Annotated in this window: 44 protein-coding genes, 1 tRNA gene and 1 other RNA gene (2 of these 46 only partly in view); 29 read left to right on the forward strand and 17 right to left on the reverse strand. The window is 52.3% G+C overall.

Going from position 1 to position 57,671, the window contains the following annotated elements:
• Both IMCC3135_RS21745 and IMCC3135_RS21750 read left to right on the forward strand, forming a co-directional pair.
• Positions 1-166, forward strand: the 3' end of a protein-coding gene (locus IMCC3135_RS21745) for a PAS-domain containing protein (protein ID WP_088919505.1). Its footprint begins 1,844 nt before the window's first position; 166 of the gene's 2,010 nt are visible here — the last part of the coding sequence; the start codon falls outside the window, past its left edge; the stop codon is at positions 164-166.
• On the forward strand, positions 163-888 hold the full coding sequence (locus tag IMCC3135_RS21750; protein ID WP_088919506.1) for a response regulator transcription factor: 726 nt from the start codon (positions 163-165) through the stop codon (positions 886-888). Before IMCC3135_RS21745 ends, IMCC3135_RS21750 begins: the two co-directional genes overlap by 4 nt.
• Positions 889-1,406: 518 nt before the next feature.
• Here IMCC3135_RS21750 and recR read toward each other — a convergent pair.
• The 4 genes from recR to ffs all read right to left on the reverse strand — a co-directional run bounded on the left by recR (position 1,407) and on the right by ffs (position 4,448).
• On the reverse strand, positions 1,407-2,006 hold the full coding sequence (gene recR, locus IMCC3135_RS21755) for a recombination mediator RecR (protein ID WP_088919507.1): 600 nt from the start codon (positions 2,004-2,006) through the stop codon (positions 1,407-1,409).
• Positions 2,007-2,029: 23 nt separating this feature from the next.
• The gene (locus tag IMCC3135_RS21760; RefSeq protein WP_205737665.1) at positions 2,030-2,353 is read right to left on the reverse strand and encodes a YbaB/EbfC family nucleoid-associated protein; all 324 of its coding nucleotides are present in this window, start codon (positions 2,351-2,353) and stop codon (positions 2,030-2,032) included.
• Between the two features lie 124 nt (positions 2,354-2,477).
• Positions 2,478-4,286: a DNA polymerase III subunit gamma/tau gene (gene dnaX, locus IMCC3135_RS21765; protein ID WP_088919509.1), complete on the reverse strand. Its 1,809-nt coding sequence runs from the start codon at positions 4,284-4,286 to the stop codon at positions 2,478-2,480.
• Between the two features lie 65 nt (positions 4,287-4,351).
• Positions 4,352-4,448, reverse strand: an RNA gene (gene ffs, locus IMCC3135_RS21770) — signal recognition particle sRNA small type.
• A 223-nt stretch (positions 4,449-4,671) separates the two neighbouring features.
• Here ffs and phoB point away from each other — a divergent pair.
• The 7 genes from phoB to phoU all read left to right on the forward strand — a co-directional run bounded on the left by phoB (position 4,672) and on the right by phoU (position 12,436).
• Positions 4,672-5,358: a phosphate regulon transcriptional regulator PhoB gene (phoB, locus tag IMCC3135_RS21775; RefSeq protein WP_088919510.1), complete on the forward strand. Its 687-nt coding sequence runs from the start codon at positions 4,672-4,674 to the stop codon at positions 5,356-5,358.
• A 107-nt stretch (positions 5,359-5,465) separates the two neighbouring features.
• Positions 5,466-6,782 carry a phosphate regulon sensor histidine kinase PhoR gene (gene phoR, locus IMCC3135_RS21780; RefSeq protein WP_088919511.1) on the forward strand — a complete coding sequence of 439 codons (1,317 nt, stop codon included), beginning with the start codon at positions 5,466-5,468 and terminating at the stop codon, positions 6,780-6,782.
• Between the two features lie 144 nt (positions 6,783-6,926).
• A complete protein-coding gene (locus tag IMCC3135_RS21785) occupies positions 6,927-7,961 on the forward strand; it encodes a substrate-binding domain-containing protein (protein ID WP_088919512.1) in 1,035 nt (344 codons plus the stop codon).
• 135 nt (positions 7,962-8,096) lie between these two features.
• The gene (gene pstC, locus IMCC3135_RS21790) at positions 8,097-9,485 is read left to right on the forward strand and encodes a phosphate ABC transporter permease subunit PstC (RefSeq protein ID WP_088922007.1); all 1,389 of its coding nucleotides are present in this window, start codon (positions 8,097-8,099) and stop codon (positions 9,483-9,485) included.
• A complete protein-coding gene (gene pstA / locus IMCC3135_RS21795) occupies positions 9,482-10,762 on the forward strand; it encodes a phosphate ABC transporter permease PstA (protein WP_088919513.1) in 1,281 nt (426 codons plus the stop codon). The genes pstC and pstA overlap by 4 nt, the downstream gene beginning before the upstream one ends.
• Positions 10,763-10,825: 63 nt before the next feature.
• Positions 10,826-11,653 carry a phosphate ABC transporter ATP-binding protein PstB gene (gene pstB, locus IMCC3135_RS21800; RefSeq protein WP_088922008.1) on the forward strand — a complete coding sequence of 276 codons (828 nt, stop codon included), beginning with the start codon at positions 10,826-10,828 and terminating at the stop codon, positions 11,651-11,653.
• 63 nt (positions 11,654-11,716) lie between these two features.
• Complete coding sequence (gene phoU / locus IMCC3135_RS21805) at positions 11,717-12,436, forward strand: phosphate signaling complex protein PhoU (protein WP_088919514.1); 720 nt, start codon at positions 11,717-11,719, stop codon at positions 12,434-12,436.
• Between the two features lie 46 nt (positions 12,437-12,482).
• Here phoU and IMCC3135_RS21810 read toward each other — a convergent pair whose 3' ends face one another.
• Positions 12,483-14,300 carry a S1 family serine peptidase gene (locus IMCC3135_RS21810; RefSeq protein WP_088919515.1) on the reverse strand — a complete coding sequence of 606 codons (1,818 nt, stop codon included), beginning with the start codon at positions 14,298-14,300 and terminating at the stop codon, positions 12,483-12,485.
• A gap of 137 nt (positions 14,301-14,437) precedes the next feature.
• Complete coding sequence (locus IMCC3135_RS21815; RefSeq protein ID WP_088919516.1) at positions 14,438-15,067, reverse strand: glutathione S-transferase family protein; 630 nt, start codon at positions 15,065-15,067, stop codon at positions 14,438-14,440.
• Between the two features lie 281 nt (positions 15,068-15,348).
• Here IMCC3135_RS21815 and asnB (IMCC3135_RS21820) point away from each other — a divergent pair, with 281 nt between their 5' ends.
• The 8 genes from asnB (IMCC3135_RS21820) to IMCC3135_RS21855 all read left to right on the forward strand — a co-directional run bounded on the left by asnB (IMCC3135_RS21820) (position 15,349) and on the right by IMCC3135_RS21855 (position 24,237).
• Positions 15,349-17,271 carry an asparagine synthase (glutamine-hydrolyzing) gene (gene asnB, locus IMCC3135_RS21820; protein WP_088919517.1) on the forward strand — a complete coding sequence of 641 codons (1,923 nt, stop codon included), beginning with the start codon at positions 15,349-15,351 and terminating at the stop codon, positions 17,269-17,271.
• 331 nt (positions 17,272-17,602) lie between these two features.
• Complete coding sequence (locus IMCC3135_RS21825) at positions 17,603-18,949, forward strand: hypothetical protein (protein ID WP_088919518.1); 1,347 nt, start codon at positions 17,603-17,605, stop codon at positions 18,947-18,949.
• A 188-nt stretch (positions 18,950-19,137) separates the two neighbouring features.
• Positions 19,138-20,007 (forward strand): decaprenyl-phosphate phosphoribosyltransferase, encoded by an 870-nt coding sequence (locus IMCC3135_RS21830; RefSeq protein ID WP_088919519.1) that lies wholly within the window; start codon positions 19,138-19,140, stop codon positions 20,005-20,007.
• The gene (locus tag IMCC3135_RS21835; RefSeq protein ID WP_088919520.1) at positions 20,007-20,414 is read left to right on the forward strand and encodes a GtrA family protein; all 408 of its coding nucleotides are present in this window, start codon (positions 20,007-20,009) and stop codon (positions 20,412-20,414) included. Before IMCC3135_RS21830 ends, IMCC3135_RS21835 begins: the two co-directional genes overlap by 1 nt.
• Positions 20,411-21,709 carry an FAD-binding oxidoreductase gene (locus tag IMCC3135_RS21840; protein ID WP_088919521.1) on the forward strand — a complete coding sequence of 433 codons (1,299 nt, stop codon included), beginning with the start codon at positions 20,411-20,413 and terminating at the stop codon, positions 21,707-21,709. Before IMCC3135_RS21835 ends, IMCC3135_RS21840 begins: the two co-directional genes overlap by 4 nt.
• A gap of 1 nt (position 21,710) precedes the next feature.
• Positions 21,711-22,442, forward strand: coding sequence for an SDR family oxidoreductase (locus tag IMCC3135_RS21845; protein WP_088919522.1), 732 nt, complete (start codon positions 21,711-21,713; stop codon positions 22,440-22,442).
• A 108-nt stretch (positions 22,443-22,550) separates the two neighbouring features.
• The gene (locus IMCC3135_RS21850; RefSeq protein WP_157736171.1) at positions 22,551-23,621 is read left to right on the forward strand and encodes a hypothetical protein; all 1,071 of its coding nucleotides are present in this window, start codon (positions 22,551-22,553) and stop codon (positions 23,619-23,621) included.
• A gap of 4 nt (positions 23,622-23,625) precedes the next feature.
• Positions 23,626-24,237, forward strand: a complete 612-nt coding sequence (locus tag IMCC3135_RS21855) for an HAD family hydrolase (protein WP_205737666.1) — start codon at positions 23,626-23,628, stop codon at positions 24,235-24,237.
• Positions 24,238-24,430: 193 nt separating this feature from the next.
• On the opposite strand, the gene IMCC3135_RS21860 is transcribed toward IMCC3135_RS21855, so the two are convergent.
• Together IMCC3135_RS21860 and asnB (IMCC3135_RS21865) are read right to left on the reverse strand one after the other, a co-directional pair.
• Entirely contained in the window at positions 24,431-25,624 is a 1,194-nt protein-coding gene (locus IMCC3135_RS21860) for a glycosyltransferase family 4 protein (protein WP_088919525.1), read from the reverse strand.
• A gap of 58 nt (positions 25,625-25,682) precedes the next feature.
• Entirely contained in the window at positions 25,683-27,626 is a 1,944-nt protein-coding gene (asnB, locus tag IMCC3135_RS21865; protein WP_088919526.1) for an asparagine synthase (glutamine-hydrolyzing), read from the reverse strand.
• A gap of 130 nt (positions 27,627-27,756) precedes the next feature.
• Between asnB (IMCC3135_RS21865) and asnB (IMCC3135_RS21870) the strand changes: the two genes are divergently transcribed.
• Entirely contained in the window at positions 27,757-29,661 is a 1,905-nt protein-coding gene (gene asnB / locus IMCC3135_RS21870) for an asparagine synthase (glutamine-hydrolyzing) (RefSeq protein WP_088919527.1), read from the forward strand.
• On the opposite strand, the gene IMCC3135_RS21875 is transcribed toward asnB (IMCC3135_RS21870), so the two are convergent.
• Positions 29,642-30,781, reverse strand: a complete 1,140-nt coding sequence (locus tag IMCC3135_RS21875; protein ID WP_205737667.1) for a glycosyltransferase — start codon at positions 30,779-30,781, stop codon at positions 29,642-29,644. The two genes, asnB (IMCC3135_RS21870) and IMCC3135_RS21875, sit on opposite strands and share 20 nt — an antisense overlap.
• 245 nt (positions 30,782-31,026) lie before the next feature.
• Between IMCC3135_RS21875 and IMCC3135_RS21880 the strand changes: the two genes are divergently transcribed.
• From IMCC3135_RS21880 to IMCC3135_RS21890, 3 genes are read left to right on the forward strand one after another with little or no spacing between them, the layout of a single operon-like run.
• Complete coding sequence (locus IMCC3135_RS21880; protein WP_088919529.1) at positions 31,027-32,379, forward strand: oligosaccharide flippase family protein; 1,353 nt, start codon at positions 31,027-31,029, stop codon at positions 32,377-32,379.
• Complete coding sequence (locus IMCC3135_RS21885; protein WP_088919530.1) at positions 32,376-33,506, forward strand: glycosyltransferase family 4 protein; 1,131 nt, start codon at positions 32,376-32,378, stop codon at positions 33,504-33,506. The genes IMCC3135_RS21880 and IMCC3135_RS21885 overlap by 4 nt, the downstream gene beginning before the upstream one ends.
• On the forward strand, positions 33,491-35,083 hold the full coding sequence (locus IMCC3135_RS21890) for a hypothetical protein (RefSeq protein ID WP_088919531.1): 1,593 nt from the start codon (positions 33,491-33,493) through the stop codon (positions 35,081-35,083). The genes IMCC3135_RS21885 and IMCC3135_RS21890 overlap by 16 nt, the downstream gene beginning before the upstream one ends.
• On the opposite strand, the gene IMCC3135_RS21895 is transcribed toward IMCC3135_RS21890, so the two are convergent.
• The 6 genes from IMCC3135_RS21895 to rluB form a co-directional block, all read right to left on the reverse strand.
• A complete protein-coding gene (locus tag IMCC3135_RS21895; protein WP_157736172.1) occupies positions 35,073-36,350 on the reverse strand; it encodes an O-antigen ligase family protein in 1,278 nt (425 codons plus the stop codon). The genes IMCC3135_RS21890 and IMCC3135_RS21895 overlap by 11 nt on opposite strands.
• Positions 36,351-36,465: 115 nt before the next feature.
• Complete coding sequence (locus IMCC3135_RS21900) at positions 36,466-37,863, reverse strand: DUF1501 domain-containing protein (protein WP_088919533.1); 1,398 nt, start codon at positions 37,861-37,863, stop codon at positions 36,466-36,468.
• A gap of 12 nt (positions 37,864-37,875) precedes the next feature.
• Positions 37,876-42,939 carry a DUF1800 family protein gene (locus IMCC3135_RS21905; RefSeq protein ID WP_169727507.1) on the reverse strand — a complete coding sequence of 1,688 codons (5,064 nt, stop codon included), beginning with the start codon at positions 42,937-42,939 and terminating at the stop codon, positions 37,876-37,878.
• Between the two features lie 267 nt (positions 42,940-43,206).
• A tRNA-Ser gene (locus IMCC3135_RS21910) sits at positions 43,207-43,298 on the reverse strand.
• A 171-nt stretch (positions 43,299-43,469) separates the two neighbouring features.
• Positions 43,470-43,805, reverse strand: a complete 336-nt coding sequence (locus IMCC3135_RS21915; protein ID WP_088919535.1) for a DUF1820 family protein — start codon at positions 43,803-43,805, stop codon at positions 43,470-43,472.
• Positions 43,802-44,620 (reverse strand): 23S rRNA pseudouridine(2605) synthase RluB, encoded by an 819-nt coding sequence (gene rluB, locus IMCC3135_RS21920; protein ID WP_088919536.1) that lies wholly within the window; start codon positions 44,618-44,620, stop codon positions 43,802-43,804. The genes IMCC3135_RS21915 and rluB overlap by 4 nt, the downstream gene beginning before the upstream one ends.
• A gap of 50 nt (positions 44,621-44,670) precedes the next feature.
• Here rluB and moaB point away from each other — a divergent pair, with 50 nt between their 5' ends.
• Positions 44,671-45,198 (forward strand): molybdenum cofactor biosynthesis protein B, encoded by a 528-nt coding sequence (gene moaB / locus IMCC3135_RS21925; RefSeq protein ID WP_088919537.1) that lies wholly within the window; start codon positions 44,671-44,673, stop codon positions 45,196-45,198.
• A gap of 17 nt (positions 45,199-45,215) precedes the next feature.
• Here moaB and djlA read toward each other — a convergent pair whose 3' ends face one another.
• Positions 45,216-46,109, reverse strand: coding sequence for a co-chaperone DjlA (djlA, locus tag IMCC3135_RS21930; RefSeq protein WP_088919538.1), 894 nt, complete (start codon positions 46,107-46,109; stop codon positions 45,216-45,218).
• Positions 46,110-46,207: 98 nt separating this feature from the next.
• A complete protein-coding gene (truD, locus tag IMCC3135_RS21935; RefSeq protein ID WP_088919539.1) occupies positions 46,208-47,356 on the reverse strand; it encodes a tRNA pseudouridine(13) synthase TruD in 1,149 nt (382 codons plus the stop codon).
• Positions 47,357-47,437: 81 nt separating this feature from the next.
• On the opposite strand from truD, the gene glpE reads away from it, so the two are divergent.
• The 7 genes from glpE to IMCC3135_RS21970 all read left to right on the forward strand — a co-directional run.
• Entirely contained in the window at positions 47,438-47,761 is a 324-nt protein-coding gene (gene glpE / locus IMCC3135_RS21940) for a thiosulfate sulfurtransferase GlpE (RefSeq protein ID WP_088919540.1), read from the forward strand.
• Positions 47,762-47,842: 81 nt separating this feature from the next.
• Positions 47,843-48,961: a non-hydrolyzing UDP-N-acetylglucosamine 2-epimerase gene (gene wecB / locus IMCC3135_RS21945; RefSeq protein WP_236994633.1), complete on the forward strand. Its 1,119-nt coding sequence runs from the start codon at positions 47,843-47,845 to the stop codon at positions 48,959-48,961.
• 10 nt (positions 48,962-48,971) lie between these two features.
• Positions 48,972-50,222 carry a UDP-N-acetyl-D-mannosamine dehydrogenase gene (wecC, locus tag IMCC3135_RS21950; protein ID WP_088919541.1) on the forward strand — a complete coding sequence of 417 codons (1,251 nt, stop codon included), beginning with the start codon at positions 48,972-48,974 and terminating at the stop codon, positions 50,220-50,222.
• Positions 50,223-50,401: 179 nt separating this feature from the next.
• The gene (locus IMCC3135_RS21955) at positions 50,402-52,153 is read left to right on the forward strand and encodes an autotransporter assembly complex protein TamA (protein ID WP_157736173.1); all 1,752 of its coding nucleotides are present in this window, start codon (positions 50,402-50,404) and stop codon (positions 52,151-52,153) included.
• Positions 52,154-52,155: 2 nt separating this feature from the next.
• Positions 52,156-55,695 (forward strand): autotransporter assembly complex protein TamB, encoded by a 3,540-nt coding sequence (tamB, locus tag IMCC3135_RS21960; protein WP_157736174.1) that lies wholly within the window; start codon positions 52,156-52,158, stop codon positions 55,693-55,695.
• 141 nt (positions 55,696-55,836) lie between these two features.
• Positions 55,837-57,015, forward strand: coding sequence for a ribonuclease D (gene rnd, locus IMCC3135_RS21965; protein ID WP_088919544.1), 1,179 nt, complete (start codon positions 55,837-55,839; stop codon positions 57,013-57,015).
• 69 nt (positions 57,016-57,084) lie between these two features.
• Positions 57,085-57,671, forward strand: the 5' portion of a protein-coding gene (locus tag IMCC3135_RS21970; protein ID WP_088919545.1) for a 3-deoxy-7-phosphoheptulonate synthase. It continues 499 nt past the right edge of the window; only the first 587 of its 1,086 coding nucleotides appear in the window; the start codon lies at positions 57,085-57,087; its stop codon lies beyond the right edge, outside the window.

Genomic DNA, 57,671 nt, shown 5'->3' on the forward strand with positions numbered 1-57,671 from the left:
TACACGGCCTGCCCTGAAGGTGCTTCTGGTCAGCGGCCTCGCCGTTGACAACTCTCTTTTTCAATTCGCCAATGCCGAGTTTCCTGTTCTCAGAAAACCTTTCGACAAAAAAACCTTTTCTCGACAGCTCGTCCAGTTGCTGTCCACCAGCGCGAATCCGCAATGAATCCCACTACCTCAATTGCTGTCATCGAGGATGATGATGATATCGCCGACATCATCGTCAGCGTACTTGCAGAAGCTGGCTATCAGGTGCGTCGATTTGCAACAGCCGCCAGCTTCCATGAAACGCTGAAGACAGACAGACCCACACTGTGCCTGATTGATCTGGGACTACCTGATGAAAATGGACTCGACCTTGTCAGGCTACTATCCAATACTCACAATATCCCGAACATCATCATATCCGGCAAGCGAGCCTTGACCGACAAGTTGATCGGCCTGGAGCTGGGGGCTGATGACTATATAGCCAAACCTTTTGAATCTGCCGAACTGGTGGCCAGGGTTCGTACCGTGCTGCGTAGAGCCGGTAACGAAGGACGCCAGGTCACAGCACCACATCAGTCTCTCGCCCGGTTCCAGCAATGGACCATTGATTTCAATTCCTTCCGACTCATCGATGAGCAGAACAATGAAATCAGTCTGAATCGCTCAGAGGTGGAAATTTTACGCGTATTTCTGAACAGACCGCATCAATTGTTATCTCGCTCACAGATTCTCGAGCATCTGCAGCTGGACGTGGACAGCAACTTCGATCGCTCCATTGATGTCCGTATTTCACGGCTGCGCAACAAATTGGGAGAGGACCGTCAGAATCCCAAAATCATCAAGACGGTTTACGGCGAAGGCTATCTATTTGCAGCCGTGGTGACTTGGGTGCAGAGCTGAACATTAAGACTATCCACCTTGCGTAGCACTTCTATAACAGCTCTGTAGTTCAGCTACAAGGATAAATCGGAGTAACTAACCTGATAGTTCAATTATATTTCGAAATTCACTCAAAATTAGTCATCCTGATGCTTGACGGACGGGAAAATTGTTGAGCTTATGCACAAGCGCGCCATTATGGGGCAAATCACCTGAGAATTGAAGGCACGAAGCTCTAACGCATTCGTGACTTTTTATATCTACTTGTTTTCATTGAGTTTTCTGTAATTGTTCAAATTATGTGCAATTTGACAATACCGTTACACGACAACGGTTTCAGCCTGTTTCAACGGGTTCATCCACATACTTATCCACAGATTTTGTGGATAACCCATAGAGAGGGGAACTGAACCCTCAGAAGCCAAAAAATCGGAAATAAAACTCCAATTTCGACAGGTTTTATCACTTTATCGGCCCAAATCTGATAGACAAGTGAATCAAGGTCCTTACATAGCCCGGGCCATGGAGGTACCGTCTGCTCAGCTCAGTCTGGTGCGATGCGAGAAGGCAACAGCCAAGGTACCGCCATCTGCGAACTCCAGCTCACTGCCCACCGGTACACCGCGCGCAATCTGCATGACGGTTACCCCATGCCGAGCGGCAATATCCCCGATGTAGCGTGCCGTCGCCTGCCCTTCTACAGTGGGATTGGTTGCCAGAGTAATCTCATCAACACCACCGGTCTCCAACCGAGACTCCAGCAGGTCCAGCCCCAGATCCTTGGGGCCGATACCATCCAGGGGCGATAAGTGTCCGAGCAGCAGGAAAAACTTTCCTCTGAAATCGGTCGCACGATCAATAGCGAGCACATCGGCAGGGCTTTCCACGATGCACAGCTGTGAGCTGACTCTGGCCGGATCAGAACACCATCGACACAATGTGTTTTCAGTGAATATCCGGCACTGCTCACAGTGATGAACACGATCCATCGCGTCAACCAATGTGGATCCCAGTCGCCGGGCGGCATCACGATCACGTTGCAGCAAGTGCAGCGCCATTCGCTGAGCTGATTTCGGTCCTACTCCCGGCAGACATCGCAATGCTTCTACCAGGTCCTCCAGCAAGCCACTACTCGACACGTGCTATTGCTCCGCCTGTTTACTTAGAATGGCAGCTTCATGCCCGGCGGCAATTCCATACCGTTTGTCAGACCACTCAGCTTGTCTTTAGAGGCGACTGCAAGGCGCTGTGAAGCATCGTTAACGGCAGCTGCCACCAGATCTTCCAGCATATCCTTGTCATCACCAATCAAAGAGTCGTCAATTGAGACCTTTCGCAGCTCATGCTGACCATTCATGGTGACCTTGACCAGACCGCCACCGCTCTGACCTTCGATCTCCATATTGGCGATCTCTTCCTGCGCACGCTGCATGTCTTCTTGCATCTTCTGCGCTTGTTTCATCAGGTTGCCTATACCGCCTTTCATATTCACTGCCCTCTATATATATCTATGAATCAATAGTTGCCAAGTATGCTGCAAAGACCTTGCACACACAGTCAAGGCCTGTCATTTACTCCAGACCCTACAAACCTGCCCAAGGAGGGACTGGCTAGTCCTCGCCCAGAGGTGCGATGCTGGCCTCATCGACTGCAGCGTCGACACGATCAATGAGCTGACGAACAACCGGATCCTGGCCAATCGAGTCCCGTGCGGCGCTCATCTGGTCCGCCCGCACCTGCTCATCAATACGAGACGGGGTGCTCAACTGATCATCAACCAGCGATATCTGTAATTTCGCAGGCCTGCCGAGCCATTCGCTCAGTGCGGTCTGCACTCGTTCGGAAAACCGGGGAGTATGCAAATGCTCGGACGTCGACTCAAGCCGCAGATTGAAAGCATCGCCCGCTACGGACACAAGCTCGCAGTTACTGGCCAATTGTTTGGGCATACCGGAAATATCCAGCTCCGCAACAATACTGCGCCAATCCCCTATTTTGATATTACTCCGATCCACGCTGGCTGAAGACGCTGGAGCGCGTGCTGTTGGTGTAGGTGCAGCCGGAGCTTGCGCTGCTGGCATCGGCGCTGCGGGAGGTCGTGCGGTTTGCGCTGGCGGAGTTTGTGCCGCAGGGGCTCGTACTGCAGGCTCCACAGCTGCGGGAGTCGGTTTTGTTGGCACCGTCTCTCCCCGCGCTGCTGCCAGAGCGGCATCGCGCAGTGCTGCGCCTGCGGACACCGAGCCTCGGGCCGCTGTCGATGCAGGTGCTACAGGCGCGGCTACAGGTGCGAGTGCGGGTACAGAACCAGGTGCGCTGGGCTGGCCAGGCTCACCCTGTGGCCGGAAGGTGTTCATCCGCAGCAGGGCCATATCAAATGCTTCACGCGGATCCGGAGCAAAGGGCATGTCACGACGCGCATGGGTACCAATCTGGTAGTACAACTGAATTTCGTCATCAGCCAGCTCAGTGGCAAGCTGCGTCAGGCGTTCAAAACCGGCGGTATCTTCAGAGACGCTACCGGGCACCATCTGGAGCAACGCTATGCGATGCAGCAGACTCAGAATCTCTCCCATCAATTCGGAGAAGTCCGGAGCATATTCAGCCAACTGTTCGACACGCTCGAACAATTGCGCAACATCACCCCGCCCCAGTGATTCGACCAGACCCAGTAATCGATCCACCGACGCACGACCCAACATGGTCTCGACGTCCGATTCGCGAACAGCACCCTCGCCAAAAGCTGCTGCCTGCTCTACCAGACTCAGCGAATCACGTACGCTGCCTTCCGAGGCACGGGCAATAAGATCAAGCGCCGGGCGCTCATGCTCAATGGATTCTTCATCCAGAATTTTTGACAGATAATCTGCCAGATTACCCGGCGCCATGCGTTTCAGATTGAACTGCAGGCAGCGCGAGAGCACGGTGACAGGGACTTTCTGAGGGTCTGTGGTGGCCAGCAGGAACTTCACATGCTCCGGCGGCTCTTCCAGAGTTTTCAACAAGGCGTTGAAACTGTGGTTGGAAAACATGTGCACCTCATCGATCAGGTACACCTTGTAGCGTCCACTGGCAGGTGCGTAGGGCACGTTCTCCAGTAGTTCGCGAGTTTCCTCGACCTTGGTCCGGGAGGCGGCATCAACCTCGATCAGATCAAAAAAACGCCCCGCCTCGATATCCCGACAAGCGCTGCATTCCCCACAGGGGTTTGAACTGACGCCATTGGTCTCGCAGTTGAGACACTTGGCGAAGATACGTGCAATGGTTGTCTTGCCAACGCCGCGCATGCCCGTGAACATATAAGCATGGTGCAAGCGGTTGGTATCCAGCGCATTCACAAGCGCACGCAACACAGGCTCTTGGCCTAGCATGTCGCGAAAGTGTTGCGGCCGCCATTTGCGCGCAAGAACTTTGTAGCTCATCGATGTAGCTGTTTGAGGAAGTGGTTCTTGGGGGTGGGCTTATGAAGTCAGCATAAGGCGGTATCCCGTACCAGCCGCATCCCGGCGCCCGAATCCACTGCTGCCGCTGCTCCCTTCCGGGCCTGACGGGGTTAACAGTTTATCGTCGCGAGAGTGCCGATACGGAACACCATTACCCGACCATTCTGGGGCTTTAGAGCTCTTGGTGCAACCCTCGGGTGATTGTTTATTGTTATCTGTGCAACCTCAGTGTTCAAGAAGCCAATATGACGATCCGATATCAGCCAGATTCACCGTCTTGTCATAAAGAGTCCACACACTCGTGCAAAACCAGATAGCGCGTTACCATTTCATGAATTCGACACTTCCGACGAAAAACCCTGACATGCCTGCTCACATTCTGATTGTTGAAGACGAGGCCGCCATTCGTGACATGCTTCGATTTGCATTGGAGCGGCATGGCCATGAGGTTCACAGCTCAGGCAGCGTATCCGAGGCGCGCCAGCTCATGGCAGCTCAGAACATGGACCTGGCCATTGTCGACTGGATGTTGCCAGGTGGCAGCGGCCTTGAATTTGTCAGGAGCCTGCGCAAGGATCAGCTCCACAGCAATCTGCCTGTCATCATGTTAACCGCACGCACCGAAGAGCATGACATCACGGCAGGACTGGATGCCGGCGCAGATGACTATGTGACAAAGCCCTTCTCGCCGCGAGAGTTACATTCACGCATCAAGGCGCTGCTGCGCCGCAGCCATGACTTCACGGGCGACACCGCCCTGGTGCACGGCCCGTTGAGTCTGGACGTTGCGGCGCATCGATTGACCGCCAACGGCGAGGAAGTCGCCCTGGGTCATACCGAATTCAAGCTGTTGTCTTTTCTGATGAAAAACCCGGACCGGGTCTACAGTCGCACGCAGTTACTGGATCATGTCTGGGGCCCTGGCACCTTTATAGAAGAACGTACTGTTGATGTCCATATCCTGCGTTTGCGCAAGAGCCTGAAGCCCCATGCGGCAGACTCCATGCTGGACACGGTGCGCGGCGCAGGCTATCGATTCACACATCTGTGATCGTCCAGAATGATAAATCCACCTACGTCACCGGCTGCCCTTCGTTCCCATCAATACCCATGAAGCCGGTATTATTGCAATTTATCGTTTTCATCAGGCCGCTGTAAATGCTTTCAAACTGCCTGAAGGGCGAGATATCCCGATTCCTGACTGGCCTGCTGGGGGTAGCACTGGCAGGCTTCGTACTGGGTTTTCCGGCCATTTGCGCTCTGATCTACCTGACCGGCTATGTGTTCTGGCTACTGCGTAGAATGGATAACATGGTGCGCTGGCTGGACTCTGGCGCCAAACCTGCCAACGCGCCCCAGACAACCGGGCTGACCGACGAGATGATACAGCTCATCCATCGCGAGAAAAAATACAGTCGCAAGCAGCGCAACCGCTATCGCGGCATGCTGGCCCAGTTCAATTCACTGGCAGCCGACCTTCCCGATGCCACCGTGGTGCTGGATCGGGACTTCGAAATTCGCTGGTCCAACTCAGCAGCACAGCGCCTGCTCAATATCGATCCGGAAAAGGATCGGGGTCAGCGCATCGACAACCTGGTCAGACTGCCCAAATTTCGCGAATTTTTGCACAACAACTCGGATGAAGAGGAGCTGGAGATTCCCAGTTCCAGTATCGGGGACCGGATCATGGCTATTCGCAAGGTTCCGACTGGCAAGCATATGACAGTTCTGATTGCCGCCGATATCACCCAGCGTGTCCAGGTTCGGGAAATGCGCAAGGCTTTCGTCGGCGATGTGTCTCATGAGTTGCGAACCCCCTTGACGGTCATTCGCGGTTATCTGGAAATGTTACGGGAGAATGAATCTCTCGATGAGCAGATGAAACAGGGGCTGGATCAGGTCACCGCCCAGTCCGACCGGATGCGCGGCATTGTCGAGGATCTGCTGCAGCTGTCAAAAATGGAAGGTAATCCACTGGCGGAGAATGAAGGAGACACGTTGAACATGGGCGCCATGATCCAGACGATGGTGCACACACTGGGGGAGTCGACAGAATCCCACGAATTCATCCTCGAGCTGGACTCCACTCTAGCCCTGGTTGGCTCTGAACGTGAAATCTACAGCGCCTGTCACAACCTGCTGACCAATGCCGTCCGGTATACCGATCCGGGATCGACCATTCGTGTCAGTTGGCAGCAATCAGCCGATGGCGAGGCTGTCTACTCAGTTGCCGATAACGGACACGGCATCGAAGCACGCCATTTATCACGTCTCAGTGAACGCTTCTATCGAGTTGATGCAGGACGCTCTAGAGACGATGGTGGCACCGGCCTGGGCCTGGCCATTGTCAAGCACGCCGCGCAACGTCATGGCGGACTGCTATCCATCAACAGCACCCCGGGAAGTGGCTCTGTCTTTACCATCACTTTCCCGCCTGCTCGTGTGCTGCCCCTGCAACTGGCTGCCAATCAATAGCCTGCCATCGCTCGACTTTGTGAAGTTTGTGTTAACGATTTCACAAATACGACCTACTACATCTGCTGTGTAACAGTGGTGTCACATTGGGCTCCGATACTGCGCCCAACGACAAACAATCACTTCGAGCAAAGAGAAACTTCCATGAAAAAGACAGCATTACTGGTCGGTTCAGCAGTTTTGGCAACAGCCTTCGCAGGCAACGCCGTCGCTCGTGACGGCATCAGCGTTGTCGGTTCATCGACGGTCTATCCATTTGCCACTGTCGTTGCAGAGCGATTCGGCAAGACAACAGACTTCAATACGCCAAAAATCGAATCCACCGGTTCCGGTGGCGGTCTGAAACTTTTCTGTTCAGGCATCGGCGTTGAAACACCGGACATCACCAACTCTTCACGCCGCATGAAGACCAGCGAATATGAGATGTGCCAGAAGAACGGTGTCACCGATGTCGTTGAAGTCCTGATCGGTTATGACGGTATCGCCGTTGCCAATTCCATTAATGCTCAGCAGCTGGACATGGGTGCCAAGGAACTCTATCTGGCACTGGCCAAGATGGTCCCCAATCCTGATGGCTCCGAGTCACTGGTTGAAAACCCCTACAAGCAATGGGCTGACATCAACCCGGCTCTGCCTGCCATCGACATCGAAGTTCTCGGCCCTCCCCCGACTTCCGGCACACGTGACGCATTCGCCGAACTGGCAATGGAAGGCGGTTGCGGACAATTCGAATTCATCGAGAACATGGAAAAAGATGAGTTCCAGGCAACTTGTCACACCATGCGTGAAGACGGCGCTTATATCGAAGCCGGTGAGAACGACAACCTGATCGTACAAAAACTGGAAGCCAACCCCGATGCACTGGGCATTTTCGGCTTCAGCTTCCTTGAGCAGAACTCTGACAAGGTGCAGAGCTCAATCATCGATGGCCATATTGCAGACTTCGATTCTATCGCCAGTGGCGATTACGGCATCTCCCGTCCGTTATACTTCTATGTCAAGGCACAGCACATCGGTACTGTCCCGGGTATTGAAGAGTACCTGGCAGAATTCACCAGCGAACAGGCTTGGGGCGAAGACGGCTACCTGGCAGACAAGGGCATGATTCCATTGGGTGACGAGCAACGCGCCGAAGTCGGTGCGTCTGTCAAGTCACTGCAGAAACTGGTTCTGAACTGATAGGACGAAACAAGGCTATCGACTAGCCTGGGGTCTTTGTGACCCGACAGAAGTCAAAAAAGTCTCGCCATGGCTGGCGAGACTTTTTCGTTTTCACGACAGTTTGATTCCACAGATACGAGCAGCACTCTCCACATGCCAGCAACGACTCTTTTCCTGATCACCATAGGTCTGGCTATCGCCTCCTATATATACGGGAGAAGTCACGCCTTCTCGGTAGCGCGTAAAAATGGTGGCGTACGTGCCCTGCACTCGCTGCCCACCCACTACGGCATGATGGTCGCCATGTGGTGTGCACTGCCTGCTCTGGCCATCATTATCGGCTGGAAGCTTTTCGAACCCACCATTGTCAGCAGTCTGTTGCAGGATTCGATTCCGCAAACGGTAATCGATGCCGGTTCCAAGGCGATAGAGCTGTACAAGAACGATATCGGCAACCTGGTCGATAATCATGCGATAGCGGACATTAGCGACCCCATCAAACAGGTTGCCGCTCAGCGACTGGAAAACCTGCACAACACCAGTTCACTCGCATTGATGGTGCTGGCACTGACTGCCGCCATTGCCGGCGCTTCCCTGGCGGCACGAAAGATCAAGCCTGACACCCGTGCCCGGCAGATCGTGGAAAAAATCGTTCACGCCTTTCTGGTCAGCTGCGCCTCACTGGCGATTCTGACAACCCTCGGAATAGTGCTCTCCGTACTGTTCGAGTCCATACGCTTTTTCCAGGAGGTCGGAGTACTGGAGTTCATTACCGGTACCAAGTGGAGTCCACAAACGGCCATTCGTGTTGACCAGGTAGGCTCTTCGGGCTCTTTTGGTGCTGTGCCTCTGTTTCTGGGCACCCTGCTGATCTCCTTCATTGCCATGATGGTGGCTGTGCCTCTGGGCCTCATGTCAGCGATCTATCTGGCAGAGTACGCCTCGCGAACGGTTCGTAATATCGCCAAACCGCTACTGGAAATCCTGGCGGGCATACCGACCGTCGTCTACGGCTTCTTTGCCGCTCTGACGGTTGCACCGGCCCTGCGATCCTTTGGCGCCACCCTTGGTTTGAGTGTCTCTTCAGAGAGTGCGCTGGCTGCAGGCGCTGTCATGGGCATCATGATCATCCCCTTTGTTTCATCATTATCTGATGATGTGATTACCGCCGTGCCTCAATCCATGCGCGACGGCTCCTACGGACTGGGAGCCACCAAATCAGAGACCATCCGAAAAGTTGTCATACCGGCAGCCTTACCGGGTATCGTCGGCGGAATTCTGCTGGCGGTCTCAAGAGCCATCGGTGAAACCATGATCGTGGTGATGGCTGCAGGACTGGCCGCCAACCTCACCGCAAACCCACTCGAAGCGGTCACCACCGTCACCGTACAGATAGTCACCTTGCTGACAGGTGATCAGGAATTCGACAGTGCCAAGACCCTGGCAGCCTTTGCCCTGGGACTCATGCTGTTTGTCGTCACACTTTGTCTGAATATCATCGCTCTGCATGTGGTGCGAAAATACCGGGAGCAATACGAATGAGCGATACAACCAACAAGGTTCGCGCCTCTTTGAAGAAGCGCTACGCCGCAGAGAAACGATTCCGCCTGTATGGCATTGTGGCTATTGCAGCCAGTATCGGTTTTCTGTTCATTCTCCTGTTCAGCATTGTCAGCAAGGGGGCTCCTGCCTTCAAGCAGACCTTTGTCAAACTGGACGTCGAACTGAGCAGAGAGGCACTGGGAATATCCGATGCCCCAACACCGCAAGAGCTGCGATCCGCCAATTTTGCCGGTGTTGTCAAACAATCGCTACGGGAGCGTTTCCCCGAGGTGAGTAGCCGCGGCGACAAGAAGTCCTTGTACCAGTTGATCAGTACCGGTGCCGAATATCAGCTTTATGATCGAGTCGCAGCCGAGCCTGAGCTACTGGGCAATACGCTGAGCTTGTGGGTACCTGCAGACGATGAGCTCGGCGCCCTGATCAAATCCGATGCAGACCTTGCAAACCCGGACAGTATCGTCACTCGCATGAGTGACAAACAGATTGGCTGGGCCAAGACCCTGCGTGACAGTGGCGATCTGCAGGTGCGTTTCAATACCACCTTCTTCACTAACGGCGACTCTCGCGAGCCGGAGCTGGCGGGTATCAGAGCGGCCCTGATGGGTTCGGCATTTACCCTGTTGATCACATTCTGCCTCTCCTTCCCGATTGCTGTGGCTGCAGCCATCTACCTGGAAGAATTTGCCCCGCAGAATCGCTGGACGGATATCGTTGAAGTCAATATCAACAATCTGGCCGCGGTGCCCTCCATCGTATTCGGATTGCTGGGTCTGGCAGTTTTCATCAACTTCTTCCACTTGCCCCGATCAGCCCCGGTGGTCGGCGGTATCGTGCTGTCTCTGATGACACTGCCCACCATCATCATATCCAGCCGTGCAGCCTTGAAGGCGGTGCCTCCGTCCATACGCGAAGCCGGCAGAGGTCTTGGCGCCTCACAGTTGCAGGTTGTCACCCATCATGTGCTGCCGCTGGCCATGCCCGGCATTCTTACAGGCACCATCATCGGACTGGCTCAGGCGCTGGGTGAAACTGCGCCCCTGCTGATGATCGGCATGGTCGCCTTCATTGTCGACATTCCGCAGTCAGTAACGGATGCAGCCACCGTCTTGCCAGTCCAGGTATTTTTATGGGCAGACAGTCCTGAACGAGCTTTTGTCGAGAAGACCTCTGCTGCCATCATGGTATTGCTGGTCTTTCTCATCCTGATGAATGCGCTGGCTGTAATGCTGCGCAAAAAATTCGAACGTCGCTGGTAGGAGATTGAACTCGTGAATACTGCCATTGCAACCGATATACTTGATAATAACGACACACAGAGCATGCCCGTGAAACACTCCGCTCAGGAAGCTTTCGATAACCTAACCGAGACTGTCGGCTCACCGACCGTTGCCGACCCAAAAATGCGGGCCAGCAACGTCAACGTGTTCTACGGCGAAAAACAGGCCATCTTCGATGTCAGCCTGGATATCGGCATCAACGAGGTGGTCGCCATGATTGGCCCCTCAGGTTGTGGAAAGTCAACCTTCCTGCGTTGCCTCAATCGCATGAACGACACCATTCCTTCTTGCCGCGTTACCGGCGACATGACCCTGGACGGCGAGAATCTCTACGGCGCCGACCTGGATCCTGTCTTGCTGCGTGCCCGGGTGGGCATGGTGTTTCAGAAGCCCAATCCGTTTGCCAAATCCATCTATGACAACGTCGCCTATGGCCCCCGCATCCATGGTCTTGCCAGCAATCGGGCCGAGCTTGACGATATCGTTGTCGACAGCCTGAAAAAGGCCAGCCTGTTCGATGAAGTCAAGGATCGTCTGGACGCTCCGGGCACCAGTTTGTCAGGCGGTCAGCAGCAACGTTTGTGTATCGCCCGCTCTATCGCGGTGAATCCGGAAGTCATTCTGATGGACGAACCCTGCTCGGCTCTTGATCCCATCGCAACGGCTCGAATCGAGGAACTGATTGATGAGCTGCGCCAGAAATACGCTATTGCCATCGTGACTCACTCCATGCAGCAGGCTGCACGCGTCTCGCAGCGTACCGCCTACTTCCATCTGGGCAAGCTGGTGGAGGTGAATCCGACCAGTGATGTGTTCACGAATCCACAGCACGAGTTGACCGAGAACTATATAACCGGCCGATTCGGCTAACGCTCTCAGAGCACTCTATAATCCGCACCGTTAGGGCAATGGCCAAAGGCCTTGGATATCTTTATGGACAAGCTCCACCTTGATCAGCACATTTCTCATCAGTTCAACAAGGAACTGGAGGATATTCGTAACAAGGTTCTGACCATGGGTGGCCTGGTCGAACAACAGGTCACCAATGGCCTGACCGCCTTGCTGGAAGCCGATAACGATCTGGCAGCCAAGGTTGCCGAGCGTGACTACGAAATCAACATGCTGGAAGTCGAGATTGACGAGGACTGCACGCAAGTCCTCGCCAAGCGCCAGCCCGCAGCCAGCGATCTTCGCCTGGTCGTGACCGTCATCAAGGTCATCACCGATCTGGAACGAATTGGCGATGAGGCAGAGAAACTGGGACGTTTTTCGCGTGACTTGACTCAAATGTCAGAGGAATCACCCAGCTACCGCAAGGAATTACGTCATCTGGGCGAGCTGGTGAAATCGATGTTGCAGGACTCTCTGGACGCCTTTGCCCGCATGGATGTGGATGCAGCCCTCGCCATTGCTCAGCGCGATGAAGACGTTAACCGGGAATACGGCAATCTGGAACGCCTACTGGGCACACATCTGGTGGAAGACCCGCGCCAGGTATCCAAGCTGTTCAAGATTACCTGGTGCGCCCGAGCCCTGGAACGAATCGGCGATCATTCCGTGAATATCTGCGAATACGTGGTGTACCTGGTCAAGGGCCGAGACATCAGGCATACCAGCTTTGACAAGATACGCTCCGAGTTCCTCAATAAGTAGCGTGCTGGGCAGCGCGAATGGACGTGATGCAGGGGCGGCTTGAAAACTAGAGCGAGTCGAAAGGGACTTCGACTTCATACAGTGCCGGGAAGCTTGATTCAAGCCGTGCATCGATAAATTGCAGGCTTTCTCCCGCATATAGCCGAACCAGATCATTCTGCTTCTGCCATGTCATTGGTGTACTGAGCCCCTCGCCTTGCTTGCCTGTTACTTCCAGAGCCGAAGCCGGTTGTCCATAATTGGCCTTCAGCGCCGCCTTCAGCTCTGCAGAATCTGCATCACGACTCTCTGCCGAAGCGCCTGCCAAAGCCACATCAAGGCGCACAAGCTGCTGGTCAAGCAAAAACAGATCGACAGTGCGAACCTGCCAGCCATGCAGCAGAACAGCATCCACGGCACTGATTGAACAATGCTCTGTCCGGAACAATCGTCCGGTTCCACGTATTGCGGTCTTCCTGGTCATGCACACCGGCTTCTGCCACTGTGGCCCCGACAACTCATTCATGAGTTTGTCGTGCGCATCGCCCAGCTGCAAGCCATCCACGCCTGTGCGCAGGCTTGCATCATTCAGTACTAATTGCTGAGCATCCGACATGCTGTTGGTCTCCTTCAATGGGGCCGCAGGTAGACGGCTGTTACCGGCCTGTCCGCCAACCGAGGGCACGCTACAAGCGCTTACCAACAAGACAACAGGGACTACCAGAAAGCTTTTTTTAAAAGGATGAACCATCCGCCTGCTCTCAAGTTTCAATACGTGTTTTCTACGAACAGAACCACGAACCAGACTTGCAATACCCAACAACAGCAGGTACAGAGGACTTGTCGCGCCACCAGAGGAGCCGCCATTAGAGTTATCCGTGGACTCACCATTGATAGCCGCCTGCCTGGCTGCGATGAGCTCTGCTGATTGCTCCGGCACGTCCACATAGGTACCGATCCATGGAATATAGTGCGAAACATTAGTGTAGATACCGTAGAAATTCTCCTCTCCGCAGCCACTACCAAAACTGGTGATACCGACCTGCAGTATCTGGCCATCTTCAATGATATACAAAGGTCCGCCACTGTCACCAGCGCAAGCATCGACCCCACCCTGGGCGTAGCCTGCGCACAGCTGCGTCGCATTGATGATGCCGTCATAGGAAATCGGTGAATTACAAGTGGCCAGGGACACCAGCGGCACCGCAGCATCCTGCTGAATAGCCGGATAATTCGCAGAGCGTTCATTCAGATATCGGGTGGCTCCCCACCCGACTACATGGGCGATAGTGCCGGTGTAATCCTCGGTATCAGCAACAAACAACTGCCCTATCGGTACCTCCACGGCCGTTGCCAATTCCAGCAGTGCAATATCATTGGGCGGTGACTCCTGAGAATTATCATAGTCGGGGTGCACAATGACGTTGGTCACGACATGCTCCGCCGGCGACTCATCTTCAATCAGGTTATGAACGCCAACAGCCACCAGGATGCGGGAAGCATCATCCTGCTGCCCGAAACTATCAAACAGGCAGTGAGCTGCCGTCATCACCCAGCGCTCCGCGATTACCGTAGCGCCGCAATAGAAGCGATCATATAACGACGCCACACCCGGGCTTGCCAGCGCCACGACCGAGGGCCAGTCATCACGTGCAGAATCATCACCGCCCAACACTCGGCGAGTAATGTCCAGACCGCTCAGCACCGCATCGACATCATTGAGAGAGGTAGCTTCACTCTCGACCCCTGTCACAGAATCCGAATCTGCCAGCACCAGATTGGCAGGACTCACCAGACACAGCATGAGGATAAAATGGTGCCAGGCAGGCATCCGCACTGGCGCGGTAGCAGTGGGCAATACGCTTCGGGATGTCAAGCCAGGCATGTCAGTAAGTTTCTCAAATCAGCGCTCATAGGGGTACATAGCGACCATAAACAAACGATTCACATCATTACTGGCAATGTTTGTGACATAGCCGAAACGTCTGTGATCATCTATCTACGACAGCAAGCGCAGTAAAACTATCCATTTTCCCTTGGATGACCGGGCATCAGCTCATACGGATGCTCCCAACCTGACAAAGCCTGTATACGTTCCAGCCAGGCAGTAACGGCAGGATAGTCGTTCATGTCGATACCCGTTTCCTCTGGCCAGAACAGATAACCGCACAAGGAAATATCCGCAATGGTCGGTTCCTCACCCACGATAAAGTCGGATTTGGCAACGCGTGTGTCCAGAATCTTCAAAGCCGCCGCGGCACGGGCGTGCAGAAAAGCAGTCACCTCGTTTTCACCCTGATCAGTGAACTCGCGCATGAAGCGAAGCGGTGCGATAGAGCCTGTCAACTTGTTATTATCAAACAGGATCCAGCGTAATACTTCCCGGTGCTCAGGTACCGAATTGGCATCGAACTGCTCAAATGCATCGGCCAGATAGTCCAGAATGACGCCAGACTGGGTCAATGTGACATTTTTGGCCTCAAGCGTCGGCACCTCACCCATGTCATTGAGTTCCAGATACGCATCGGTCCGGGTTTCACCATTGAAGAAATCCACGAATACAGGCTGCCAGTCTGCCGAACACAGGTTCAGCATGAGCGCAGCCTTGTACGCATTGCCCGATTGGGCAAAACAATGAAGTTTGTATTTCATCTGGAGAACGGGAGACTCTGGTTTAGGCAGTCTCTATCATAGCTGCCTGCCCACGCCTGTGCGCAGGTGATCCCTCTACTGCCATGCCTGATCTGGCATGACACTCATGCCCACCGACTATTGATGCCCGTCATGGTCGTCCAGAGAGTCGAGGCACCGACCAGAAAAAGCGACTGGAACAACTAATAGCACTTCAAGTTCTTGTATCCTTGAGCATTCTTGTTTTGATGGTATGCCTTGCCAGCCCTTGAAACAACCAGACAAACCGGAAAGCTCTGACGATGTGCGGAATAACAGGAAGTATCAACTGGCAGGCAGATACGGTACTCGACGCCATGGTCGAGGCACAACGTCACCGTGGTCCTGACGATGGCGGCACCTGGTTGACCACCACAGCCACCGGTGAGCGCGTCGGTCTGGGATCACGCCGACTGGCCATACTGGATATCTCAACCGCCGGGCATATGCCCATGAGTAGCGCCGATGGCCAGCAAACCATCGTTTTCAACGGCGAAATCTACAACTATCGCGAACTGCGGCAAGAACTCGAAAGCTGCGGTCACCAGTTTCATTCAGATTGCGACACCGAAGTGGTGCTGCATATGTACCTGGAGTTCGGCACCGACTGCGTCAAGCGACTGAACGGCATGTTTGCCATCGCAATCTGGGACGAAGTAGAACAGCAACTGTTTCTGGCCAGAGATCATTTCGGCATCAAGCCGCTGTACTACACGCTGGCCAATGGTCAGTTTGCGTTTGCCTCCGAAATCAAGTCATTCCTGCCGCTTCCGGGCTTTCGCAAAGCCATCAACCGCGAGGCGCTGCACCAATATCTGACTTTCTTGTGGGTGCCCGACCCTCTGACGCTGTTCGACGGTGTGCTGAAAATGCCGCCGGGTCACTTTGGCCTGTACAAATCGGGTCAGTTGACGCTGACATCCTATTGGGACCTGCAGTTCCCACCAGCCGATCACCACTTTGAACAGAGCGAAGCCGCACTCACGGACGAAGTACGCGAACGTTTCAGTGCCGTGGTCAAATCCCAGATGGTCAGCGATGTGCCACTGGGCGCCTTCCTGAGCGCCGGACTGGACTCAAGCAGCATCCTGGCATGCATGAAACAACATACATCAGAGCCCATTCGCACCTTTACCGTGGCTTTCCCAGAGAAATACACCAAAGGTGACGTCCGGCTGGATGACACAACCGTTGCCGCCCGCACAGCGGCCAGCTTTGGCTGCATACATTCGGAGATCATGGTAGAGCCGAATGTGGTTGATCTATTGCCACACCTGATCTGGCATATGGATGAGCCGGTCTCAGACCCTGCCATCATTACCGCCTATCTGGTGAATCGTGAAGCACGGCAAGATGTAACCGTGCTGCTCTCAGGGGTCGGCGGCGATGAGCTGTTTGGCGGTTATCGAAAATACCAGGCCCACGAGCTGGCCAAACGGTATCAGAAGATCCCAGCCCCCCTTCGCAAACATCTGATCGAGCCAGCCATCAATGCCCTGCCCCCCTTGAGTGGTTCGGCTCTCAAGAGTCATATTCGCCTGGCCAAGAAGATGGTTCGCAGTGGCTCGATGGAGCCTCGTGAACGCTTCATCACGGACAGCGTGTATATGTCCGAACAGTTGGTCCACTCGCTCTACACCGAAGAGACGCAAGCATTATGTGGGCAGAGCGCTCCGCAACTTCGACACATGGAGTACTTTGACAACGTCCAAGATGCAGATTTCCTCAATCAGATGCTGTACGTGGATACCAAAGCTTTCATGAACAGTCTGAACCTGACCTACAACGACAAGATGAGCATGGCTTCATCGGTCGAAGTTCGGGTGCCCTTTCTGGACTGGGAATTTGCCGACTGGGTAGCGCAAGAGGTACCACCGAACCTGAAAATAAAAGGTGGCACCACCAAACACATTCTGCGTGAAGCCATGCGCCCCTGGTTGCCGGCCGAAGTCTTGACACAAAAGAAAGCAGGCTTCTTCGCCCCTATCGATCACTGGCTCGCCAACGATCTGAGTGACATGGTGAATGACTTGCTGTCAGTTGCACAAGTGGAACACCGTGGTCTGTTCCGCGCCGAACAGGTCAGCCGCATGGTGCAGGAACAACAAACAGGAAAGCATGACTGGTCCATGCAGATCTGGCAGCTACTGACGCTGGAGCTTTGGATGCAGGCTTTTTTAGATTAAATTAACGTACGCACGTTACTCTTTATCGTTACCACTCGAAAAACAGCATCGGCAAGTGCAAAGCGACCAAGTATGTTCTTGCTGCTATGCAACAAGCACAACAGGTAGCCGCACTAAATACCAATCTAGCATTATTGTTATTGTCAATCAGGCTTAACTGACGTCCTCTGAAATTCGCTACAGAATGTAGACCATGTGCCATGGAATGTAACGCAGTCTCACCATTCGATCATGCTTAGCTCACAGTACTAGGCCCCACATAGCATGACAAGCATTATAACGCTGATTTAAAATGCTTGGCAAAAAATAAAATTATTAGGAACATCTGCATATGAATAAATTTCTACTATTTTTGACAATTGCCATTGTCACCAGCGTTATCGTAACCATGCAAGGCTATAGCACTGCGGGCAGCGTATGGGACACACATGCCATTGATGGAGTCTCATTATTAAATTTCCACACCCCGGAAATCCCAGCATTTCCTATGTGGGGGTACTCAGTTCTCGCGGCCCTAGGAGGGAAATCCATTCCCATTTTTGAGGGGATATTCCTTTTTTGCATTCTTGCCATCTGGAACTCCATGATTACCAAGAGTAATAATGAAATCGGGTTAAACATTAGCGGCACGCTCTGGCCCCTTTCCTTTGTCATTATATTGATTCCATATATCTTCGTTTCGGTTTCCTACTACAGTAATTCTTTTTTTGGAATGTTAATTTTACTGGGGGCTGTTTTTCTTCAAAAAGCCAACAAAATAAATTCCCATTTACATTGGACGATATTATCTTCACTCGCATTTGGCACTGCCTATAACATCCGAAATGAAGCCATACTTTTTTGCCTAGCATTCATTTTTGCACTCTTTCTGCACCGTTTAATACAGAAGAAAAAACTATTTTCCATATCCCGGATAACAGTGTTCGTCCTGTTGACACTGGTCTCTATCGGCCCTTGGTACTGGTATACCGGACATGTTTTAGCCGCACCGCGCCTAGGCACTACGAATTCTGGCGGTGTGATGTACCTTTCGCTAGGCATCAGACCTGACAATCCATGGAACATTGAGTTTTCTGATGAATTTGTTGGAAACATTGCCCTACAAAAGAACTTTGGCTCACCTTGGTCGGAGACGGCTGACAAGTACTTCACCATGAAAACAGTTGATGCTGTCAAGGCTCATCCTGATGCCTTTGCTAAGAAAATTCTGACAAACCTGAAACTACAAATACTCCAAGGCACATATGTACCAAATATGCGATCCATATTTGGTAGCGAACTCGACAAACAACGATTGGATTATGTCAACGAATTATTCAAAGGTAAAATTGGTTTAACAGTAAATGAAAGCGAACTTCAAACTTATCTAAACAATCCTGATATTTTCGATGAAGTCACGCCTGCGCACTTTGCCATTGTACTTACGGAGTATGCATTTAGAGCAGGATACGCCTTGCTCTTTCTGATGTTAATCGCACTGAGCCTCGCGCTTACGGTTCTCAGTAGATTCAGATACCTAGAGTCTTGGCTATTCCTTGCTGCTACAGGGAGCACTGTACTTATCTCTTCATTATTCCTAACTCTGCCGCGCATGAGCACCATAATTTTACCCTTTGCATTGTGGTGCAGTGTAACTATTTACACCGACATCAGACGAAGCACTCGTAGAATAAAATGAATATAGCCAACATCAAAAAACATCAACTAAAAGAACACGCCTTCACCAGCCGGAGTGCGAATGCCAAAATATTATCAATTGAAGTAGGCATGACAACACCTAAAAAACAATACCACCTGATTAACAACTAACAGTAACGACTGTTTATTTTTTCCTAACAAGACAAACGTCAGAACAAAAGGGTATATATGGAACTAGCATCAGTTATAACTCTCATGCGCCCTCAGCAATATATAAAAAATCTATTTATATTTTTACCTCTTTTCTTTGCAATGGAGATCACCAACACAGGACTACTACTCAATGCCTTCATAGCTTTCATCGCGTTCTCTCTTACTGCCAGCGCAATCTACACGCTTAATGATTACTACGACATAGAAGAAGACAGACAACATCCAACAAAGAAAGATCGACCGCTTGCATCCGGAGCTCTCAGCAAACCTCATGCAATCATAGTCATGTCCTTACTGCTTTTAACAGGAGGAATACTAATGGCCTGCCTCTCTATTAAAGCACTTGCAGTCTTAACGATCTATGTCGTTATGAACATTGCATATAGCCTTTCTTTAAAACACATCTCAATTGTAGATGTAAATATAATCGCACTTGGCTTCGTCTTGCGCCTTTTTATAGGATCAACGGTTACGAACATACCGCTTTCAAAGTGGATTGTAATCATGACATTTCTACTGGCGATTTTCATGGCACTCGCCAAACGAAGGGACGATGTACTCATATTTCTCCATACAGGAAAAAAAATGCGCAAAGTGATTGACGGCTACAACCTTCAATTCCTTGACACTGCAATGGCGATCATGGCATCGGTTGTCATTGTTGCCTACACCATTTACACCACTTCAGCAGAAGTAACAGAGAGACTAAGTAGTGAATACCTCTACTTAACATCTTTCTTTGTAATCCTTGGAATTCTTCGTTATTTGAAGATCTCTCTTGTAAACGGAGACAGTGGTTCTCCCACAAAAATCGTAACCACAGACACCTTTATACAACTAACCCTACTAGGGTGGATTATAACTTTCACCTGGATACTCTATTAATGATAGCAAGCAAATATGCTGTCTTTGCAGCAATATCCACACTATTCAACCTCCTCCTCCAGTACATTATTTTTTTAATCTACAATGGCTTTGGCTCACTCTACATTGCCATGCTTTCTGGCACACTCGCGGGATTGGTAATCAAGTACATACTCGACAAGAAATTTATTTTTTACCACACACCAAAAGACAATAAGGATGATGCCAGGAAGTTCGCACTTTATTCTTTATTGGGCGCCTTCACGACTATCATTTTCTGGGGATCCGAGATCATCTTTGATACGATTTATCAGGACCCAAATGCCAAATATCTCGGTGCTGTTGTCGGTCTAAGCATCGGTTATGTAATGAAATATTTTTTAGACAAGAAGTATGTATTCATTCACAAAGAAGAAACCATATCATGAGTCTTATGAGCTGGGGAATGCACCCTAAAGTCAAAAGTACAGTATTAGTTTTTGACAAAACACAAACGCTCAAAAAAATAATTGACGAACACGATGAACTCATCCCATATGGAAATGGTAGAAGCTATGGTGACAGTGCCTTAAGCACCAATATTATAAATGTAAAACCGAAAGACTATTTTATTGCTTTCAATGAAAAGACCGGACTCCTGCACGTACAGGCGGGGGTGCTACTTTCAGAAATATTGGAATCGTTCGTTTCAAGAGGCTGGTTCCTCAAAGTCAGCCCTGGCACCAAACTCATCACAATCGGTGGCGCTATAGCTTCAGACATACATGGCAAAAATCACCACATTGAAGGATGCTTTAGCGAGTGTGTCAAAGAGTTCTTGATCACTATTGCAGACGGCCGAACCCTTACATGCTCAAAAGAAGCCACACCTGAACTTTTTAAGGCAACTTGCGGCGGACAAGGGCTTACGGGCGTTATTCTGGAAGCTAAGATCTACCTAAAGAAGATAAACTCACAATACATCGATCAAACCACAATTAGGACAGAGAACCTCAGAGAAACCTTTGAAGCCTTTGAAGCGTGCAAACAAAAACCTTATTCAGTAGCCTGGATAGATTGCCTTGCAAAAGGTGAAAAACTGGGAAAATGCCTATTAATGACCGGCGACTTCAGAAGTGATGGCAAGCTTGACTATAAAAAAAAGAAAAAAAGGAATATTCCATTCAACTTCCCCTCATTTGCACTTAACAATTTGAGTGTAAGAGCATTTAACTGGCTTTACTACCGCAAGATCAAAGAGAAGATTTCTCAACAAAGAGTAGATATCGACACTTTTTTCTATCCTTTAGATGCCATTGGCCACTGGAACCGTATCTACGGGAAGAGCGGCCTTACCCAGTATCAGTTCATCCTACCTAAAGCTACAAGCTATGAAGGTCTAAAGGAAATACTGAGTGTAATCTCAAAATCTGGAAAGGGCTCCTTCCTCGCAGTACTTAAACTCCATGGCAAAGCTAATGACAACTACCTGTCCTTTCCTCTTGAAGGGTATAGCCTTGCACTCGACTTCAAAATAGAGAGAGGCATATTTGACTTGCTTTCCAAACTGGATGAGATCGTTGTCAAATATGAAGGCCGTATTTACCTTTGCAAAGATGTCAGAGTCACTAAAGATGTCTTTGAAAAAGGCTACCCACAAGTAGAAACTTTCAGACGATTTAGAAGAGAGAACAAAATGGATGAAAAGTTCCAATCACTACAATCAAAAAGAGTAGGAATATAAGATGAGTTACGTATTAATCGTCGGAGCAAAAAGCGACATCGCCAAAGCAGTATCCAGAGAGTATGCCAAACATGGATACGATCTCTATCTCGCTGCAAGAAATGTGAATACTCTCGAAGATTTTGCCAAAGATATAACCGTTCGAACGCAAAGAACGGTGAAGCTAATTGAGCTGGATATTCTTGACTACACTAGCCATCAAATTTTCTACGACAATCTAGAGGAAAAACCACTAGGTGTTATATCCGCAATAGGCTACCTTGGAGAGCAAGACAAATCGCAAACAGATTTCGACCAAGCACAAAAAATAATGGATACCAACTATAAGGGCGTTGTGAGTCTCTTCAACATTATTGCCAATGATTTTGAGAAGAGACGCAGTGGATTCATGATTGGAATAAGCTCTGTTGCTGGTGATCGTGGACGTAAGAGCAACTACACCTATGGCTCAGCAAAAGCAGCTCTTACTACTTACCTATCAGGTCTCAGAAATAGACTATATGATGCTCAAGTGCATGTGATGACAGTCAAGCCTGGATTCGTGGCGACAAAGATGACCAAGGATATGGACCTTCCAGAAAAACTGACAGCACAACCTGAAGAGGTAGCTGATGATATTTACCAAGCTCAACAGAAAGGTGCAAATGTGCTTTATACAAAATGGCTCTGGAGATGGATCATGTTGATCATTAAAAACATTCCAGAACTCATTTTCAAAAAAATGAGCATATAGAACATGTATCAAAGATTTTTTGACATTAAGTATGTCATTATTTTTTTCTTTATTTATTATGGAATCTTGAGCTCATTCGGCTACGGGAATGATGGCGACACTTACCTGATGCTCAAAGCAGGTCAGAACTACCTGATTAATTCCGATTACCAGCCCTCTAGATTCCAAGGCTCCCTAATACCAGAACTTATAATATCTGCCACATCCCTAATAGGCGGACATTATCTAAGTAATCTTATTTCAGTCATTCTAGGAGTTGGAACTCTCTACATATTCCACCTCCTTCTTAGCAAGATGTTTAAAAAAAAGGAAACAACCCTAATCATACTAATAGTAGGATTTAACCCCTACTTTGTAATTGCATCATCCACCTCAATAGATTATATCTATAGTTTGTTTTTCATATTTCTTGGATCACTACTTCTATTTAAAAACTTTCGCATCATTGCTGCAATTTCTTTTGCACTGGCATTGTCCTCCCGACTATCCAATGCCATGCTCGTAGGCTTGGTATACTTATACTTCATTCTACCTACAGTCAAAACTGATAAAAATAAATTTTTTATACTATTTCTATCCGGATTATTCTCCTTGATTTTAACACTCGCGCTTTATATTCCAGCATACACAAGCGCAGGAAATACACTCTCCTTTCTCTCATATGCCATTGGAGACTGGAGCGCGTCACAGTATGTCGCACGATTCATATACAAGAATATTGCACTATTCGGAATGATAACTTCCATATTCATATACCTCTCATTTTTTTATTATATTACCACTCAAAAAATTCATACCGACCACTCAAAATTATTCTATTTTGCGGTCTGTGCTTTCATCATTGAGGAAGCACTTTTCCTTAAAATACCTTTGGAGATATCATACCTCTTACCCGCTGTATTTCTACTCCTACCACTTTACATCCACGTAACCAAATCCAGTTTCTTTGGTTATATTTTATTATTTTTATCAATATTTTATAATTTTATTAACATTGACTTCTTGAAGATGGAATATACAATGGAAAACCCAAAGGCAACTGACATGAAAGAAGCCACTGGCGCGAAAATTGGACTATTCATAAAACAAGGGGCCGTATACAATGACATTAAAACCAGAAAAGCCTCTCAAGACGAGTATTTCAATACCAATCATCTACCTATCATGAAGGTGAACTAATTTGTTGAATATTGCACTTTTTGATTTCGACGGCACCATCACCACAGACGACAGCCTGATTAAGTTTATCCGTTTTGTATTTGGTGACATCAAGACAGCATGGGGGATGATGATCCTCTCCCCCATGCTGCTAACATTCAAACTAAAACTCATTCCCAATTACAAGGCAAAGCAGTGGATGCTTTCCTATTTCTTCAAGGGAATGCCCGAAGAAAAATATCAAAAACTTGCAGAAGAATATTCACTAGAGCAGATTGACAACATACTTCGACGACAGGCAATGGAGAGAATCATGTGGCACAAGGAACAAGGTCACAAAGTCGTAGTCGTTTCAGCATCTTTAGAGTGCTGGTTAAAACCTTGGTGTAGTAAAAATGGTTTAGACATCATTGCCACGAAGATAGAAATAAAGGACGGCATCCTCACAGGGAAATTTTCAGGCAAGAACTGCCATGGCATTGAAAAAGTCAACAGAGTAAAAGGAGCATATGACCTGAGCGATTATAAACACATCTGGGCATATGGTGATTCTAATGGAGATAATGAAATGCTAGCTCTAGCTGATGAGAGTTTCTATAAGCCCTTCAGACACCCCTCCCCTTCTACGTCAGAATAGTTATTCTCTAGCTGCAACAGAATCAGAATAATGGCCGCGAGGCGTTAAACAAGTAATTAGCGACCTAGTAGAACGGTGCTGCCAATCATCACACCTCGTAAATATAAGAAATTTTTAAACCCTCAGTACCATTAGGACAACTGTATTAGCGCAGAACGATATAACGAACCATACAAATCATCGTAGCTACAGATTATAAAACCTCTTCCAATACCTGCATGGCGTGTTGTACGGTAAATTGCTCCTCGGCACGCCCATGCGCCTGCCTCCCTAGCTCGCGACGCAATGCCGGATCTGCAGCCAGGCGTTCAAAGGCGGTACCGATAGCGACCTTATCGCCGACCGGCACATGCAGCGAAACCAATCCATCGGGAGCTGCGTCTGGCACACCACCTACCGGCGTGACGATAGTAGGCAAGGCACAGGCCATCGCTTCGATAACCGCATTAGGCATACCCTCAGACCAGGAAGCCAGACACAGGCAATCAGCCAGTCTCAGTTCCTCCAGCTTCTGCTCCAACTCTATCCAACCCAAAAAGGTAACCCGTTGCTCCACGCCAAGGATGACACACAGGGCACGCAACTCGCTATCTGCAACACCGTCACCCGCCAACACCAGCGTCATATCCGGCACGCTCTTGAGTGCCAAGGCAAAACCCTCAATCATCTCGACAAGCCCTTTACGTAGCATCAAACTACCGACGTATAAAATGCGCATCTGATGGCTTTTAATCGTCTCGTGAGATGCGAGCCGTTCGCGTCCCAATGCCAACATTTCATCCGTTGCAGTCCAATTGAACAAGCAGATGTATTTCGGTGCATTAACATCGGCTTCAAAGGATTGGACTAGCCTCTCCTCTTCAGGACCGGTCTTGCCTGCCTCATAGGCGGAAAACAGCCTGACCCAGCTATTACCTTGGCAAATAACGTGATCCACTCGATTGAACATCCAACGCGCAGCCGCACGCATGATGCGATGGTCGTCCAGCTCTTGTCGCAACGCCCCCCCACGAGGTGCGACCGTGACCTTGAGACCTGCTCGTTTTGCTAATACCGCAAGTAAGGATTTTTCCAAAAAACTCAGCCCCTCATTCAGAAAAATCAAGGCACTATCCGGCACTGGCTGTTGGCGTAACGCGGCCGAAAACCGGACAACCCTGGACACCGAACCCCACGTGCGCACCAGCAATCCCGGTGGTGGGTTTTGACGCTGCGAGCTATCGATGAGGCGAAGTGAAAACTTCTCCCCAATACCCGCAGACAACAGAGCCTGGCACGACGCCATCACGCCACCGAAGATATCCTTGGTCTCGGGCCCTGGAAACGCACCTACGATGATCAATACTTTTTTCATGTGAGCTTCGTCAACAGGGTTTTCAGTAGTCATAGTGAATCTCGGTAATACACTTAAAAGCCAGGTGACTGGGCAGGCAAGAGGACGACGTTCATGCTGAACGATTAGCCATCCAGTGTTGCAGCATCAATACACTCCAGATGAATTCTGCCGATGCGCTGTTATCCGACAACAGATTCTGCCAATGTCGAGTGACCAGTTCTGCATCCAGCAAGCCCTGCTCTTGCAGCGTCTCCGGATTGAGCAATTCTTCTGCCCAGTCCCGCAGTGGTCCGCGTAACCAGGCGTCGATGGGAATACCAAAGCCCATCTTGGGCCGCTCGATACACTCTCGGGGTACATATCGACAGGCTATATCCTTAAGCAATGGCTTCAGTGAGTTTGCCGCCGACTCGGCTCTGAATGCCGGTGGCAAAGACCAGATAAACGTCAATAGCCGATGGTCAAGCAAGGGGATACGGGTTTCCAGCGACACACTCATCGAGGCGCGGTCTACCTTTGCCATAATATCGTCAGGTAAGTAGGTCTGCACGTCTATCATTTGCACCGCCTCTTGCGGCCCCACCGTGTCCAGCCAGCGCGCCGGATCGTGAAAAAGACCCGTTGGGTCTGGCGCATTCAGCACCGGGGTATGAGGGTTTCTCCAATAAGAAACCAGCTCGCGATAGGCCAGTGCATCTGTGTCAACCCCCAGAACCTGTATGGCTAACGCCGCCTTGGATGCGCCGGGTATTGCTTGCAGCTTGGCAGATGCCCAGTGGCGCTGCCCTGTGATGCTGGATGCCAGCAACGGACTGGACAGTAATGTCTTGGCTGCCGTTTTGCCCACAGTCCCCAGCTTTCGGCGCAATCTGATTATGCTGGCAGCAGATGGATAGCGGGTATAGCCGCCGAAGAGCTCATCGCCTCCGTCACCTGACAAACTGACAGTCACATTTTCTCGTGCAAGCCGGGACACCGCGTAGGTAGGAAGCATCGATGAATCTGCAAATGGCTCATCGGTGATCTGCGGCATGTTCTGCACCAGTTGAGCTATATCCGCATCACTCAGATAAAGCTCGGTGTGATGAGTTCCCAGGGCACTGGCAACATTCTTGGCATGGTGTGCTTCATTGAATCTTTCGTCGTCGAAACCGATCGTGAAGGTGTTGACACGTGAGTTGCTCTGCTGCTGCATTAATGCCACAACGGTACTGGAATCAATACCGCCTGACAGAAAGGCACCCACTGGCACATCTGCAACCACCTGGCCGCTGATCGACTCACTCAGCAGAGCTTCTACCTGAGCTGATGCTTCACTGAAACTGCCGGTAAATGGATCTTTTCGACTTTCCATTGCCGTGGCTGGCGCAGACCAGTAGCGATCAATGACTGGGCTTTGACAATCGGCACTAACGGTCAGCAGGCAGCCTGGTTCAAGCTTCTTGATGCCCTCATAGATGGAATATGGGGCTGGTACATAGTTGTGCCGAAAATACAGTGTCAGGGCATCGCGATCAATCTGCGCATCAAAACCTGGCATGGCGGCAAGCGCCTTGAGCTCCGAGCCGAACAGGAATCGTTTGTTGTGCCAGCCATAGTAGAGCGGTTTTTCCCCGATCCGATCGCGACACAAACGTAACGTTTTTTCACGTACATCCCACAACGCGAAGGCAAACATGCCAACCAGCTTGTCAACGGTACGCCTCAATCCCCACGTATCGATCGCCATCAACAAGGTTTCGGTATCCGAGTGGCCCTGCCATGCAATAGCGCCCGCCACCTGCTCAAGCTCCTGGCGCAAACTCAGGTGATTATAAATCTCGCCATTGAAACTGATCACATAACGATCAGAGCGGGCGGACATGGGCTGGTGGCCTGCCTCGGAAATATCCACGATGGCCAGGCGGCGATGTACAAAACCAAACCCTGCCTGCTCGTCGACCCAGATACCGGATGAGTCAGGACCGCGGTGGGATATGGCATCGCCCATCGGTTTGAGCAGCGGTGTAAAATCTCCACCGGCCGGAGACAATATACCGCTGAATCCACACATTCACGCAATTCCCATTCAAGGCTGTTAGTCCCGCAGAGCACTCAGCGGTGACTCGATTGTACTAACAGCGGGCACGATCACCGTGTACCATGCGCTCTTAGACTTTGGCTACAAACAGTATAACCAGCGTATGTGTGGAATAGGTGGATATCTGGGACCAGCCTCCCATAGCGCACTTATGGATACGGCCCGTACTCTGGCGTCATCCTTACACCATCGTGGCCCGGATGCCAACGATGTTTTTATCGATGCAGCTGACGGTAATAATCCCGGCCTTGCGCTGGCTCACACACGCCTGAGTATCCTGGATTTGAGCGAGCTTGGCGCCCAGCCAATGAGCTCGGCTGATCAGCATTTTACCATCAGCTATAACGGTGAACTCTATAACTATTTAGAGCTGCGTCAGGAGTTGATAGATGCTGGCAGGCAGTTCGTGTCCGAGTCGGATACCGAGGTGGTGCTGCAAGCTCTTATCCACTGGGGAGAGGCAGCACTGAGCCGATTCAACGGCATGTTCGCACTCGCCCTCTGGGATGCGAACGAGCGCACATTGACTCTGGCGCGGGATCGTTTTGGCATCAAGCCGCTTTACTACACCTATAACGATGAACGGCTGGTCTTTGCCTCCGAAATTCAATCACTGCTGTCCGTGGATGCACTGGACCGGCGCTTGTCGCTGCAGGGTTTCTACGAGTATCTCTATTTTGGCAATGCCTTAGGCTCCGAGACCCTGTTTCGTGACTGCTCAAAACTGCCAGCAGGAAGTGTGTTGACCCTGAGTCCTGGCCAGCCGCCGGAACTGCGCACGTTCTGGAATCCCGAGCAACAAGCCCTTGAGACTCATACAGAACAAGAAGCCGTTGCCAATATCCGTCAGCACTTGTCCAACAGTGTTAAACGGCATCTGGTATCCGATGTGCCTGTCGGCTTGTTTCTGAGTGGCGGGCTTGATTCGTCGACACTGTGTGCCCTTGCATCAGAGCACTACGAGGGCCAGCTAGCTACCTACTCTGTCGACTTCAGTGGCTCCTCAGCCCATAGTGAGCTTGACGTAGCGCGTGAAGTCGCCAAGTGTTTTGGCACAGAACATCACGAACTGAACGTAACCTACGACAATCTCGAATCGTTGCTGGACAAGATGACGACCGCTCATTCACAGCCGTTTGGCGATGCTGCGAATATTCCCTTGTACCTTCTGACAGAACAACTACCTGACAGCGTTAAAGTGGTACTTCAGGGTGATGGTGGCGATGAAATATTCGGTGGCTATAAACGTTACCGACTGCTCGAACATGCTCGTTTGTGTCAACTGATCTGCAGCCTGCCGCTGATGCGACGTGAGCTACCGCTACCCACTTCGGTACTGAGACGTGGCCACCGAATGTTAAAAGCTCTGGGAAGTGCCAGTGACGCTGAGCGCTGTGCCCGCCTGCTTACAGAAGAGCCCGGTGATAACGCAGTCATGGAGCTGATATCTGAACCACTTCGCGGCAAATTAATGGGCCATGATCCCTTTCGCCGCTATCAGGAAGTGGTGAGCACCTTACCTGACAAGGTCCGTAATGATCCGCAGCAACTGATGTTGTGGACGGATACCCGAATATTGCTGCCTGATCACTTTCTGGAAAAAGTGGATCGTTCAACCATGGCAAACAGCGTAGAGGTGCGCGTACCGTTTCTTGACACAGAACTGACCGACTATGTCATGAGCCTGCCCGCCAAGCTCAAGCTGCAAGGCAGCTCCAAGAATCTGCTGAGAAAAGCCATGGCAGACCAACTGCCAGACTCTGTTTTACACGGACCAAAATACGGTTTTGGTGTGCCCTATGTGGAGTGGCTGCGAGGACCCTTGGCTGCGTATGCAAAGGAGCGTCTGTTTGCAGATAACTCACTCATGGCAGAGCTATTCGACCAGAAGGCACTCCAGCGGCTGTGGGACGATCATATGTCTGGCTCCGCCGACCGTGGTTTCATGATCTACAAACTGTTGATGTTTGCCCTGTGGGCCGAGCGTTTTAATGTAACGCTGGAGTGAGCACCCGCTCCCATTGAGGTAGGCAGTTTTTTTCATCAAATAGCTCGCGTGCGCGCTGATAGGCAGACAGTCCCATCGCCGTGCGAGTCTCTTGAGGTAACTGAATGAGGGCCTGCATGGCATCAGCCAGTGATGAGGCATTGTCAGGTTGACACAGAAGGCCACAGCCGCTGTCACCCAGTATCAGTGCATTGTCGGCAATATCGGTGGCAATGACGGGCAATCCTGACGCCATCGCTTCGCATAATGAGTTGGCCACTCCTTCATGCAGAGATGGCAGAACCAGTCCCTGATAGTCAGGGTAGCAACGGGCAACCTCGCTCTGCTCTCCTTCCCAGTGCCAGTTGCCCTGTAGTGAGTGCTGCTCAATGAGTGATTGGGCTTTGCTGACCAGAGGATGTGTGTCCTGTACCGGGCCAATCCAGTGCACGGAGAAATCGGTGATGCCACGATCTACCAGCTGTACCACAGCATTGATCAGTGGCAGCAAACCTTTTTCTTCAGAAGGTCTTGCTGCGACAACACAAAGCCGGCAAGCAGACGACTGTGCACTATCAACTGAATCTGATGGTGGTTGTTCGAGTTGGCTACGTGCCTTGCCATTTTCGAAGAATTGCTCATCGATACTGTTGTAAATGACCTGACACTTGGGCTTCAACCACGGTAGGGCCTTGGCCAGCGCATCGAGATAGTGATGACTGTTACCGGTGACCACGGTGGCCAGGCTATGCCCTAAGCCAGATAAATAGTGCTCCTTACCGAGCCCACGATCTGTGATGCCGGCACGCTCTGACACTACAATACGGGTTCGTCGGCACAGCAAGCCTGCCAGCTCGGCATAGAGCGCCGGTGTGCGTAAAAATGCGACCACAGAATCAGCCTTCAATCGGCGTATGGCCTGATACAGCCGTATGACTGGTCGAAGATCGAATTTTGAACGTTTATTCAGACATTCGAACGACACACCGGCCGCCTCCAGTCTTGGCAGGTGATGATTAAGCGGCGTATAGGTTATGACGGTGACGCAATGATCCCGCTGATGCAAGCCAATCGCCAAATTCACCAACTGACGCTGGGATCCGCCATTAGCCAGGCTATCGATAAACAGGATGATATTCATGCGCATGAATTAGTTGGGTTGTCAGAGTGATGGCTGATTCGGGCCGTCTTCCGTATTGGGCTGGCGAAATCATGATCAGAATTCACCATATGAACCTGCCCCAGCTCTGTTGTTGAGTCCGGTCGCAGTATGCACGCCTGTGCGGATGTTAATATAACTACTGCTGCACGAATCATATTGCTTCTGCACTAACACTATTCAACATGCTCCTATAACCTGTCCCGACCATTTACCGCGCCGCCCTTATGAGTAATTCATTGTTCGCCTTGCGCACAGCCATCGCGCAATCCGCGATGGCAAGGCGTTTTGCAGGAGCTGCCGCCTGGAGCGTACTGGGTGCCGTCGTGTCGAGTGGCATCAACATGACGTTGATGATGATGGTTGCGCGTATTCTGCCCCAGGACAAGTACGGCCAACTCATTCTACTGCAGAGTACCTTGATGTCTGTGAGCCTGCTGGCCGGCCTGGGCATGAGCGCCGTGGCAACACGCTACACTGCAGCATTACGCTCTCGCGAGCCAGAGCGACTAGCCAGAATACTCGCACTGTGCATCCGAATGACTCTGCTTGGTTCAGTGATAGCAATGCTTAGCCTTCTGCTCTGGGCTTCTCCGGTTGCTACCGGCGTGCTCAGTTCTGTTGATCTGTATGTACCAGTACTGTTATCAGCGCCCTCAGTGCTCTTCCTGACCCTGGACCTTTATCAGAAAAGTGTACTGATCGGTCTCGAGTCGATGAAGCTGGTCGCTTTGTCAACACTGGCCGGGGTGCTCTTAAGCTTGCCAACGATGTTGTTTCTAACCCACCAATACGGCCTTGAGGGTGCCGCAACCGCATTGAGTGCAGCGGCCTTTTATCAAGTCCTGTTCAGCTACCTATCGCTCCGACATGAACGGGTGCGACATGATTTGTCGCGTAATACGGCTCACTGGCGGGGTGAACGTTCTCTGCTTGGCAGCTATGCACTTCCCGCATTGATCGCTGGCGGCCTTGTCGGTCCGGCCCATTGGGCCGTGCAGGCAATACTGGCTGGTCGACCTGATGGATTTACTCAGATTGCGATACTGGGTATCGCCATGCAGTGGTTCAATGTGATCATGTTCATTCCTGGCAATGCCAGCAAGGTGGTGCTGCCCATACTGACTGACAGCCTGACCGGCAACGATCACAAAGGCTCACGCTCTTTGCTTGGATTCTCTATTCTGGCCAATGCCTTGATAGCGATCCCTTTGGCTATTGGCATGAGCCTGTTTGCAACACAGATTTTGCAGCTCTACGGAGATAGCTACAATGACAGCACCTTGCCTTTCCGACTAGCAGTCTTTACTGCGGCAATACTGGCCTGCATCGGCCCCATTGGCACCATGATGTCGGCGGCTTCACGCATGTGGCTGGCAGCCTCGACCAATGCGGCCTGGGCGGCCCTGTACGTCGGCCTTGTCTACCTGCTGTTCGGTGACAGCGCAGCCGGGGTCACTCAAGCATTGATCATCGCGTACGTATTTCATACAATCTGGACTATCCTGTTTGCCCGCGTACACCTACGCCAGATTGCCAACGCCACCGCACATTCGGCAACACAGGCCCCCGACAAGTGAAGTCACACAAGCAAATTACCTCCGACGCAAGCTGGTCAAGCTGCGCCCAGCGTGTCGTGATCTTTGTCGATGATTATCTGGATTTTGATGGTCGTTACTCGATAGGTGGACGACAGCGTTTCACACGAGATCTGGCACTATTGATTCGTGCCTGGGGACGTGAGGTGGTCATCGTACAAAAAGCTCGTAAAGGCTTTGAACTAGAGTGCCCGGCAGGCATCTCAGTGATCGGCCTACCCGCAGCATTGCGTGTCAGAGGGGATCTTCTCTTCTGGAAAAAAGCGCAGGTGGTTGCCCGCCCAGGTGATGTTTTCCTGTACGCCTCTGGTGATGAGGTGTGGCCGTTTTTCCTTCCCAATGCCAAAGCCATACAACATGGAATCTCATGGGACGGTGATCAGAAAGCCTGGTTTAGAAGCCTGCAAGGCTTCCGTGCGCTGGGTATGGCACGCAAGGTCCGCAGCATACTGTGTGTCGACACCAACTACATCAACTGGTTACGCTGTCAGGGCAACGAAGGCTATCGGCTAACCAGCAAGTGCGAATACATTCCCAACTATGCTGATCTACAACATGTGCCAATCAGCGAAAAGTCCTCGGAAGAGCCCATGGCCATCATATCTGCGCGCCGCAATAGCGAGTTCCGAGGCCTTGACCTGTTCATTGAAGCGCTGGGAATGTTGCAGGCTCAATCTATCAACTTTACTGCGCATATCAGCACTAATCAGGGACATGACGATCTGCAGGCACGCGCCAGGGAACTGGGCTTTGCAGATCGACTGACCACCAGTATGGATTCGATGGACGAGGTGTTGGCACGTTACCGCGACTTTGATGTCGCAGTGATTCCTACCCGCTGGTCGGAGGGTACAAGTCTGGCCTGCGTCGAGGCACTGACGGCAGGGCTGGCGGTAGTCACGACCCCTGTTGGCGGATTGGCCAACCTTGTAATCCCCGGATTCAACGGGTATGTCGTACCACCGGTTGCAGAACGTATTGCCGAGTCTCTTGCAGAGCTCGACTCTACAAGCAAGCGGCAACAGATGCGTGTCAATGCACTCTCTATGCGACCAGCGTTGGGTATTGATGCCTGGCAGGCTTCCGTACAAAAATGGCTCGAGGCTTGAAGCGGCGAATCTTTCTTACCTCCGCCGCCAGACTCGCCCTGCTTTCGGGCGTAAAGCTATCGACTGAGATAAACGCCTCCGAAGATACCGCCAACTCATCTCACCCCGTCACGGCCTCACCTGAACAGATCGCCTCACCTGAACAGATCGCCTCACCTGAACAGATCGCCTCAGACGAAACGCTCGAGCCGATTGATGAGCAAACGCCCGAAAGCTATCTGCCTCCAGCAGTCAAACCGTTGCGGGTAGCACCGGGACTCGAGGGTTTCGGCACCGATACGACAGGCGGGCGTGGTGGCAAAATCCTTGTCGTTACCAATCTGAACGAATCAGGCCCGGGCTCGTTCCACGAAACGATGCAAACATCGGGGGACCGTATCATCCTGTTTGATGTGTCGGGCGATATTGCAATGGGACCATTTTCAGATATGGCTCCGGGCAAGGTGTCCATCTATGGCCAATCGGCACCCGGCGAAGGCATTTCCATCAATTGCCGCCAGGATCACATCGGAACCCCCTTATCCGTCAGCACTGACGATGTTCTCATTCAGCATTGTCGCTTTCGCCCGGGAGCTGCGATCGCCACCAATAGCGATCGACGTGCCCTGAATATCGGCAGCAGTAGTCGCACCGTGAAAAATGTGGTCATTGACCATTGCTCACTATCATGGAGCACTGATGGGCAGCTGGATATCTGGTACGACACTCACGACATCACCATCAATCGCTGCCTGATTTACGAATGCCTGTTCAATTCGACCAGCGGCCCGGGCAAACAGTCTTATGCGGTCGTTATGGGTGGCGGCGCCAGTCGAATCAGTATTATCAACTGTGTACTGGCAAACGGGGACTATCGCTTCCCGGCTATCTTTGCCGTCACTGATCTGGATTTGTTCAACAACCTGATTTACGGCTATACCTTTGTGGGCACTATCGCCCAATGCCAGTATTCTGAGGTAAACGTAACGGGCAACATCGAACAGAACCTGTACATAGATGCAGCGCAAACCGCCTATGCCGATATAGATGGACTGGTCAATGCCGAGTCATCCGCCAATATACGTCTCAACGTCAAAGACAACGGGCTGATTCTCGGTCCGGATTCAACCACGATAGAGCCAATCAGGGTTTATCAAGGCGCCCCTGTCACCGACCCGACAAGCCATCCAGATTGGTCCGCAGCCGCTACCCCCGCGCCACGCCCCGCTCTGATTCCGCTAAATCAACTGGAAGCCAATCTGCTTGCAGATGTGGGTGCGACGGCACCAACACGTGATGCTGCCGATACTCGAATCATTGCGCAAATTCGATCACGTTATGTGCAGCTCGTGGATCTGGTTGACGGCGATATCCTCACCCCTGATAACGCTGCCAGTGTCGGCACGAACCGGGACGTGACGCGCCCGCAATTGGCAGGCGGCCCGTCCAGACTCGGTTCTGCACCGGACTATGTACCCGATAGCTGGAAGAGGGCTAATGGTCTTCAGACTTCAGACAATGCAGCAAACACAGACAGCAACAGTGATGGCTACCTGGATATCGAAGACTGGCTCGCCTCTCTTACGATCAAACACTAAGTCCGATACTGCGTCGTTTGCGTCGTCGTCGACGCTGCTGGTTTTCAACCTGAAAGTCCGGATTGTTGAACAGAGATCGTTCACCATTTTGCCGAAGTATGGTAATGCAGGCCAGCATAACGGCAGGTGTCAGCATCTGGAATTTGGCGTTGAACGATACCAGAGCCATGTCATAAGCCATGAAGGACAGCAACATCAGACCGAACAATAGCTTGAATCGCCAGACACGCATTGACAGGATAGCTCGCAATATCAGTCCGTAGAATGACAACATGCAAATCAATCCGATCATCCCGACGGACGACATTATCTCCAGGTAATTATTGTGCGCGTAGGAGACATTCAAAGACTGGAAAGCGCCGATCCCATTACCTAACAATGGCCGTTCGCTATACAAGGCATAGGCTGCGCGTGCCAGATCTGCACGTTCATCGACACTGCCGTCGTCATTCTCCGCACCCGACTCCATGCGGTTGTAGACCATTTCGGCTACGTTGGCAAAGTCGACATCACCACTGATAACCAGTTTGCCCAGGCTGCCCGAACTGACAACCAGATAAGCTGCCACAACTACGCCGATCAGCGGAACAGCAATAACAGGCTTGAAGAAGGCAGTCAGGAACACCCAAAGCAACAGGGCCGCCACCAGGACAATAGCCGTCCGCGACCCTGTCAGGTAGGTGACGAACACAGCGACCACACAGATCGCCAGCAAAGCCAGAATCTCAACCATTTTCTTGGCCGCCACACTACGACGCCCTGCTACCGACACAATATGAACATAACCAAAAAATACGGTGACATGTCCGATATACCCCATCAGGTTCGATTGATTGATGGAACCAAGGAAGCGAATCCCTACTTCACTAAGGTTCAAGTTGACCAAACCCAATGCCATCAACAAATTGAAGCCGATCGCCGCGTATAAACCGATGAAAAAAGCAGTGGCGTTGCCAAAATGTATGATGATGTTGTACACGACAAACATACTGACCAGAATCAGCGCCATGGTGCGCACCATACCAATGGAAAAATTCTGATCGACTGACCAGAAAATTGATGCAACGGACAGAGCCACCAGCACGGTGTAGGCAATGAATGGTGCAGGGAACTTGGGCTTGACCCTGACGATCAACGCATAAAGACCATAAGCCCCTACCATCACGACGTTGATCAGGTAGAGAAACGGTAAAAACAACTCGTTATCAAACACCACCAATGCAAACGCATACAGCGCCAGCATGCCACTGAAAAACAAGCTAATCACTTGGAATTTTCCATATCATTATTCTTCATGGTTGGCGTGCACCGCGCGCACTACCTGTCTGACCCGGAAAACCGAGCATGCTTACAGACTATGGTAGCCGAACTTCAATGAAGGATCAGTCAAACAACCCGTAATTCTGCCAAGTGTTGTCAAAATTGGCCAGATCCGGAAAGACAGAAGCAATGTCAGCATTCGACAAGCCCATCCAGGAAGCCAGTGCGGCCCCGTACTGATTGACCGAAATCGACGGTATGACGCGGCCCTTGTCACCCGTATCATCATCACCACCAATGACATAGCTGGGCCAGTCACCGATCAGTTTCTTGCCATTCACAGCACCACCAAGCACAAGATAGTGCCCGCCCCAGCCGTGGTCCGACCCATCACCATTGACCGTCAAGGTACGACCGAAGTCTGAAGCGGTAAACGTGGTGACTTCCTGCGCCACGCCCAGACTCGCCAGCTCTTGTTGAAAACTGCTCAAGCCTTTGTCCAGGTCTTTGGTCAGCTGGTCCATTCTGGGTGATTGAGCATCATGCGTATCCCAACCGCCCATGCCGACGAAAAAGATCTGGCGCTTCTGCCCCATGATGTCGCGACCGGCAATCAGCCTGGCGACCATCTGCAACTGCTCACCCAGGTTTCCCTTGGTTGTAAAGTCGTATCCTGAGGCCGAATGCTGCGACATGACTTCAGCCAGCAGGCGTGAACTATCACGTGCCCGGGTAAACGAGCTACCGGCAAACTGCTTGAGTATATGTTCGTTATCCAGGGCCAGTATCTGCGCCATGGCGTTATCACGTCCGGCATTAGCGCTGGACTTGTTGGCATCCATGTAATCCATCAGCTTCGGTCCGTACTTGGCATTGACGGACACCGGTGCGGTGTAATTGCCAGACTGAAAATAGTTGCTGCCTGCCACGGTAAAGGTCGGTGGCAACGTCGCACCGGCATTGGCTTCACGCAACATATCGGCCATGCGACCACCCCAGCCCGCTCCCACCAGCGCGGAAGGTCGACTTGTCAGACCTTTCTGCCACTGCTCCTGCTGATGATTGTGTGCAAACAGATCGGAAGGAATGGTGGCTGAGCCATTAGCTAACCCGGCCCGAGTAACAGGCGAAATCAGGTTACCGACGTTGGCCAGTATGGCAGCATTACCCTCTTCGTAGAGCTGCCGGATACCCGGCAGATTCTTGTTGAAGCTGACCACGCCATCACTGGCCGGCAGCAGCTCACTCTGGTCGATAGCCAGACTTCCACGCGCGGCACTGTATTCGCTATGCCGTGAACTGTCGGAAGGCACGAACAGATTGAACGAATCACTGCCTCCGTACAAAAATACACAGACCAGAGCCTTGTAATCATCGATGCCGGCATAGGAGCTTGAATCAGCCAGCGCCGAACCGACCAGGTTCAGCTTGCCAGTCATGGCACCGGCCCCGCTGCCTGCAACGGCACAGGCCAGTGAATTTTTCAGGAATCGGCGGCGTGCTTGATAGTGTCTGCTCATCAACGTACTCCTTTACATTTGGACCAGATAATCAGGGGACGCCATGATCAGACTCAGCGCATCACGCACGCGCTGTGACTGATCTGCTGCAGTATTTGCCGCTGGCAATGAGTCAATATGATTGGCAAGAACGCTGCGCAGCCCATCGCTCATGCTGCCAGACAATAACAGGACATCAAGATGATCCAGAAGCTCTGTTGTACCGAGTGCTGCCAGCGCTCGCTCAGCACTCAGATTCAGGTATGAGGTTCGCTTGGCATTGGAATCACTGGCGTCATGTCCGTACTGAATCTGCTTGTCGATGCGATTGGTCATGCTCAGAATCGTGTCATCTGTATAGATTTCAGCTTCTGGCGCAGCTTTACCCTGAGCGTAAATGGCTCCCAGAGGGGCATAGTCAGGGTGGTAAAAGTTGAACACCGACGGCGACTTGAGTACCGCCTGTCCACCCACCGAATCCAGATCCTTCACATGTGGCGAGGGTGTGTTGTAAACACCGTTCTGACTTCCACTACCGCGTGTGATGTTGAAGGCACGCCACAGATGCGACAAGCGCAGTACCGGTTCTCGCAACTTGCCAAAATCAGCAACATTCTCATGCCCATGGCGAGCTTCATCATCAAGAAGAATGGCCTTGACGACCGCCTTCAGATCACCGCGAACACCGGCGCCATTGTTGTTGAAGACGCCACTGACGCGTGCAATATAACCAGGCGTCGGGTTACTGGTAACCAGCCGTTGGATCAGCTGTCTGGAGATGAAAGGCCCTACATTCGCATGATTGGCAATCGAATCCAGCGCCATTTGCAGATCGGCTTCTGCGCCATTGCTTGCCGGAGCAACAACCCCACCGAGCAACCATTTCGGATCGTCATCGTGATACTGGGGCCAGGCCTGCATCGGCACCAGTTTGTTGGCATTACCGTTGATAGAGGTGATCGTCCAGTCAGTGGCTCCACCAAAGTTCCAGCCGGTATAGATCCGTGAATAATTCTCGATCTGATTCTGGGTAAAGCTATGAATAGGCTGGCCACCCGAGAGCTTTTTCGTACCATCGATGTTCAGCTCATACAAACCAATACTGAATAGCTGTAGAACCTCTCTTGCGAAGTTCTCATCAGCCCGGGTATTGCTGGATATCTCGCCTCTGGCGTTCTGCAGCATGCTCAGATACACACCCATGACCGGGCTCAGCGTCACGGTTTCAAGCAGTTCCCGATAGTTGCCAAACGCCTGCTCACGCAGCTGATCGTAGTAACGAGTGACACCGTACTGTGCATTGCCCAGGGTATAACCCTGATCCGATACCACAAAGATCTGACTCAGGGCAAAAGCGACTCGCTGGCGCAGCTGGTCTTCTCCATCCACAACATCTCGCCACCAGACCTCATGACGCGGCTCCTGGCCACTACCATTGCTGTGGGTCTGGACGAAATCCAGATGTGGCGCACCCTGGAGGGTGAACTGATCATCGATCCACGCTTCCAGACCCATGCTCTGAACCTTGGCGATAGACTCAGTCGTTGCACCAAAACTTGCCTGCGCCAGAAATCGGGCAGCCTCACTTGGCGTCACACCGGAGCTCTGCCCCTCGGTAACAGTTACAAGCAGAGTTGTCTGCGCACTGTTTTCAAGCTCGTCAAGAACCGTCAGGGTGACACGATAACTACCTGCAGTAGATAACAGCAATTCAGCTAAAGCGCCCTCAGATGATGGACCTTGCTCGCCTGTTGCTACACCCGATTCATCCAGCATTTCGGTTAGCCACAGGAATGTCAGATCACCCTCTCCACCTGTGGTTGCGGATGCATCAAACCTGGCCGTAAAAGGCGTCTCACCTGTCAATGCCTCACTTGAAACCTGGATAGACAGTTCTTCTGATTCTTCGTCCAGCTCAGTAATGCTGATGATCTGGGTAGCCGTATCCATCTGTCCAGCACCATCAAGCACCGTCAGTGTCACCGTGTAGTCGCCGATAGACGAATAGCTGTAGAGCGGTGAAAGCTCATTGGATTGCCCCGACTCGGTGGCATCACCAAAATTCCACAAGACACGTGTGACCTCATTGTCGTCAGTCGACTCATTGAGGAAATTCACGGTGGAACCGGTCTGCGGTGAATCGATGCTGAATGCGGCAACCGGCGGATTGTCTTCAACCGCTTCCGGGCTAGCCGTAATGGTTAGTGTCGCGCTGCTCTGCAATCCTGCAGCATCACTGACAGTGACTGTGGCGGTATATTCGCCGGCAACAGTATAGTCATGACTGACTGAGGCAAGTTCAGGACCTTCTTCTGCCGTGCCATCACCAAAATTCCAGACATAACTGACGATGCCTACATTATCGGTGGACGCTGTCGCATCCAGCACCGTCGTCAACGGAATAAAGCCTTCTACAGGAGCTGCTGTCAGACTGGCGACCGGTGCCTCAGAATCGCTCAGCACACTGATACCGATCTCTGCAGTTGCACTTTGCCCCGCACTGTCGGTCACGGTTACTACAGCCGTAAAATCACCGGCTTCTGCATAACTGTGAGTAACGACACTCTCGCCTCCGCTGAGCGGCTCACTACCGTCACCGAAATCAAAGGCGTAACTGACGAGACCATAGTCATCACTCGATGCACTGGCGTCAAAAACGGTCAGAAGAGGCGCAGCTCCCTCGCTCTGGGTGACACTCAGAACCGCTGTTGGACTGGCATCCACAATGGTCAGCATGCCGATATCATCGACCAGAAAATCTCCGCGGAACTGCACACCATGAACCGCGATAACGCTGTTACCCGGCTGCAGGCTGGCCAAGTCCGCATGGATATTGCGCGTGAATGTCTGCCAGCTACCGTCATAGGCGTCGCGGCCCAGGCCAAATCGCAGATTACTGCTCGCCTCATCGCCGCGAGCGGAGGTGTACTGGTCATAGATCAGGTAGCGAAATCCGTCGGCAGTTTCCAGGCTGACATACACAGAGAAACCCTCGTTGGTCTTCATCGACCAGCGCAGATGCGTCTGTTCAGTGTTATTCCAGCCCGGTGAACGACTATCGTAACCACCGAGCAGATAGGCATTCGCCTGCCCATTGCCCTTTAGCTCGATGACACGGCTATCGCGATCATCATCCCGGACATTGGTAATGGCAGCACCACCGGGTGTGTTATCAGTGATACGCCAGCGCGAGATAGAGGAATCTTCGGCATCCTCAAAGACCGGCTCACCGGGAGTGTCGTCGACCAGGTTGAGCATCTGCAGGTCGTCAACCAAAAAGCTGCCACGAAACTGCATACCATGAACGGCAATGAGTGAGTTGCCTGGCTGGAATTTACCCAGATCATCCCGCACGTTGCGAGTGAACGTCTGCCAGCTGCCGTCATGTGCCCCACTACCCAGACCAAATCGCAGACTGCTGGCAGAACTACTGCCGCGATCACTACCGTACTGGTCGTAGATCAGGTAGCGAAAGCCGTCCGCTGTCTCCAGACGTACATAAATGGCAAAACCTGCATCCGTTTTCATTGACCAGCGCAGATGCGTCTGCAACTGGTTGTTCCAGCCAGGTGCACGGCTGTCGTAGTTGCCAATCAGGAATGCATTCTGCTGACCATCACCCGTGAGCTGCAGTACCCGACTATTACGAGCCGCATCCTGGATGTTCTCGATACTGGCGCCGGCAGGCGTTGTATCACTGATAAGCCAACGACTGATAGCCGAGTCCTCGGCATCTTCGTAGATAGTGGGAGCGGTGCCATCCTGAACGGAAATCTGTGTGAGTGCCGTTGCTGTCAGACCACTTTCGTCTGTCACAGTCAACTGGTAGCTAAACGTACCCGCCTCGCTTGTTGTGACAATCAGTTGCGCCTCATTGCCCAATGGCGCACCGTCTGCATCATTCCACTGGTAGGCGGCAATGCCAATATCGTCGGTACTTGCCGAGCCATCCAGTACCACCGTCTCGCCCAGAGTCACTGAGCGATCACCACCACTGATAAGAGCTACGGGGGGTATGGCCTGGACTTCAGGGCTATCGAACAGACGAATGTTATCGAGTCGCAGGCTGCCGCGAACCAGAAAACCATGCACGGCAAGCAATGTATTGCCCGGATCACCGGTAGCAACGTCTGCTGCCAGGTCACGAACGATGCTGTGCCATTGACCATCAACTGAAGCACTGCCCAGACCAAAGCCGATATCACGACCATTGGAGCTCAGCAGACTGTCCGAATTGCTGTTGCTGTAGACCACATAACGCCAGCCATTGGCGGTATCTACCCGCACATAAACCTGATAGCTTTCAGACGAGAGCATGTCCCAGGCGATATTGAACTGTGTGGTGTTGTTCCAGCCATCAACGCTATCCAGACCTCCCAGTTGATAGCCGTTGGAGCGGCCCGCACCGGTGAGCTCAAAGACCTGACTGCCGCTCGCCTCATCAGCTACAACCGCAATGCTGGCACCTGCCGGCAAATCATCGAATATCTGCCAGCCCGATGTTGAGCCATCTTCCGCATTGGCGTCCACAACGCTGCTGACAACAGGCAAAACTGTCTGTCTAACGGCCGCATCGGCCAGCGTGATGTCATCCAGAAGAACAGAGCCACGAACCAGAAAGCCGTTGACCGCTATCAGGGCATTATCCGGCTGTGCATCGGCCAGGTCCTGTGCCAGGTCACGACTGAAAACGCGCCATCGGCCGTCTGTGGTACTACTGCCCAAGCCGTGGCTGATGTATTCACCGCTAGGGTTGGCAAGGGAATCGCTATTACTGTTCGTATAAGCCAGGTAACGCCAGCCATCGGTGGTGTCAACTCGCACATAGATGGCGTAGGATTCGGCAACCTGCATGCGCCAATTGATATGAAATTCGGTGGTGTTGTTCCAACCGGCGGCGGCACTGGTACCACCCAACAGGTAACCATTGTTACGCTGATCGCCACGGGTTCTGATGACCTGACTGTCGAGAACGTCATCGAAGTCACTGACAACTTCAGCACCTGCCGGAAGTGCGTCATACACCTGCCAGTCAGCAACACCATTTTCTGCATCTGAATAAACGGTGGCAAAAGCTGGCACTGTAAAGCAGGACACAAATATCCCCACGACTAGCATTGCTTGAAGCACTGCAAATCGCCGCCAGCAAGACAGTGATCTCGAATGACAAGTTGGCCGTGGCATTCTGTACGCTCCTGTACGGGTAAGAAAACACAACAACGCCCTGATCCGCTAGCAAAGTCGGAGCTATGACGCGAGCAGAGTGTAACCCTAACAGATAGTAATGAGAAGCTATCGACGGTCAGTCGATTGAACTTACTGTAGTTTAGGGGGGTTCAGGCATCGCCTGCTGGCAGTGGCAATTGGCGGAGAGAGAGGGATTCGAACCCTCGATACGAGTTACCCCGTATACCAACTTTCCAGGCTGGCGCCTTCGACCACTCGGCCACCTCTCCGTACTTGACTGCCCTGCACTTACTTATCAACTCTCAAATCTGTTTACAACAGATTTTGGCCTTTGTTCAGGCTTGCACACGCTGGAACGTGTAGTTGATTATACAACTGACGAACGACAAGTTCCCGATGCTCGGGGTTGCCCGTTCGTCGAGCTGCATAGTTTAACCTGATTATGACTCTGGTGTACGCCCTGGTGTGTAGATTGGTGACGGAAATTGCGCAACGTTACCTTTCAACTCGACAACCTTGGCCGTCCCACGCTTTTCAACCTCATCAATCCGGATAATCGAATGCATGGGAATGATGGTTTGAGTGACGCCTTCGAACTCAGTCTTGAGTTTTTCTTCGCCAGGATCGACCACTACCGTCTTGTTGGTATCGAACACCAGATCCTCGATAACCACGAAACCGTACAGATCGCCCTGATACACCTCACGCGCGTAGATTTCATACACCTTGTCCTGGCTGATGAAACGTACGCGGTAGAGAACCTTGTCTTCTGTCATTTACGGCTTCTTTGCTGTGCCTTGCGGCGATGTCTGGGGTGAACAGGAATGATACGCATCTTTGCTGGCGGACGCGGGTCCAGACCAGCCGCCTTGGCGAGTCCCTCGATATCCGCAGCCGGCATCTCGAAGACCTTGCCTCGCACCAGCCAGCGCGGTAACAGCACCGGACCAAAACGGGTACGAATCAAACGACTCACTTGCAGATCCTGGGATTCCCACAGGCGACGCACCATACGATTGCGTCCTTCTTTCAAGGAGACCCTGAACCATTGGTTGGCATGCTCGGTGTCCACCTCTGCCACGATTTTTTCGAATTTGGCAGGACCATCGTCCAGCTCTACACCGGTTGACAGCTTCTGGATGATTTCCGGGCTGACTCGTCCATTCACCCGCACCGCATACTGGCGTTCGAATTCTGATGATGGATGCATCAAGGCGTTTGCCAGCTCTCCATCATTGGTCATCAGCAGCAAACCCAGTGTATTGATGTCCAGTCGACCAACAGCTATCCAGCGCCCATGATGCAGACGCGGCAGGTTGTCGAAAACCGTCCGTCGTTTTTCAGGATCGTCGCGGGTAGTGACCTCACCCAGGGGCTTATGATAGATAAGAACACGACGCAATCCCTGATCGTCAGGGACTACCTTGTAGAATCGCCCCTTGACCACCAGATCATCGTTGAGTTCGGCACGATCGCCCAACTTGGCAGTCTGCCCGTTTATCCGAATTTCGCCAGCCGCAATCCAGGTTTCCAGCTCACGCCGTGATCCCAGACCAGAATTGGCCAATATTTTTTGTAGTCGTTCCGCCATCCCCAAAGTTTAACAGGCGGAACCCATGGACATGTTGATTAAGCACCATTATGAGCAATACTTCTTTCACTAATTTCAAACCGCTTAACATTGCGGTCCTCACCATCTCGGACACACGAGGTGAAGAGGATGATATTTCCGGCAAAAAACTGGTGACAGGCCTCACCGAGGCTGGCCATGTCAATTGCGACAAGGCCATTGTGCGGGATGACAAATACGCCATTCGAGCCGTTATATCGCGCTGGATAGCCGATTCGACCGTCGATGTTGTGCTGACAACAGGCGGCACCGGCATCACGGGTCGCGATGGAACCCCTGAAGCCATCAAGCCATTACTGGACAAAGAGATCGAAGGTTTCGGTGAAATGTTCCGGGTTTTGTCCTACGAAGACATCAAAACATCCACCCTGCAATCGCGTGCACTGGCAGGTGTTGCCAACGCCACCTATCTGTTTGTCCTGCCCGGATCGAGCGGCGCCTGCAAAACCGCCTGGGAAAAACTGATCTGCTTCCAGCTTGATGCCCGCACCAAACCCTGCAATCTGGTGCAGCTCATGCCCCGACTAAACGAGATTTAGACGACCAAGCGCTGCACCTACCAGTTCTTGCTTTCCTTGATTTTCTCGTAGGCTTTCTGGATGTGCTGAGTCTTGTCAGTTGCCAGCTTTATCATTTCATCCGGCAAGCCTTTGGACACCAGCTTATCGGGATGGTGCTGACTCATGAGGCGGCGATAGGCCTGTTTCACGGTTGATCGGTCGTCACTGGATTCCACTCCCAGTACAACAAAGGCCTCGCGCAACGTCATCTGGCCTGAAGCTTCTGGTGCTGTGCGGCGACGACCGCCGCCAGCTCCTGGCTTGGGACCAGAGCCAGTACCACTGCCCACCCCTGCGCCATAGCCCCGACCGGTTCCACCGCTCTGATCGGCCCCCATACTGAAACGCACCAGCATCTCCAGCTGGCGGAAAGAATATTCGGAAAAGCCGAGAATGCCCGCCACCTTCAACAGAGCAACCTCCTCATCAGAGGTCATAACCCCGTCAGCCAGAGCCGCCTGAATGAGGATTTCCACGAACATGCGGTAGAGACTGGTTTGTTGCTGGCACTCCTCACGAAACTGCAGAACCAGGGCCTCGGCGTCAAAGCCTTCCTGCTTACCTTCATTAAACAGCTTGATGGCCGCCGCCCGCAGCTCGTCATCCAGATTCATACTGGACATCAGAGCCTCGGCCAGGGCTATTTCAGACTTGTCTACTATTCCATCGGCTTTGGCGATATATCCCATGACCGAAAAGGTCGCGGTGAAAAAGGCCATCTTGATGCGACCGGCCTCGCCTGGTGCCAAGTCCTCATCGGCGACATCGTGCGACAACTGCAATTTCATGCCTTTGTCGAACGTATGACCCAAAGCTGTGCCCAGCACGGCCCCCAGCGGGCCGCCGATCATGAAGCCGAACGTACCGCCCAGCAGTTTTCCCCACACCATTTAATGCATTCCCTATATTTCAAGATCCAGCGGCCGGCCCGCACCTGTCAGGTAGCGGTACAGACTTCGCCGGCCAAGGATAAATCATTCTTGCCGTACTATCGTGCCGGCTCGTTACAGAGTCCTAATTCGAGCAACAAAGTGGTCGCAAAGACACCCGGCGACAAGTGAAAACGCAACTCCAGCGTGTTTTCATCCAACCAGACATGCTGCAGACCGACAGCACGGGCACGCAAAGCACGTCTTTCCTGCGTCAAACCACCACGCTCCAGGCCTGCGCATAGATCGGCATGCTCACTCACTATCTGTTGTTCAAAATCAGCACACGCCCCTTGAGCCAAGGTACGGCCACGCCCCCACCAGGCGCCACTGGGATGAATATCAAACGCGGCCAGGCGAGTTTCCAGCTCCTCACTGGTCACTTCCGTCGTATCGAAGAAGCTGCGAGTACCATCAAGCACCGCCGGCTCGCCCTGCAACAAAGACTGCCAACTCCCCTGTCTGACCCTGGCCGCACAAATATCATTGAACAGGGCGCTGCGGGCCGCTGACAACCAAAGACTGCGTTGCTGTCTTGATGTACGTTTTTTAGGCTGCCTGAACCACTGCCGTGCTCTCACCAGGTTCTGGCCGCCGAGACCAAATCGCTGCGGGCCGATATAGTTGGGAAATCCGTTGGCAGCCAGTGCCGCTATCCGCTCGTCAACAGAGGCTGCAAAATCTACCGCCGGATCGCTGGACAATGATTCGATATCACGCAAGATGATGACGAAGCCGTTGCCGCTATGCGCTCCACTGCGCAGCTTGCGTGAATGACGAACACTCTCCAGCAACGTCAACTGCTTGCAATAGGGCACCTTGCCAGAGACCTGCCCCTCGCCGCTCGCTTCAGCGGCCACCACCATCGCTTCGGCCTGGGCCTTAGCGGTCTCATTGAAAGCCTCAAGCGCTTCGGTAATGACCTGCAACTCCAACGGTGTCTTCACACTGAACCACTGACGAGTAACCGCGTGCCTGTCCTTCAAACCCGAAACACCGATATCTGCGGAAGTCAGAGAACAGGTGTTTTCCAGCAGACTGGCCACCTCGTCCGTATTGGTCGCTGTTTTCTCAATGTGCAGATAGAGATGTTCGCCCGCCCCATCAAGCTGAATATCCAGTACCTCGCTGACCTGAAAGTCTAGAGGTTGAACCTTGTAGAAGGCTTTGAACAAGGCGGGGCCGAAGGCAGCAGGGGTATCAATCATCAAAATCTTCTGGGTAAGCGTGCAAATAGCAGTTGAATAGTACAATGCCCTCCGCCTTCACATTCCCCCCTAAAGAGTCACATGTCCCAATACGCTCGCCTGTCCTCTGAGGATGCCCACCAGATGCTGCTTGACCAGCCGGTCAACATTGTGGATATCAGGGATGCAGACAGTTTCCAGCTGGCGCATATTACCGAAGCTGTTCATCTGGACAACACCGGCATGCAATCCTTTATCAACGACACCAATCAGGACATCCCTCTGATTGTCTGCTGCTATCACGGCAATATGAGCCAGAGTGCAGGCGCTTATCTGGCAGAAAAAGGGTTTGCAGAGGTTTACAGCCTTGATGGCGGCTTTGCCGAATGGGCTTCACGCTTTCCTGATGATTGTGAGCCGGATTGAGACTTCTATCTCAGATTAAGTCTGACGCTGAGATCTCATCCTGAGCATCATAAGAGCTGCTGAAACAAGAGCGAGGGGCACGTGAAAAACATCATGGTTGTATGCGGTACCCGACCAGAAGCCATCAAGATGGCGCCTCTGGTCAGGAGACTGAAAACGTTAACGGAATTTCGGACAACCCTCTGCTCTACCGGTCAACATCGGGAAATGCTGGACCAGGTCATGTCCTTGTTCGACCTGCAACCAGAAATTGACCTGGGAGTCATGCGTGCCGGTCAAGATCTGATAGATGTGACGACCGACGTCATGCTCGGCCTGCGTACCTGTTTTGCCAATCAGCGGCCCGATCTGGTGCTGGTGCATGGTGATACCAACACAACGTTTGCTGCAACGCTGGCAGCCTACTATCACATGATCCCGGTGCATCATGTCGAAGCAGGCCTGCGAACCGGCAATCTGTTATCTCCATGGCCAGAAGAAGGCAATCGAAAACTGACCGGCGCCCTGGCCGCTCACCATTACGCACCCACCGCATCCTCACGTCAGAACCTGCTGAATGAAGGCATTGATGACAACAGCATCACCGTGACGGGCAACACGGTTATCGATGCATTGTTTGATGTCGTCAATCAACTGGAAAATGACGCCTCGTTACGAGATTCGCTTGCCAAGTCCCTGCCGACGCTGGACCCTGACAGAAAACTGATTCTGGTGACCGGGCATCGACGAGAGAACTTTGGAGACGGGTTCGAGAACATTTGCAAAGCACTGGCCACCTTGGCCAAGCGTGATGATGTACAGATAATCTATCCCGTTCACCTGAATCCGAACGTACAAGAACCCGTCAAACGTCACCTCCAGCATCTGGATAACGTGCATTTGATTCCATCGCAAGGCTATCTGGCATTTACCTACCTGATGACACAGAGCCACATCATTTTGACCGACAGTGGCGGTGTGCAGGAAGAGGCGCCATCGTTGGGAAAACCCGTACTGGTCATGCGAGAAACCACAGAACGCCCGGAAGCTGTCGACGCTGGAACCGTACGGTTGGTTGGTACAGACCAGGAAAAAATTGTCACCGAAGTGAATCGACTGCTTGACGACCACTCGGCATGGATCGACATGAGTAAATCAACCAATCCCTACGGTGATGGAACTGCCTGCGAGCTGATCATCAACAACCTTCTACAAGAATAAGCTCCTCAAGATGGACGAATCTATTAAAACTGTTGGCATGGTCGGGTTAGGTTATATCGGCCTGCCCACCGCTGCCATCCTGGCCTCACGCGGACTTCAAGTCATTGGCATCGACGTCAATCAACATGCCGTGGATACGATAAACAAGGGCGCTGTTCATATCGTTGAACCGGATCTGGATATAGTCGTGCGCAGCGTCGTGACCACGGGAAATCTGCGTGCCACCACCACCGCCGAGCCAGCAGACGCTTTTCTTGTTGCCGTCCCCACACCGTTTAATGAGGACCGCACACCCGATCTTTCTTTCATAAGATCCGCGGCAATGGCCATTGCACCGGTACTCAAATGTGGCAACCTGGTTGTGCTGGAGTCAACCAGCCCTGTCGGAACGACAGAAAAACTGGCCGAATGGCTGGCAACCGAACGTCCCGATCTCAGCTTCCCCCAAACAGCCGGAGTCAACGCCGATATTCAGGTTGCCTACTGCCCGGAACGCGTCTTGCCCGGACAAGTGCTTCAGGAGCTGGTCAACAACGATCGGGTTATTGGCGGCATGACCAGTCATTGTGCGGAGCGTGCCTCCACGCTGTATCAGATCTTCGTCAAGGGTGAATGCATTGTTACCAGTGCCCGCACTGCCGAATTGTGCAAGCTGACAGAAAACGCCTATCGCGACGTCAACATCGCCTTTGCCAACGAAATGTCTCTGGTTTGCGATCCACTGGAAGTCAACGTCTGGGAACTGATAGAACTGGCCAATCGCCACCCTCGAGTGAACATACTGACCCCAGGCCCCGGAGTGGGAGGACACTGTATAGCGATCGACCCCTGGTTTATTGTTGACTCTGCCCCTGAACTGGCTCGACTGATCCGCACGGCCAGAGAGGTTAACGACTCAAAACCAGAATTCGTTGTCGCCAAAATTCGAGAAAAGGCCAACCGATTCAAGACGCCAAGAATTGCCTGCTTTGGCTTATCCTTCAAGGCCAACATTGATGATCTGCGCGAGAGTCCGGCTCTGCAAATAGTCAATAAACTGGCTAGCGAATCCATAGGCACGCTGCTGATTGTGGAGCCCAACATCAGGCAATTACCACCGTCATTAGCTGACAACCCGGCTGTGGAACTGGTGTCGCTGGAATATGCCTTGAAGCACTCCGATATCGTGGTAGGACTGGTTGACCACAGGGAGTTCAAGGTACTGGACAGAACCGCTCTCAGTGAAACCATCGTCATAGATACACGCGGAATGTGGCGTTAGGAGCCTGAAAAGCGTTGCTCGCATCACATTATGCAATACACTTTCCGCGGTGAAGCTGGCTGCGTACAGCTCTTGCATCGTTTCGGTGACTGCCTCATCTCACGCTCCTTCAACCCCTGATTTACGCACTGTCATCAAACAGTGCGGAACTCGCCAGTCCTGCGACCTCTCATAAAGCCGTGAAATCCGACATTTTCAAGCTCAGTTGCAGCCTGGCACTGGCCAGCCTGATAGCGCTCTGCTCCGCAGGCGCCCTGGCCGCGGACACCAGCCTGTCCGTAACCGGGGTCAAGGGGGATCTGAAGAAAAATATCGAGCTGCTGGTCGGAACTCCTCCTCCAAGCGCAGATGCACGCAAGTTACGGCGTTACATTGCCGATCTTGAGCCGCAAAGTGCTATCGCACTGAATGCTCTGGGCTACTATGCCGCCGATATCAACGTCAGCCAGAAAACGAGTGCAGGCAATACGATCATCACGGTCAACGTCACACCCAACAAGCCAGTTCTGATCAATCAGATCGACATCACCCTTGATGGCGAAGGCAATGATGATCCGTCATATAAAAGAGTGCTTGATGAGCTGCCCATTCGCAAGGGCGCTATCTTTGTGTCAGGTGCCTACGAGTCGACCAAGTCGACCCTCAGAGATCAGGCGCAGGATCTGGGCTATTTTCAGTTCAATTTCACCGAGTCTACCGTCAAGGTCAGCCGGCGTAAATTGACCGCTGACATCAAGCTGACAGCCGATACGGGGCCTCGCTACACCTTCGGTGATATCGTCTTCGAAGAGACGCTACTGAGTCGCGCCTTCCTTGATCGATGGGTACCGTTTGAGAAGGGTGACCTCTATGAGTCCGGTCTGACAGGAGAGCTGACCCAGAACCTGCAGAACAGTGGCTATTTCAAGAGTGTCCGGGTACTACCTTTGCAGGATCGGCGCTACGGCACCGAAGTGCCCGTCAAGGTTGATCTGATTCGCAAGGACAACAATGAAGTCGGCATCGGCATCGGTTACGCGACCGATACACGCCTGCGCACAAAACTGACCTGGGGCAAACCCTTGATAAACCGCCGCGGTCACTCCGTGACCACGCAGCTTGGTTTGGCAGCAGAGCAGCAAAATGTGAGCATTGCCTACCGCATTCCACGACGCAATGAGCCCCTGTACAACTACTGGGGCATCGAGTACGGATTGCTCAACGACATCACAGGTGACACCGACAGTTTTCTCAGCACACTGAACTTTCAACGGGTATCACGCACCTCCAATCAGTGGATCGAATCGCTGTTCCTGCGCTGGGAACGAGAAACCTTCACCGCTGGCGAAACCGAAGAAAAAACTGATCTGGTCCTGCCCGGCTTCAGCTATCAGCGTAGCCGAAGCAAAGGCAGCCCTTTCCCGACCTGGGGACAATCCTTTAGCCTGCAGATGATGGCTGGCTCGAAAGAGCTCTTGTCGACAATCGACTTTTTCAAGACCGTTGGCAGTTTTCGCTACCTGCGCGCCCTGTCTGAACGCAACACCGCCATAGCCAACTTCCAGCTAGGCGCCATCCAGTCCAATGACTATCCCAGAGTGCCGGTATCCCAACGTTTTTTTGCCGGTGGTGACAGAAGTGTTCGTGGCTTCCAGTACAAGGATATTTCGCCCAAGGACACCGACGGCGATGCCATTGGTGGCCGCTTCCTGGAAGTGGCGAGCCTGGAGTACAACTATCGTTTCCTGGATCTGTGGAGCGGTGCCCTGTTCACTGATGCTGGCCGAGTATTCAACTCGTACAAATCAGATGTCGGATATAGCGTTGGCGCAGGCTTCGGCATTCGCTGGCAATCACCTGTCGGCCCGTTTCGTGTGGATCTGGCGCGACCGATCAGCGATGGTGATGGCAGCGCATGGCGAGTGCATTTGTCGCTGGGATCGGAATTCTAGGCATGAAACGACTATTCAAATGGCTGAGCCGATCGCTCCTTGGCATCCTGGCATTACTGCTATTGATCCTGGGTATTGCCTGGTTTCTATTGGGAAGCGATAAGGGTTTTTCTTTTCTCAGCAGCCAGATATCGACACGTATTGAAGGGCTGGAACTCAACGCTGTCTCCGGTAATCTGAGCGATGGCATCCGTAGTGAGGACATCAGCTTCAACAACGATGCCATGGCAATCAGTGCCCGCGGCGTGGACACTGAATGGCGACTAAGCTGCCTGCGAGAGCGCGAGTTCTGCCTGGACAGAATCATCATTGATGAGCTTGATGTGGAAACCTTTGCCACCGACAAGCCTGTTGAGGAACCTGCCAGCGGCCCTATTGTCCTGCCGACGATCAAGCTTCCGATTGACGTTACTGTCAAAGAGGTCCTGATTCGTAAACTCAGCTTCAAGGCAGCCGGGGATGCCCCTGCGCAAGTGCTGGAAAACATCAGACTGTCGGCCAACACGGAAGGCAGCCAGCTGACACTGGAAAATGTCTCAGCCAGCTATCAGGACTATGACGCGCAGCTTGCCGGCACGCTCGATCTTGACGGTGATTATCCATTGGATCTGGTGCTGACACTGAATGCCAAGGACCTGATTCCGGATGAGCTGCCTGAAGGCGAAGGTGCCCAGGCGGCAACTGTTACGGCAAAGCTCAGCAATACGCTGCGCGAGCTGCAAATAGACACACACGTTGCAGGCACGGTGAACGCCTCATTGAGTGGATCAGTCATGCCACTGGAGAAGAACCTGCCCGCCACACTAAGGCTGAGCAGCCCGCAACTGGGATGGCCCATTATTTCCCATCAGCAGGCAAAGGCTGAAAAGCTCGTTGCCGACATAGACGGCACACTTGACGATTACAAACTGAAGATCACCACACGCCTTACTGGCGAACAAGTGCCTGCGACCGATCTGTCCATCGCCGGAGTTGCTAATACCGAGCGTGTGAAACTCCCCGATATCGCAGTGAAGACCCTGGGGGGTACCGCGAAAGCATCAGCCAATGTGTCCTGGAAAGACTTGCTGATCTGGGATACTAACTGGGTCATCAAGAATATCGACCCCTCGCTGCAAATTCCAGAGGTGAGCGGCAAACTGGACGGCAACATCAAGGCCTCGGGACGCGTTGAAAATGGCAACTGGACGCTGAACCTTCCCACCGCAAAAATCAACGGTACCTTGCGCAACTACCCGTTTACGCTGGATGCCAAACTGTCCAAGGGACTTGACGATATCTGGCTGATTGACAAGGTGATACTGAACAACGATCAGAACCAGATCAACGCATCGGGCAAGATCAGTGATCGTTGGAACCTCAACGCCCTGCTCAAGCTGCCACAATTGCAGAACCTGCTGCCCGAACTTGCCGGAGGCTTTGATGCCAAACTGGCCGTTACCGGAGCTCTGGCGACACCGAGTATTGACTTGAATGCCAGTTCATCAGTCATCAAGTACAACGATCTTCTGGTGAAAGGCATCAGCATCAATGCCGATATCAACGAGCTGTTTGTCAAACCCAGCGACATGAAGATTGCCGTGGGCACTATTCAAACCGGCGGGCAGGAAATAAACAATACACGCCTGGCTCTGACGGGCAAACGCACTCAACATCAACTGACACTGTTTGCGGACGGCCCCGATGCCACAGCCATTGACCTGATAGCCAGCGGCAAACTCAACGATAGCTTCGACTGGGATGGCTCCCTCGACAAGGTGCGACTGGAAGTGCCTGCTCATACCATCCGACTGAATGGGCCAACCGATCTGAGCTGGAACAATACCTTGAAACAGTTTGCCGTCGACGCCCATTGCTGGGTCACCGAAGGCAGCAATCTATGCCTGGAAAACAAGGTGCTTGCCGAGCCCAACGGCACCGCGACCATCACCCTGGATCAGTATGCCTTGAAGCGTCTGGAACCCTTCCTGCCTGCCGAGACATCATTGCAGGGCAGCCTGGAAATGGATGCCACCGTCAATTGGGGCGATGACCAGCCCGGCGGTTACTCGGCGGCTATCGATACGCGAATTTCTGATGGCGGTGCGCAGGTTACCGATGCGAACGACCACCCGGTGACCTTCAGCTATGAAGAGCTGACACTGAACACACGCATGAACCCCGAGTCGGTGGAAGCCGACATCGCTTTGAAATCAAAGAACCTGGGGCAAGCCGATATTTCCCTGATGCTGGACCCTGCCGGTGAAGAAAAACCAATCAAGGGCACGCTTGCACTAAACGGGCTCGATATCAGTGTGGCAAAAGCCTTCTTGCCTGATTTTGACGAAGTATCCGGCACCATCAGCCTGAACGGTGATCTTTCGGGCATCCTGACCGACCCCAGGTTCGATGGAGTACTGAAACTCGACAACCCCAGACTGCGAGCTGAAGCTCTACCTTTACCGCTCACCGGCGGCCAGATCCTGGCAACCGTCAAAGGCAAGCGCGCCATTATCACCGGCAAGCTCAATAGCGATGAAGGTGCCATTAAAATTGATGGCAGCGCCAACTGGCAACAGAGCAGCGCCTGGCGTGCCGAGGTGTCGCTCAATGGCGAAAACCTCAATGTACAAAGCGAGCCACTGCAAGAATCGAGCATCAGTCACAAGATAAGAATAGGAGCACAGCCGGGCATTATTCGTATCAACGGCGACATCACTATTCCCATGGCGGTGATCAATGTCGATGACTTACCCGAAGGTGCTGCCAGTGTCTCCCCTGACATCGTGATCATCGAAGATATTGTAGAGGACGCCCCTGCCTCACAAAAAGCGAAAGCCGGCGATACCAAAATCCTGGTCGGACTCAATGTCTCACTAGGAGACAAGGTCAGTCTGTCTGCCTATGGCCTGAACGCAAGGCTGACGGGCGATATGAGCGTGAAGATGAACAGCCCTAACCCGCTACAACTCGGTGGCGAGATAGAGGTGGTTGACGGCATCTACAAACAGTATGGGCAGAACCTGGAGGCCAACGGCAAAATCCTGTTCGTGGGCCCTGTCAACCAGACTCGTCTGGCCATTGATGCCGTGCGCGAAATCGACTCGGACGACGACGACCGAACAGCAGGCCTGCGCATACAGGGCACCGTGGCTGAGCCGGAGATCACCCTGTTCACTGAACCCAGTGATAAATCTGAAGATGCCATCTTGTCTTATATCGTATTGGGACGAGATATCAATGAGGCCAGTGACCAGGAAGCCAACTTGCTGGCAACCGCCGCCCTTGCATTGACCGTCAAAGGTGGCCGCAACATTGCAGGCGGCATCGCCAATGCGCTGGGTGTCGAAGACTTCGCCCTCGAGACTCGCGGCAGTGGTAACGATACCGAGCTGGTGGTCAGTGGCCGACTCAACGAAAGGCTTCTGGTGCGCTATGGTCGCAGTGTTTTCGAACCGACCAGTACCCTGTATCTGCGCTACGATCTGACCAAGAAGCTCTACCTTGAGGCGGCACAGGGCGCAGAAGATGCGGTTGACCTGTTCTATTCCTTCTCGTTCTGACGGGCAAGACACCTTCTCGCAGACAGCAGACGGGAGCCGCAAGCACAAGGCAGCAGCGAGCCACCAGCGACAGCTGTTGGCACGACGAGTCGGTCTGCGCTTTACGATACACTGTGCAGACCGAACAATGACTAGCAAATCATGGCCAATCCGACTGATCCGGATGCACTTTATGAAAGTGCCTTGTACATAGACACGGCCGAAGCACTGGCCGATCTGTGTACCCAATTGCGCACCCGCCCCTATGTTGCGATTGATACCGAATTTCTGCGCGAACGCACCTACCGGCCAGAGCTTTGCCTGGTCCAGGTCAAGCATGATGAACTGCTCGCCTGCATCGACACCATCGCCATTGATGATCTGAGCGCCCTGACCGGCCTGCTACTGGATCAGTCTGTCACCAAGGTCTTCCATGCCGCCTCACAGGATCTGGAAATCTTCTACCTGCTGGCCAAAGAGGTTCCCACACCACTTTTCGACACGCAGATTGCAGCCCCGCTGCTGGGTTACAACGAACAGATTGGCTATGGCAACCTGGTGAATGAGCATCTGGGGGTGGAGCTGGCCAAGACCCATACCCGCGCTGACTGGACACGCCGCCCACTACCCGCACAGCAGATCCGATACGCCCTGGATGACGTCATCTATCTGGAAGCGCTGTATATCGACATGCACAAGCAGCTCAAGCAAATGGGTCGACTAAGCTGGCTGCAGCCAGAGTTCGATGAAGCGGCGCGCGAGGAAAAGTACGAGCAACCTGCCGCTGAACGCTGGAAGAAGATTCGCAATATCCAGCGCTACAAGGGCCCCGCCCTGTCCATCATCCAGCAACTGGCCAAGTGGCGCGAAATCAAGGCACGCGAGACCAACCAGCCACGCAACTGGTTACTCAAGGACGATGTTCTGCTCAATATTGCCCAGCAACAGCCAGACTCTGCAGAAGAGCTATCCCACATCCGTAGCCTGGAACGTAAAACCCGCGATCGGTTTGGATCAGAGATCCTGCAGATCGTCGCCACCGCCAAGGACCAGACTCCTGAGCCACTACCGCCCTTTGCCAAGAAACAGAAACTCAACGGTGGCAACCTTGCGCGTCTGCAATTGCTCAACGCCTGGGTCCATCAACGCGGTGAGGAACTGGATATTGCGCCGGCGCTACTGGCTCCTCAGAAAATTCTGGAAAAAATGGTCACCGGTGACGGGCGAGCAGCACTCAGTGGCTGGCGTGACCCCTTGTTAGGTGACGATCTGACGGCCTTGCTGGAAGGTCGTGCGGTCCTGACCGGCACCAAAACGGGATTGAAGTTGACTCCAGCCTGACGAATGTGGAACGCTGGTGTAATCTTGGCGAGTTAGCCAAGATTCACACCTGCGAGTAAACGAGTTTTCATGACTGCCTCCAACACTGCCGCCGTTCTCAACCGCCCTCTGTCCAATACCAACATATTGGCAGAAAAGACTCTGATATCGCCCGACGAACTGCGATCACGCTATCCACGTTCCGAAAAAGCCAGTCAGACCATCGAAGCGGGACGTGCCAGCGTTGAAGCCATTCTTGATGGTGAAGACAAGCGCATATTGGTTGTTGTCGGCCCCTGCTCCATTCACGATGTGGATACAGCAAAGGAATATGCAGAGCGCTTGATGGGCCTGCGCGAAAAGGTCAGCGACCGTATTGAAGTGGTCATGCGGGTCTATTTTGAAAAGCCGCGTACAACCGTGGGCTGGAAAGGCCTGATCAATGATCCTCACCTGGATGACAGCTTCGATATCGAGACAGGCTTGTCCCGTGCACGCGAGCTGCTGGTATGGCTGGCCGATAGAGGCATGCCTACGGGCACTGAAGCACTGGATCCTATCAGCCCACAATACCTGTCCGATCTTTTCACCTGGTCAGCCATTGGCGCACGCACTACCGAGTCTCAAACACACCGGGAGATGTCCAGCGGACTCTCAACGGCGGTGGGATTCAAGAA

It is taken from the genome of Granulosicoccus antarcticus IMCC3135, assembly GCF_002215215.1.
Taxonomy (GTDB): domain Bacteria; phylum Pseudomonadota; class Gammaproteobacteria; order Granulosicoccales; family Granulosicoccaceae; genus Granulosicoccus; species Granulosicoccus antarcticus.

What these genes read in the sequence shown, in the direction of transcription:
- IMCC3135_RS21750 (WP_088919506.1), top strand. Translation starts at nt 163, where the DNA reads ATGAATCCCACTACCTCAATTGCTGTCATCGAGGATGATGATGATATC.
- IMCC3135_RS21760 (WP_205737665.1), bottom strand. Translation starts at nt 2,353, where the DNA reads ATGAAAGGCGGTATAGGCAACCTGATGAAACAAGCGCAGAAGATGCAA.
- dnaX (WP_088919509.1), bottom strand. Translation starts at nt 4,286, where the DNA reads ATGAGCTACAAAGTTCTTGCGCGCAAATGGCGGCCGCAACACTTTCGC.
- phoB (WP_088919510.1), top strand. Translation starts at nt 4,672, where the DNA reads ATGCCTGCTCACATTCTGATTGTTGAAGACGAGGCCGCCATTCGTGAC.
- phoR (WP_088919511.1), top strand. Translation starts at nt 5,466, where the DNA reads ATGCTTTCAAACTGCCTGAAGGGCGAGATATCCCGATTCCTGACTGGC.
- IMCC3135_RS21785 (WP_088919512.1), top strand. Translation starts at nt 6,927, where the DNA reads ATGAAAAAGACAGCATTACTGGTCGGTTCAGCAGTTTTGGCAACAGCC.
- pstC (WP_088922007.1), top strand. Translation starts at nt 8,097, where the DNA reads ATGCCAGCAACGACTCTTTTCCTGATCACCATAGGTCTGGCTATCGCC.
- pstA (WP_088919513.1), top strand. Translation starts at nt 9,482, where the DNA reads ATGAGCGATACAACCAACAAGGTTCGCGCCTCTTTGAAGAAGCGCTAC.
- pstB (WP_088922008.1), top strand. Translation starts at nt 10,826, where the DNA reads ATGCCCGTGAAACACTCCGCTCAGGAAGCTTTCGATAACCTAACCGAG.
- phoU (WP_088919514.1), top strand. Translation starts at nt 11,717, where the DNA reads ATGGACAAGCTCCACCTTGATCAGCACATTTCTCATCAGTTCAACAAG.
- IMCC3135_RS21810 (WP_088919515.1), bottom strand. Translation starts at nt 14,300, where the DNA reads ATGCCTGGCTTGACATCCCGAAGCGTATTGCCCACTGCTACCGCGCCA.
- IMCC3135_RS21815 (WP_088919516.1), bottom strand. Translation starts at nt 15,067, where the DNA reads ATGAAATACAAACTTCATTGTTTTGCCCAATCGGGCAATGCGTACAAG.
- asnB (WP_088919517.1), top strand. Translation starts at nt 15,349, where the DNA reads ATGTGCGGAATAACAGGAAGTATCAACTGGCAGGCAGATACGGTACTC.
- IMCC3135_RS21825 (WP_088919518.1), top strand. Translation starts at nt 17,603, where the DNA reads ATGAATAAATTTCTACTATTTTTGACAATTGCCATTGTCACCAGCGTT.
- IMCC3135_RS21830 (WP_088919519.1), top strand. Translation starts at nt 19,138, where the DNA reads ATGGAACTAGCATCAGTTATAACTCTCATGCGCCCTCAGCAATATATA.
- IMCC3135_RS21835 (WP_088919520.1), top strand. Translation starts at nt 20,007, where the DNA reads ATGATAGCAAGCAAATATGCTGTCTTTGCAGCAATATCCACACTATTC.
- IMCC3135_RS21840 (WP_088919521.1), top strand. Translation starts at nt 20,411, where the DNA reads ATGAGTCTTATGAGCTGGGGAATGCACCCTAAAGTCAAAAGTACAGTA.
- IMCC3135_RS21845 (WP_088919522.1), top strand. Translation starts at nt 21,711, where the DNA reads ATGAGTTACGTATTAATCGTCGGAGCAAAAAGCGACATCGCCAAAGCA.
- IMCC3135_RS21850 (WP_157736171.1), top strand. Translation starts at nt 22,551, where the DNA reads ATGCTCAAAGCAGGTCAGAACTACCTGATTAATTCCGATTACCAGCCC.
- IMCC3135_RS21860 (WP_088919525.1), bottom strand. Translation starts at nt 25,624, where the DNA reads ATGACTACTGAAAACCCTGTTGACGAAGCTCACATGAAAAAAGTATTG.
- asnB (WP_088919526.1), bottom strand. Translation starts at nt 27,626, where the DNA reads ATGTGTGGATTCAGCGGTATATTGTCTCCGGCCGGTGGAGATTTTACA.
- asnB (WP_088919527.1), top strand. Translation starts at nt 27,757, where the DNA reads ATGTGTGGAATAGGTGGATATCTGGGACCAGCCTCCCATAGCGCACTT.
- IMCC3135_RS21875 (WP_205737667.1), bottom strand. Translation starts at nt 30,781, where the DNA reads ATGAATATCATCCTGTTTATCGATAGCCTGGCTAATGGCGGATCCCAG.
- IMCC3135_RS21880 (WP_088919529.1), top strand. Translation starts at nt 31,027, where the DNA reads ATGAGTAATTCATTGTTCGCCTTGCGCACAGCCATCGCGCAATCCGCG.
- IMCC3135_RS21890 (WP_088919531.1), top strand. Translation starts at nt 33,491, where the DNA reads ATGGCTCGAGGCTTGAAGCGGCGAATCTTTCTTACCTCCGCCGCCAGA.
- IMCC3135_RS21900 (WP_088919533.1), bottom strand. Translation starts at nt 37,863, where the DNA reads ATGAGCAGACACTATCAAGCACGCCGCCGATTCCTGAAAAATTCACTG.
- IMCC3135_RS21915 (WP_088919535.1), bottom strand. Translation starts at nt 43,805, where the DNA reads ATGACAGAAGACAAGGTTCTCTACCGCGTACGTTTCATCAGCCAGGAC.
- rluB (WP_088919536.1), bottom strand. Translation starts at nt 44,620, where the DNA reads ATGGCGGAACGACTACAAAAAATATTGGCCAATTCTGGTCTGGGATCA.
- moaB (WP_088919537.1), top strand. Translation starts at nt 44,671, where the DNA reads ATGAGCAATACTTCTTTCACTAATTTCAAACCGCTTAACATTGCGGTC.
- djlA (WP_088919538.1), bottom strand. Translation starts at nt 46,109, where the DNA reads ATGGTGTGGGGAAAACTGCTGGGCGGTACGTTCGGCTTCATGATCGGC.
- truD (WP_088919539.1), bottom strand. Translation starts at nt 47,356, where the DNA reads ATGATTGATACCCCTGCTGCCTTCGGCCCCGCCTTGTTCAAAGCCTTC.
- glpE (WP_088919540.1), top strand. Translation starts at nt 47,438, where the DNA reads ATGTCCCAATACGCTCGCCTGTCCTCTGAGGATGCCCACCAGATGCTG.
- wecC (WP_088919541.1), top strand. Translation starts at nt 48,972, where the DNA reads ATGGACGAATCTATTAAAACTGTTGGCATGGTCGGGTTAGGTTATATC.
- tamB (WP_157736174.1), top strand. Translation starts at nt 52,156, where the DNA reads ATGAAACGACTATTCAAATGGCTGAGCCGATCGCTCCTTGGCATCCTG.
- rnd (WP_088919544.1), top strand. Translation starts at nt 55,837, where the DNA reads ATGGCCAATCCGACTGATCCGGATGCACTTTATGAAAGTGCCTTGTAC.